Below are 55,936 nucleotides of genomic sequence, written 5' to 3' on the forward strand. Positions count from 1 at the left end.
GTGGACCGGGTCGAAGGTGCCGCCGAGGATGGCTAGGGGACGCATGGGAGCCCTGCTCCCTCTCCTCGCCGGGGAGAGGGTTGGGGTGAGGGGCCACGCCACGTCGAAGCGGGCATCGGGCGAGGGACGATCCGGCTTTGCGGCTTGGCGTCAATCGACACCACCGCGAGCCCCGACCCCTCGCCCCAGCCCTCTCCCCGGCGGGGAGAGGGAGCAGAGCGCGCGTTCATCCCAGCGCCGCGGCGGCGCGCGGCTCGGCGATGGTGGCGATCAGGCGCTCGGCCTCCAGCCACGGCTCGCCCCACTCGCGGCCCTTGGCCATGCGGTCGATGCGCGAAGCGCGGGCCAGGCAGGCCAGCCAGTGCTCGCGCGGGGCGCGGCGCAGGGCCTTGCGGAACAGTTGCTCGCGCGCCGGCCACAGCCGTTCGGCGCGCGCCTGCTGCGCGAAATCGCGCGCGTTGGCCAGGCGCAGCGCGAGCTGCAGTTGGTTGACCAGCCAGCCCATCAGCGGGATCAGGTCCTCGCCCTCGCCACGCAGGCCGGCGAGGATCCGCAACGCGCGGCCGCCGTCGCCGGCAAAGGCCGCATCGGTGAGCTTGAACGCGTCGTAGCGCGCGCTGTCGGCAACCAGGTTTTCCATCTCGGCCGCGTCGATGCGGCCGCTGCCGTGCAGCACGACCAGTTTGTCGATCTCCTGCGCCGCGGCGAGCAGGTTGCCCTCGACACGCTCGGCCAGCAGCCCGGCGGCGTCGGGTGTGGCGGTGAGCCCACGCGAAGCCAGTCGCGCACCGATCCAGGCAGCCCATTCCTGCGGTCTGGGCGCGTTGAACACGGCCAGCACACCGGCGGCGTCGACCTGTTTGGTCCAGGCGCCTTCGTGCTTGTTGCTCCATTCGACCGCGGTGATCAGCAGGGTCACGTCGGGCGGCGGATTGGCGCAGAACGCGGTGATCGCCTTGCCCCCCTCCACGCCGGGCCGCCCGGTCGGCAGACGCAGATCGAGCAGGCGGCGACTGGCGAACAGCGACATGCCTGCCGCCGATCGGGCCAGGTCGTCCCAGTCGAAATGCTGGCCCGCTTCGAGCACCTCGCGCTCGGCGTAGCCGAGCTCACGGGCGCGCGCACGCAATGCGTCGGCCGCCTCCAGCACCAGCAATTCCTCGCCCGCAAGCAGGTACACCGGCGCCAGGCGGTCGGACGCCAGCACCTTGTTCCACTGGGCGGGCGACAGCGGCATGTCAGCCGGCGCTGGACGCCGCGGCGGGTTCGGCCATCTGGTGGCGACCGGCGGCCTGCAGCCGGAACAGGATCGCCTGCACCATGTCGTCGTTGAGGCTGCGGCGGATCTCTTCCACCTGCGCGTCCGTGCCGACGGTGTTGAGCGCGTCGTAGCTGAAGTCGCGGGACATGTCGATGCGTTGCTGCGTGATCAGCGGCTGCCCGTTGCTGTCGTCGACCTCGAAGCGCACCTGGTAGCGCACGCTGTACTCAGTGACGCGCGCACCGCCGCTGACGCTCAGCGTGTCGGTATCGAAGGAGGCGACGGGGATCTTGAGCTCGGCGATGCCGGGGCCACCCTGGTCCTCGATCGTGACGCCGGAATCTTCCAGCGCACGGGCCAGGTCGCGCTGCAGGCTGCCGCCGCCGCTCACGGTCAGGTGCATGTGCTGCATCGAGGTCGGCAGCGCCGCGCTCTGGCGCAAGTGGAAGCCGCACGCCGACAGCGCGAGGGTGCAGAGCAGCAGCGAGGCTCGGAACAGACGGTTCATGGGCTCATCCCGCGACGATGTTGACGATCTTGCCAGGCACCACGATGACCTTGCGTACGGCCAGCCCTTCCAGGTGCGCCTGCACCTGCGGTTGCGCGCGCGCCATGGCCTCGGCCTCTTCCTTCGACACGTTGGCGGGCACCTCGATGGTAGCGCGCAGCTTGCCGTTGACCTGTACCGCCAGCGTGACCGAATCGCGCACCAGCGCAGCCGGATCCGGCTGCGGCCAGGGCACGTTCTCGAGCACCGTCTGCGGATGGCCCAGCACCTGCCACAGCGCGTGGCTGATGTGCGGCACCACCGGGTTGAGCAGCAGCACCATCGCTTCGAGCGCTTCGTGGCGCACGGCCCGGCCCTGCTCGCTCATGTCGGTGAACTTGCCCAGCGCGTTGAGCAGTTCCATCAGCGCGGCGATGGCGGTGTTGAAGGAGTGCCGTCGGCCCAGGTCGTCACCCACCTTCTGGATGGTCTCGTGCAGTTGCCGGCGCATCGCCTTCTGGCCGGCGTCGAGCGCGGCCGGGTCGACCACCGGATGATCCGGCTGCGACGCATGCGTGGTGACCTCGCGCCAGAAGCGGCGCAGGAAGCGGGCCATGCCTTCGACACCCGCCTCGCTCCACTCCAGCGACTGCTCCGGCGGCGCGGCAAACATGGAGAAAAGACGCACGGTGTCGGCGCCGAACTTTTCCACCATCGCCTGCGGATCGACGCCGTTGTTCTTGGACTTGGACATCTTCTCGATGCCCCCGATCTGCACCGGCTGGCCGTCCGCCTTCAGGCGGGCGCCGATGACGCGCGCGCGTTCGTCGCGCTCGATCTCGACATCGGCCGGATTGATCCAGTCCTTCGAGCCATCGTCGTTTTCGCGATAGAAGGTTTCGGCGATGACCATGCCCTGGCACAGCAGGTTGGTGGCCGGTTCGTCCGAGTGCACCAGCCCCGCGTCGCGCAGGAGCTTGTGATAGAAGCGGAAGTAGAGCAGGTGCAGGATCGCGTGCTCGATGCCGCCGATGTACTGGTCCACCGGCAGCCAGTAGTTGGCGCGCGCATCGACTTGGGCCTGGGCGCCCGGGCTGGTGTAGCGGGCGTAGTACCAGCTCGACTCCATGAAGGTGTCGAAGGTGTCGGTCTCGCGCTCGGCCGGGCCGCCGCATTGCGGGCAGGCACACTTGCGCCATTCGGGGTCGGCCTTGATCGGCGACTGCACGCCGGAGAATTCGACGTCTTCGGGCAACACCACCGGCAGCTGGTCTTCCGGCACCGGCACGGCGCCGCACTGGCCGCAATAGATCACCGGGATCGGGCAACCCCAGTAGCGCTGGCGGGACACACCCCAGTCGCGCAGGCGCCAGTTCACACGGCGCTGGCCCTTGCCCTCGCGCTCCAGCCGGTCGGCGATCGCCTCGAAGGCCTGCGCGAAGTCGAGCCCGTCGTAGTCGCCCGAGTTCACCAGGATGCCGCGCTCGGTATACGCGCCGTCCTCGTGGATGCGCCGCTCGAATTCCTGCACCGTGCCCAGCGCCGCCGATGTGGCGACCGGGTCGGTCTGCGCGCCTTCCAGCGCATTGCGCATGGCATCGGCGCGCACGCCGGTCCTCAGGTCATGGCCGATCTCGGCCAGCGCATCGAGCACGCCGCGGTCGACGATCACCATGCGGATCGGCAGCGAATACTTCTGCGCGAATTCCCAGTCGCGTTGGTCGTGCCCGGGCACCGCCATGACGGCGCCGGTGCCGTAGCCCATCAGCACGAAGTTGGCCACCCACACGGGGATCGGCTCGCCGGTGATCGGGTGGATGGCGCGCAGGCCGGTGTCCATGCCGCGCTTTTCCTGGGTCTCCAGTTCGGCCTCGGAGACGCCGCCGTGCTTGAGCTCTTCCAGGAACGCGGCCAGCCGCTCGTTGCCCTGCGCCGCCTTGAGCGCCAATGGATATTCGCCGGCGATCGAGACGAAGGAAACGCCCAGCAGCGTGTCCGGACGCGTGGTGAAGACGGTCAGCGGCTCGGCTTCGCCCTCGACGGCGAAGTGGATCTCCATGCCCTCGGACCGGCCGATCCAGTTGCGCTGCATGGTCTTGACCGCGTCGGGCCAGCCCGGCAGCGTGTCCAGGCCGTCGAGCAGTTCCTGCGCGTAGTCGGTGATCTTGAGGAACCACTGCGGGATCTCGCGCTTTTCCACCAGCGCGCCGGAGCGCCAGCCGCGGCCGTCGATGACCTGCTCGTTCGCGAGCACCGTCTGGTCGACAGGGTCCCAGTTGACCACCGCGTTCTTGCGATAGGCCATGCCCTTCTTCATCAACCGCGTGAACATCAACTGTTCCCAGCGGTAGTACTCGGGTCGGCAGGTGGCGAACTCGCGCGTCCAGTCGTAGGCGAAGCCCATGCGCTTCAACTGCTCGCGCATGTGCTCGATGTTCCTGTAGGTCCACTTGGCCGGCGCGGTCCGGTTCTTGATCGCGGCGTTTTCCGCCGGCAGGCCGAACGCGTCCCAGCCCATCGGTTGCAGGACGTTCTTGCCGTTCATCCGCTGGTAGCGGCTGATCACGTCGCCGATGGTGTAGTTGCGCACGTGGCCCATGTGCAACGCGCCGGACGGATACGGCAGCATCGAAAGGCAGTAGAACTTGGGCCGCGAGGGGTCTTCGACCACCTCGTAGGCGTGGTTCGCGCTCCAGTACTGCTGCGCGGCGGTTTCCACCGCCTGCGGCTGGTAGCCCTGTTCGTTCGAAGCCTGTTCGTGGGAGTCCTGCATGTGTCCGGTGCCTTGCTGGGGGGCTCGCGCGGCCGGTCGGGAACGCCGCGGCGGGAACCCGTCAGCCTAGCCCAGCGCCCGCCTGGAGCCAAGACGGGACGGCACTGGTGGGTCCGTCGCAAGGTCTCCCCATCCGCCCTTCGGGCATCTTCCCCGTGAACGGGGGAAGGGTCATGGCGCTCGCGGCTTTCGAGCTTCTCCCGCGAAGGAGGAAGGACCAGCGCGCGTCGCCACGCTACCGAGCCTTCCCCCGCGAACGCGGGAGAAGGTGCCGACAGGCAGATGGGGCGCCTTTGGGCCGATTCCCCTATGGACAGGCGGGCGACTGGCCGGCTGCGACCGGTCCGGCAACCTGGGCGATCTCCCCGGCAAGCCTCGCCAGCGCACGCTGGTGGCCTTCGACCAGTGCGTCGTAGCCGGCCCCGACCGGCTCGCGGAACTGGCTGGTGCAGGCGAGCATGGCGTCGCCCTGCAATTGGCGCACGCTCCAGGCGGCGTCCACCAGCGCGTAGTCGCCCGGCGCCGAATCGAAGCGACGCAGGTCGACCTTGATGCGCAACCGCGGCTTGCCGCCACTGGGCAAACCGGTGGCGTCCTGGGCGTGCAACGCCTGCACAAGATCGGCCGACAGCGCCGCGCGCACCTCGTCGGCCAGCGGCGCGATCCAACGTTGGCCCGACAGCGGCGCGACGCCCTGCCCGCCCTGGCGGATCACCAGTTGCGGCTGGTCGACCTGGGCCGGGATGCCGACCGGCATCAGTTCGAAATTGAACGGCGCGGGATGCGTCATGCCCGCTTCGGCCGGCGCCGGAGCCAGCAGCGTGTAGTAGTGCGCCGGCTCGGAGGCGCAGGCGGCCAGCCCCAGGGCCAGCGCGGCGGCCAGCAGGTGTCGCGTGCGGATCATGGCTTGCTCCCTTGCCGCGCGGGCGAGTGGTTGCGCTCGGGTGTCGCGGGCGGCGGATCGTCCGGCCGGCCGCGGATCAGCGCCTCCGGATGCACACCCAGGTAGTCGGTCAGCGCACGCAGCGAACGGGCCATGCGCTGCAGCTCGCCCAGCGTGCTGCCCAGGTTCTGCTGCAGCGGGGAATCGGCCGACAACGCGTTGTCGGCGCTGCCCAGCGTGCGCTGCGCGCCCTTGAGCGTGCCCTTGAGCTCGGGCAGCACGCCGGTGTTGACCTGCCTGAGCGTGCGGTCCAGATCCGCCAGCGTCTGGTTCAGGTTGTGGCCGATGCTGTCGAACGGAATCTTCTGCACCTTGGTGACGATGTCTGCCAGCTGCTCCTGCAACTTGTCGAAGCTGCCCGGCGCGGTGGGCAATTCGATCGGCGTCGCGGCCACGTCGAAGCGTGCCCTGGGCGCCTTGGGCACGAAGTCCAGCGCGATGTAGAGCTGACCGGTCAGCAGGTTGCCCGTGCGCGCCTGCGCGCGCAGGCCGCGGGCGACCAGCGGGCCGAACATGCGCCCCAGGTCGACACGGCCGTCCTTCATGCCGGCCTGCGCAGCCAGCTTGCCGTAGGCCTGGCCCAGCCGTTGCGGGTAGATCACCGCACCCACGGTCAGCGGGAAGCGCTCGTCGCCGGCGTCATAGTCGAGGCTGATCGACACCACCTTGCCGATGTTGATGCCCAGGAACTCCACCGGCGCGTCCACCGCCAGGCCGCGCAGCGACTGGTTGAAGCGCATGCGGATATAGCGCGGCGGGCCGTCCGGCGGCGACAGCGCAGTGGCCTCGTCGTCGAACAGCGCGAAGTCCGCATCCTCGGCGGCGGGCGCGCTGTCGTGCGGGCCCTTGGGCTCGCCGAAGGCCACGCCGCCGGCGATCACTGTCGCCAGCGACTGCGTATTGAGCTTCAGCCCGTTGGCGCCCAGCGAGACATCCACGCCGCTGGCGTTCCAGAACCGCGTATCGCGGGTGACGTAGCGGTCGTTCGGGCCGTCGACGAAAATGCGCAGCGACACGCCCTTGCCGTCCTTGTCCAGCGCGTAGGACACGACGCGGCCGACCTGGATGCGCCGGTAGTACACCGGCGAGCCGGTGTCGAGCGAGCCCAGGTCGTCGGTGTGCAGCACGTAGCTCTTGCCAGGCGCCCCGTGCAGGACCGCCGGCGGTGATTCGAGCCCCTTGAAATCGTATTGGTCATCCTTCGAATCGCCCACGTCGGCGCCGATGAAGGCGCCCGAGAGCAGCGTATCGACGCCGGACACGCCGCCCAGGCCGATGCGCGGGCGCACCACCCAATAGCGCGTGCCCCTGGTGGCGAAGCTGGCCGCGCTCTTGTTGAGCGCCACCGTGACGCGCACCCGCTCGCGGTCCTCGGTGAGCTCCAGGCTGGTGACCTTGCCGATCACCACGTTCTTGTACTTGACCGGCGTCTTGCCGGACTCCAGGCCTTCGGCGGTCTGGAAGGTGATGGTGATCTGCGGTCCCGCCTGCAGCCACGCATGCACCACCAGCGACAGGCCGACCAGCGCGGCCAGCACCGGCACCAGCCAGATCAACGAGAGGCTGAAGCGGTGCTTGCGCACCACCGGCTCGGGCAAGTCCTCGCGCGGGGTTTGCTCAGTCATCGTCGGATAGGTCCCACATCAATCGGGGGTCGAAGCTCATCGAGGCGAACATCGTAAGTATCACGGTCAGGCCGAAGAACACCACGCCCGGCAGCGGCTGGACCTGGCTGAGGAAGCCGAAGCGCACCAGCGCGGTGAGCAGCGCGACGACGAACACGTCCAGCATCGACCAGTAGCCGATGAACTCCACCGCGCGGTACAGCCTGGCGCGCTGGCGCAGCGCCCAGCCGCTGCGGCGCTGCGTGCTGGCCAGCAAGGTGCCCAGCACGAGGAACTTGGTCATCGGCACCACGATCGAGGCGGTGAACACGATCACCGCCAGGCTCGGCGAGCCCTTGACCCACAGCTCCACCACGCCGCTGATGATGGTGTTGTCGTCCACGTCGCCCAGGCTCACCGTGCGCATGATCGGGAGCACGTTGGCCGGGATGTAGAGGATGAACGCCGCGACCAGCAGTGCCCAGGTGCGCGCGATGCTGTTTCGCTTGCGCCGGTGCAGCGCCGCGCCACAGCGCGGGCAGGCCGCATCGTCGCTGGCGGGTGCACGGCAGACCAGGCCGCACACGTGGCAACCGATGATGCCCAGCTCCTGCGCGCGCGGGGCGCGGCTCACGCGCGCGGCTCCGTCACGTCCCAAAGCCGGCGCAGGTCGATGCCCGAGAACACCGTGATCAACAGCGTGAGCACGCCGTAGGCCCAGATGCCCGGATCCGGCTGCACGTCGAAATACGCGCGCGCCTTGACGATCGATACCATCGCGCCGAGCACGAACACCTCGGTCATGGTCCACGGCTGCAGGTGGTAAAGCGTCTTCATGATGGGGGCGAAGCCCGGCGCGCGCCGGCCGTCGCGCGCGAACAGCAGGACCCACCCGAGCATCAGCATCTTGTTGAGCGGGAAAAAGAACAGCGTGGCCGCCGCGACCACCGAAACCAGCTGCGCGCCCTGCTCCCACATCATCAGGATCGTGCCCCACAGCGTGGCGCTGCTCTGCTGCGAGCCCAGGCCCAGGGTGACCACCGGCCACACGTTGGCGATCAGGAACACGATGAGCGCCGTGAGCACCAGCGCGAGCATGCCGTCGGCATTGAGCGCGTGGTAACGCGCCAGCAGCGCCTCGCAACGCACGCAGCGCATGGTCTCGCCGCGCGCCAGCGGGTGGCCGCGGTGCACCGTGTCGCAGTGCTCGCAGATCAGCAACGGACCGGCGGACGCGAACGGCCGACCGGTCGCGTCGCGGTCGGTCGCGGCGGTGCTGGCGAGGCCATGTTCCGGCGTGCTCATCGGACCATTCTCGCAAATCGGGCGCTGAAGTAGAGCAAGCCGCTGCCCTGCGAGGGTTGCCCCCACCACGATCCTCCCGCCGGCGGGAGATAAGGGGAACGAGTGTGCTTCGCGCACGCCCTTGCCTGGGGGAGCCGGGCCTCTTGATATGCTGGCCGGCGCCCCGATGTCGAACCTTCCTTCCCTGGAGAGCTCACGTGACTGCCGCTGCCCAAGCCCACGTCTTCGACATCGACACGGCCAATTTCGAGAGCGAGGTGCTGCGCGCCTCGATGACCACGCCGGTGCTGGTCGATTTCTGGGCGACCTGGTGCGGCCCGTGCAAGACGCTGGGGCCGATGCTGGAAAAGCTTGCGGCCGAGTACAACGGCGCCTTCCGCCTGGGCAAGGTGGACGTGGACAAGAACCAGGAACTGGCGGCGATGTTCGGCATCCGCTCCATCCCGACGGTCATGCTGGTCAAGGACGGGCAACTGCTCGATGGCTTCGCCGGTGCGCTCCCCGAGGGCGAATTGCGCGAATTCCTCTCGCGCCACGTGCAGCCCCTGGAGGGTGAGGTCGCTGTCGCGCCCGAAGCGATCGAGGAAGAGGATCCCGCCCAGGCGATCAACCGCCTGCAGCAGGAGATTGCCGCCGAGCCGGACCGGGCCGAGCTCAAGCTCGACCTGGCGCTGGTATTGATGCGCAACGGCCAGGCCGACGCCGCCGAAGCCGAGCTCAACGCGCTGCCGGCGAACCTCGCCACTGACGCCCGCGCCGTGCGCCTGCGCAGCCAGCTCGACCTCGCCCGCGCGCTGGAAGGGGCGCCCTCGCTCGCCGAGCTGCGCCAGCGGGTGCAGGCCGCCCCTGCCGACTGGGCCGCGCGCGACCTGCTCGGCGTGCGCCTGCTGCTGGAAGACGACCCGGCGGCCGGCCTGGACCAGTTCCTGGCGATCCTGGAAAAGGCCCGCGACTGGAACGAGGGTGGTGCCAAGAAGCGCCTGCTGGCTGCCTTCGCCACGCTGGACGACGCCGAACTGGTGGGCCGCTACCGCCGGCGGATGGCCTCGCTGCTGTTCTGACCCTCCGCCCGGCAGTCACCTGTGCGCGAGCGGGAGGTCCACGGTCGCGCAAAGGTGCGCTCCTGCAAAGCGAGCCCACCTCATGCAGCAGCGCCTCTAAGCACGACTGCCGCAGCCGTCGCACCGAGGCCTCCCACGCGAGACATCGCGCCCCATACGCAAGCGAACGTTAGACTGGGCTTTTGCCGGCTCTCCCGATGCGCCCCTCCACCTTCCGCCGCCTGCTCAACCTCTGGCCGCCGTTCCTGTTCAACAGCATCCGCGTCCTGGAGCTCGGCGAGGACTGGTCCCGCGCGCGCGTCGTGCTGCGCCTGCGCCCGTGGAACCGCAACTACGTCCGCAGCCAGTTCGGCGGCAACCTGTTCGCCATGACCGACCCGTTCTGGATGTTGCTGGCGATGCACCGCCTGGGCAGCGACTACTACGTCTGGGACAAGGCCGCCGCGATCGACTTCGTGTCGCCCGGCCGCGAGGATGTGTTCGCCTCCTTCGACCTGACCGATGGCGTGGTCGAAGAATTGCGCACGGCTGCTGCGGCCGGTGACAAGGTGTTGCGCTGGTTCGAGACCGAAGTGGCCACCGCTTCGGGCGAAGTCGTCGCCCGTGTGCGCAAGCAGCTCTACGTGCGGCTCAAGCCCAAGGCGCGCGGCGCCTAGGATCGGCTTCCACCGGCCGGCCTTTCTGCGGGGTTGCCGGTTGAAGCCCTGGCCACATCCGCACTAAGCGCCACGTTCGAAGCGGGCGATCTCCTCCAGCGCCGCCTCGGCCTTGCGCACCGCCTTGCCGGCGGCGTTGTCGGTGACCCAGCGCAGGCGCCCGGTCCAGTGCGCAAGCAACACCACCGCCAGCACGAGCGCCAGCGAGACCCAGCCACAGATCACGAGCCAACCCACGAAGGCGGGCCAGCGGGCCCAGACATCCACGCCAATCTCCCAGTGCATCTCGATCAACAGCAGGGGGATCCAGACGAAGCTGCCGATCACCGCGAACACGGGCGCCTCGATCCGCACGCGCCAGGCGCGCAGCTGCGCCAGGCGACGCTGGATATCCAGCACCGGCGCGGTGTAGTCGATCTCCAGCACCAGATGGAGGATGCGCCCGGCGAATGCGACCATGACCAGGCCGAACACCTGCACGGTCACGCCCAGCACGATCCGCTGCAGCACGTCCCGGTGGCTGGTCCAGTAGGCCGTGCCGAGCAGCATGAAGAGCACGCCGAAGGCGAGCTGGATCGACTGCCCCCACACCAGCGGCCGCAAGCCATGGCGCAGCTTGTCCAGCCGGCCTTCCCTGTAAAGCCTGAGATTGAGCGCCTGCTGCTGGTCCAGGCGCTGGTTGAGTTGCTGCCAGGCCAGCTTCATCTCGTCCAGTTCCATGCTCATGCTCCGATGGAGGCTGCGGGCGCCATCTGGCCGCGCAGCCGTTGCTTGATGCGGCCGATCTTGGTGGCCACGTTGGTTTCGCTGATGCCCAGCACCTGGGCGATTTCCGCGTAGCTGCGGTCTTCGAGGTAAAGCAGGATCAGCGCACGGTTGAGCGGGTCGAGCTGGCCAACGAAGGCGTACAGCGCCGACAGCCGTTCGTCCGGCTGTGAGACGTCCGCTTCCCCGGGCAGCTCCAGGTGCACGGCGTCGAGTGGCACCAGGTACTGTTCGCGGCTGGCTCGGCGGACGTGCGAGATCGCCACGTTGAGGGCGACCCGGTACATCCAGGTGGAGAACTTCGCGCGCGCCGCATCGAAGCCCGGGAACGAGCGCCACAACTGCACGGCAATCTCCTGCGCCAGATCGTTGCGGTCCTCGCGGCCGTGCGCGTAGACACTGGCCACCTTGAAGACGATGCCGCGATGTTCCTGCAGCAAGGCTTCGAACTGGCGTTGATGATCGTTCATGGTGTCGCCCGGGCTCCCTGTCCAAAGCATGATTCGCCAGGCGCAAAAGAAAAATCACACCGCCCCTGTAGGAGCGCACCTGTGCGCCACCGCCATGCCGGACCCGCGTAGCCCCTCCCCTGCCTCCTGATATGCACGGACACAGACCACACGCAAGAGCGCACGGCACGGCTCACCACACATGGCGGTCGCGCACAGGTGCGCTCCTACACGTCGCGCAGCACGGCCTACAATGCGGGCTTTCCCGCCTTCTGCCCCCCATGCCGCGCCTTCGCTTCAAACGGTACCTGCTCACCGGCCTGCTCACCTTCATCCCGTTGTGGGTGACCTGGACCGTGTTCAAGTTCGTGCTGGGCTTCCTGGCCGGCATCGGCGCACCGATGGTCGCCGCGGCGCTCGGTGCGCTCGCGCTGGTAGCCCCGGAAACCGCCGCCGCGCTGGGCAGTGCATGGTTCACGTCCGTCGTGGCGCTGCTGATCACCCTGCTGGCGCTGTACCTGCTCGGCTTCCTGGCCAGCCGGGTGATCGGGCAGCGGTTGCTGGATACGTTCGACGCCCTGCTGCAGCGCATCCCGCTGGTGCAGACCATCTACGGCGGCACCAAGAAGCTGATGGCGGTGCTGCAACAGAAGCCTTCGGGCGTGCAGCGGGTGGTGCTGGTCGACTTCCCCCACCCCGGTACGAAGGCGATCGGCTTCGTCACGCGGCTGATGACCGAGGAAGGCAGCGGCCGCGAGATGGCCGCGGTGTTCGTGCCGACCACGCCCAACCCCACGGGCGGCTTCCTGCTGACCCTGCCGGTGGAGGCGCTGACGCCCACCGACTGGACCATGGACCAGGGCATGGCCTTCATCATTTCGGGCGGCGCAGTAGCGCCGGACACGTTGCCGCCCGCGGCGCGCAAGCCGTCGTAGGAGCCCCGCCAGGCCGCGATCCGGTCCGCCGCGCCGGCTCGTCGCGCTCAGCGTGGGCTCCTGCGGGCCCTCGCCTGCCCACCCCTGACCTTTGACACTGTCATGGCCCATGACCAATGGCCTAGCGTGGTCGGTCATGGCCGCACCGTGGGGGATGCGGCCGGCAACAACGCAACCGCCACAAATGGCGAAAACAACAGAGGGATATCCATGTCCAAGCAGTATCTGAAGCCGCTGGCGCTCGCGGTGAGCCTGGCGCTTTCGCTGACCGCGTGCGGCAAGCACGAGGCCGACCAGGCTCCTGCCGCCAGCAGCAGCGCGCCCGCCTCGGCCGGCACCACGGCGATGGCCGGTGCGCCCACGAGCGTGTTCGATGTCAGCGAACTGGGGCCGATGAACGAGGCCTGCGCGGACTTCGACCAGTTCGTCAACGCCAAGTGGGTTGCCGCCAACCCGATCCCGTCCGACCGCACCCGCTGGGGCGCCTTCGACAAGCTGGCCGAGGACAGCCTCAACACCCAGCACGAGATCGTCGAGAACGCGTCCAAGAACGCCGCCAGCGCGCAGGCCGGCTCGATCCAGCAGAAGATCGGCTACCTGTACGCCTCGGGCATGGACGAGGCGGCCATCGAAAAGGCCGGCTTCGATCCGATCAAGCCCAAGCTCGACGCCATCGCCGCGCTGAAGAACGGCAGCGACGTGGCCGACTATCTCAACAAGAGCTTCAGCAACGGCGACATGCAGGTGTTCGCGTTCGGCTCGGGCGCGGACTTCAAGAACGCCTCCATGCAGATCGGCTACACCTTCCAGAGCGGCCTTGGGCTACCGACCAAGGACTATTACACCGACGCCAAGTACGCCGAGCAGCGCAACGCGTATCTGGACTACATCGCCAAGTCGCTTCAGCTGACCGGCGTGCCCGCGGCCGAGGCCAAGAAGCAGGCCGACCAGGTGATGGCGTTCGAGGCCAAGCTGGCCGACGCCTCGTTCGCCCCGGTCGAGCTGCGTACTCCTGAGCACCAGTACCACTTCGTCAGCCTGAAGGAAGCCGACAAGATCACCCCGCACTTCAGCTGGGAGAAGTTCTTCGACGCGCAGGGCGTGAAGGTGGACAAGGGCTTCTCGCTGTCGCAGCCGAAGTTCTTCGCCGAGTTCGACAAGCTGCTGGCTACCGCCCCGATCGACCAGTGGCAGGCCTATCTGCGTTTCCACGTGATCGACGACGCCTCGCCGCTGCTGTCGAAGTCCTTCCAGGACAACAAGTTCGACTTCTACGGCAAGACCCTGTCGGGCCAGCCGGAGCAGAAGGCTCGCTGGAAGCGCGTGCTCGGTTCGGTCAACGGCTCGATGGGCATGGCGTTGGGCCAGCTCTATGTCGACAAGACCTTCAAGCCCGAAGCCAAGGCGCGCGCGCAGGAACTGGTCGACAACGTGCGCAACGCCCTGAAGGCGCGCATCGAGAACCTCGACTGGATGAGCCCGGAGACCAAGGCCAAGGCGATCGCCAAGTGGAACACCTTCCTGCCCAAGATCGGCTATCCGGAGAAGTGGCGTGACTGGTCCGGCCTCGAGATCAAGCAGGGCGACTACTACGGCAACGTGATGGCCGCCGCCAAGTACAACTACGAGTACGACATCAACAAGATCGGCAAGCCGACCGACCGCAAGGAATGGGGCATGACCCCGCAGACGGTCAACGCCTACTACAACCCGACCGACAACACGATCAACTTCCCGGCCGCGATCCTGCAGCCGCCGTTCTTCTATGCCAACGGCGACGACGCGATCAACTACGGCGGCATCGGTGCGGTGATCGGTCACGAGGCCAGCCACGGCTTCGACGACGAGGGCAGCCAGTTCGACGGCGACGGCAACAACGTCAACTGGTGGACCAAGGCCGACCGCGCCAAGTTCGACCAGCGCGCGGACAAGCTGGTCGCGCAGTTCAACGACTACACCCCGATCAAGGACAAGCCGGACGTCCACGTCAACGGCCGGCTCACCCTGGGCGAGAACATCGGTGACCTGGGCGGCCTGAACGCCGCGTACGACGCGCTGCAGATGGCGCTGAAGAAGAACCCTGAGGAAGCCGGCTCGAAGATCGACGGCTACACCCAGGACCAGCGCTTCTTCCTCAACTGGGCCCGTGTGTGGCGTGGCAACATCCGCGAGAAGCAGGCACTGCTGCAGCTCAACACCGATCCCCACGCCCCCGCTTCGCTGCGCGCGATCGGTGCGCCGTCCAACATGGACGCCTTCGCCACCGCGTTCCAGTGCAAGCCGGGCGACGCGATGGTCCGCTCGGGCGACAAGCAGGTGAAGATCTGGTAAGCCGCCACCCTCCCCCTCGGGAGGGACTTGCCAGTCCTCGAAAGGCCCCGCCCCGGCGGGGCCTTTTTTTGTGCCGTGCTGCCACGCGAACGCCGCGGACTGCAGGAGCGCACCCTGTACGCGGCCGTGCCGCATCGCATTGCGCCCGGATCGCGCGCACAGCTGCGCCCTGCCCGCTGGTCGTCGACCCGGCCACGCACACCGTCGCACCCGCAAGCCCCGACGTCTCCCTGTAGGAGCGCACCTGTGCGCGACCGGACCGCACCGAAGTCGCGCACAAGCGCGCTCCTGCGGGATCGCTTGCTTGTTATTGCAAATCATTCTCATTAATCTTCGCGACCTGTAGTATCCGCCAGACAAGGACTCTCATGGCCTGCATCACCCGTCGCAAGCACCCGACCCGCCCCTCCGCGCGCACCCGCAGCGTGGCTGCAAGCCTGCTCACCGGCCTCGCGTTCGCCGCGCCCGCCCACGCCGGCAGCACCGACGCCAACGATCCGCAGGTGCGCGATGCCAAGCGCCTGCCCGGCGTCGAAGTCAACGCGACGCGTGGCGCGGACTACCGCGCCGACATGGTCGATTCGCCCAAGTTCACCCAACCGTTGCTCGATACGCCGCAGACCATCGGCATCATCACCCGCGACCTGTTCGAGCAGCAGGGCGCGACCACGCTGACCGAGGCGCTGCGCAACAGCCCGGGCGTGGGTACCTTCTACGTCGGCGAGAACGGCAGCACGACCACCGGCGACGGCATCTACATGCGCGGCTTCGATACGTCCGGCAGCATCTTCGTCGACGGCGTACGCGACCTGGGCTCGATCTCCCGCGACCTGTTCAACATCGAGCAGGTGGAGGTGACCAAGGGCCCGGACGGCACCGAATACGGCCGCACCGCACCGACCGGCGCGGTCAACATGGTGACCCGCCAGCCGATGCTCGCCGATCGCGCCGGCGCCTCGCTCGCCTACGGCAGCGGCCAGCAGCAGCGCGCCACCGCCGACCTCAACCGGCAGTTCGGCGACCACAACGCGTTCCGCCTGGACGTCGTCGGCCAGGACAGCGGCGTACCCGGTCGCGACCGTGTGCGCAACCGTCGCTGGGGCGTGGCACCTTCGCTCGCCTTTGGCCTGGGTACGCCCACGCGCGTCTTCCTGGACGCCCTGCACATCAAGCAGAACAACGTGCCGGACGGCGGCGTGCCCACGATCGGGCTGCCGGGCTACACCAGCCCCGATCCCGAACGGCCGCAGATCGGCCTCGCACCTCGCGTCGACAGCGAGAACTTCTACGGCACCGCGCAGGACCACGACCGCGTCACCGCGGACATGCTCACGCTGATCGTCGAGCACGAGTTCAGCCCCGACCTGGCGCTGCGCAACACCACGCGCTGGGGCCGCACGCACCAGGATTACCTGCTGACCTCCTTCCGCGCGGACGCCGGCAACCTGCTCACGCCGGACCTGGCCGATCCCTCGACCTGGGCCATCGCGCGCAGCCTGCCGACCTTCAAGCGCCAGTCCAACCGCATCCTTACCAACCAGACGAACCTCACGGCGAACTTCGCCACCGGGGCGGTGATCCACAACCTGAGCGCAGGCCTGGAACTGACCGAAGAGAAGGCCTCCGACATCGACGTCGGGCCGCTGGACGGGAGTACCTGGCCGGCCGCGAACCTTTACCATCCCGACCCGCGCGTGGGCGGCCTGGTCTACGGTGAAACCGGCGCCTGGAACACCGGCACCACCGATACCGCCGCTGCCTACGTCTTCGACACGCTGAAGTTCGGCCCGCGCTGGCAGGTCACCGCCGGGGTGCGCCTGGACCGCTATACGACGCGCTTTGACAGCGTGGCGCTGTGCGGCGAGCGCAACAGCCCCGAGTGCGGAACTCTGCCAGCCGGCACGCCGGTGCCGGGCCTTGCTGCGCGTATCGTCGACACCCTGCCCAACGGCAAGCTCGGCGTGCTGTACAAGCCCGCGCCCAACGGCAGCATCTACGCCAACGTCGCCGTGTCGCAGGAGCCGCCCGGCGGCAACACGCTGCTGTTCAGCAGCTCCGCCCGCAGCGCCGACAACCCCGCGCTCGATCCGCAGCGCGCCAACACCACCGAGCTCGGCACCAAGTGGGACCTGCTCGACCAGCGCCTGCTGTTCACCGCCGCGCTCTACCGCACCGTAGTGCGCAACGAGCTGACCCAGGACCCGGTCGACCAGCAGTACTACCAGACCGGCCGCAAGCGCGTGCAGGGCATCGAGCTCGGGATCGTCGGCCGGATCACGGACGACTGGGGCGTCAGCGCCGGCTTCACCACGATGGACGCCACGGTCACCGACGGCGCGGCGGTCAGCAACGACGGCTCCAGCGATCTGGCCTACACCCCGCGCAGCGCGTTCACCGCCTGGACCACTTACCACCTGCCGTTCGGCCTCACGGTCGGCGGCGGTGCGCGCTATGCCGGGGCGATGAAGCGTGGCACCGACGGCGCCATCGGCACGCCCGACACCACCGGCTCGTACTGGGTGTTCGACGCGATGGCGAGCCTGCCGGTCAACCGCCACCTCGACCTGCAGTTGAACCTCTACAACCTGTTCGACCGCCGCTACGTCGCCGCGATCAACAAGAGCGGCTACCGTTACACGCCCGGCACGCCGCGCGCGGCGATGCTGACGGCCAATATCCGGTTCTGAACCAGGGGCACCGTCATGCTGCTGCACATCCCCAACGTGCTGGACCGCGCGCAGGTCACCCGCATGCGCGCGGCGCTGGATGGCGCCACCTGGACGGATGGCCGCGAGACCGTCGGGCCGCAGGGCGCGAAGGTCAAGCGCAACCGGCAGCTGCCGGAAACCTCGCCGCTGCGGCGCGAGCTCGGCCGCGAAGTGCTGGACGCGCTGGCGCGCCATCCGCTCTTCCACGCCGCCGTGCTGCCGCAGCGCGTGCTGCCGCCCCGTTTCAACCGCTACGAGGGTGGTGGACACTACGGCTCGCACGTGGACGGCGCGGTCATGGCCCTGCCCGACGGCGGCCAGCTGCGCTCGGACGTCTCGTGCACGCTGTTCCTCAGCGAGCCCGGGGACTACGACGGCGGCGAGCTCATCATCAACGACCTCTACGGCGAGCACGAGGTCAAGCTGCCGGCCGGCGACGCCATCGTCTATCCGGCCAGCAGCCTGCATCGCGTCGAGCCGGTCACGCGCGGCGCGCGCACGGCAGCGTTCCTCTGGGCACAAAGCCTGGTGCGCGACGACGGCCAGCGCCAACTGCTGCTGGAACTGGACGACTCGATCCAGCGCCTGACGCAAAGCGGCGCCGACGCCGACGCCCTGCTGCAGCTCACCGGCGTCTATCACAACCTCCTTCGGCGCTGGTCGGAAACCTGACCAAAGCTCAGCCCCCATACCGAGTCCTTCCCCCGCACGCGGGGGAAGGTGCCGACAGGCGGATGGGGGCAACCGGAGCGCGATGCCTGGGCCTCGCCGGCACTGAAGCTTTGGCCCTGAGTCGACAAGCACACCACACCGCAAGGCTTCCCCGTCCGCCCTTCGGGCACCTTCCCCCGCTCGCGGGGGAAGGATCGACACCTCAGCGGTTCCCTCTACACGACGGGGAGCGGATAATCGGCGCCCCTTCATGCAACCTCGGCAGCACGATGTTCGTACCTGGTCAACGCTGGATCTCCACCGCCGAACCCGAGCTGGGCCTGGGCACCGTCCTTCGGGTGGAGGGTCGCGGCGTCCAGGTGCTCTTCGCCAAGGCCGGCGTGCTGCGTCCCTATGCCATCGATTCCGCACCGCTGGTGCGCGCCGAATTCCGCCCCGGCCAACGCGTCGCCGGCAAGGGTCTGGCCTTTCTGGTCGAGCGGGTGGAGATCAAGGAAGACCTCCTGATCTACCGCGGCGAAGGGCGCGAGTTGCACGAAGGCCAGCTCGACGACGAACAGAGCGTGAGCCAGGCCGACGACCGCCTGGTCGGCGGGCGCACCGACACCGTGGCGCAGTTCGAGCTGCGTCTGGAAGGCCTGCGCCGACGCGCACAGGCGCGCCGCTCGCCGACCTGGGGCCTGGAAGCGGCACGTATCGGACTGGTGCCGCACCAGCTGCGCGTGGCCGGCATCGCATCCTCGCGGCGCCCGCCGCGGGTACTGCTAGCCGACGAGGTAGGCCTGGGCAAGACCATCGAAGCGGGCATGATCCTCTCCCGCCAGCTCGCCACCGGCCGCGCCTCGCGCGTGCTGGTGCTGCTGCCGGACACGCTGGTCTACCAGTGGTTCGTCGAGCTGCTGCGCCGCTTCAACCTGAGCTTCGCGATCTACGACGAAGAGCGCTGCGAGGCGGTGGAGCAGTCCGGCGACGGGCGCAATCCGTTCGATGACGAACAACTGGTGATCGCCGACTTCCGCTTCCTGGAAGACAACCCCAGGCGCGCCCGCCAGCTGCTCGAAACCGACTGGGACCTGCTGATCGTCGACGAAGCGCACCACCTGGCCTGGACGCCCGAGGCAGCCAGCCCGCGCTACACGCTGGTCGAGCAACTGGCCGCAAAGACCCTCGGCGTGATCCTGCTGACCGCCACGCCCGAACAGCTCGGCCGCAGTGGCCACTTCGCCCGCCTGCGCCTGCTCGATCCGCAGCGCTACCACGACCTGGACGTCTATCTGTCCGAAGCCGAGCGCTTCCAGGCGCTTTCGCCGATCGCCGACCGCCTGCAGTCGGGCGAGGCGCTCGATGACGCGCAACGCGCCACGCTGAGCGGGATCTTCGCCGGCGACGCCGGCCTGCTCGCGCTGCTGGAGGATGCCACCCGCCCGGCCGCCGCGCGCGAACTGCTCGACGCGCTGATCGACCGCCACGGCACCGGCCGCGCGATGTTCCGCAACCGCCGCGCCGGTATCGGCGGCTTCCCGCGGCGCGTGCCCGAGTGGCAACTGATCGACGCGGACACGCTCGAGGAAAACGCCCGCCAGGCGCTGCTGGCCGAATTCCACGCCGACATCCAGCAGCCCGCCCCGGCGCTCGAACTGGACTACGCCAGCGACCCGCGCCTGGACGCACTGGTCGCCCTGCTCGACGCCCATCCGCAGGACAAGTTCCTGCTGATCTGCCGCAGCCAGGCCAAGGTGCTCGCACTGGAGGAAGCCTTGCGCACCCGCACAGGCGCCGGCATCGCCCGCTTCCACGAGGGGCTGGGCATCGTGCAGCGCGACCGCAACGCCGCCTATTTCGCGCAACCGGACGGCGCCCGCCTGTTGTTGTGCTCCGAGATCGGCTCGGAAGGGCGCAACTTCCAGTTCGCGCACCGGCTGATCCTGTGGGACCTGCCGCTGGACCCGGACCTGCTCGAACAGCGTATCGGCCGCCTGGACCGCATCGGCCAGACCCACGACATCGCCATCCACATCCTCGCCGTGCAGGACAGCGCGCAACACGTGCTCGCGCGCTGGTACGACGAGGGCATCGACGCCTTCCGCTCCAGCCCCGCCGACGGGCGCGAACTGCTGCGCCGCTATGGCGAGCCGCTGGTGCAACTGGCCGAAGAACACGCGCGCAACGCCGACAGCCGCGACCAGGAACTGGACGCGCTGATCGCCGACACGCGGGCCACCCACGAGGAGCTGGCCGCGCTGATCCGCGCCGGGCGCGACCACCTGCTCGAGCTGGCCGCCAGCCGCGACCCGCATGCGGACGAATTGGGCCAGGCGTTCCGCCGCCAGGATGTCGATCCCGCGCGCGACGCCTACGTGCAGCGCCTGCTGGAAGCCTTCGGCATCCACGCCGAGGAACTGGGCGGCAAGGTGCTGCTGCTCGACCCGCAGTACCTTTCCACCGACGCCCTGCCCGGTTTTGCCGAAGGCCCGGTCTCGGCCACCTTCGCGCGCGAGGTGGCACTGGCGCGCGAGGAGCTACCGCTGCTGCGCTTCGATCATCCGCTCGTGCAGGGCGCACTGGACCTGGCGCTGTCGGGCGAACAGGGCAACGCGGCCTTCATGGTCGACGACGCGCTGCCGCCGCGCAGCGCGCTGCTGCAGGCGGTGTTCCTGCTCGAATGCGTGGCCGACCGCGCGCTCGACGCCGAACGCTTCCTGCCCGCGCTGCCGCTGGTGGTCACCATCGACACGCGGCTGGCCGAACGCGCCGGCTTCGAGCCCAGCGAGGCGGCGGTGCGCAAGGCGGCCGACCGCAACATCGAGGTACCGCGCTACCGCAAGTTCCTCGCCAAGCTGGTGCCGCCGATGCTGGAAAAGGCCGAGTCAATCGCGGCCGAGCGCGCGCAGCAGCACATCGCCGACGCCGTCGCCCAGGCCACCGCGGAGCTGGACGCGGAGCTTTCGCGCCTGCGTGCGCTGCGCGAGGTCAATCCGTCGATCAACCCCGCCGAGATCGCCACGCTGGCCACCGAACGGCAGGCCCTGCTCGCCGCCCTGCCGCAATCGCGCCTGCGCCTGGATGCCGTGCGTTTCGTCGCCAGCCCGGATTTCCTGGCATTGCGTTGACTCACAGGGTTTCCCGCAGGGCTTCCCCTATCCGCCCTTCGGGCACCTCCCCCCGTGAACGGGGGAAGGATCGGGTGTCGCACGCAGAGCCCCCGCAAGGATGCCTCACGCGTCAACTCTCCGATCGAATGCTGCACGCGTAAGGCTACCGGACAGCTGCTGCACGCCTGAGCCTCTCAGCCCGGATACTGCACGCGTGAGCCTTCCCCCGTTCACGGGGGAAGGTGCCGACAGGCGGATGGGGGCGACCGAAGCGGAATCCCCCTCGCCCACATTGAGCTGCCGCCCTCTTCGCCGCACACTCGACGCCTGCACCGTCACATCCGGAAAAACCATGCGCACCATCGGCCTGATCGGCGGCATGAGCTGGGAATCGACCGTCGAGTGCTACCGCCTGATCAACCGCGGCGTACGCGACCGCCTGGGTCCCCTGCATTCGGCGCGGCTGCTGCTGGACAGCCTGGACTTCTCGGTCATCGCCGCCTGCCAGCGCGAAGGCGACTGGCACCGTGCCGGCATGCTGCTGGCCGAGTCCGCACGTCGCCTGCACGCAGGCGGCGCCGAATGCATTCTCATCGGCGCCAACACCATGCACATCGTGGCCGACACCGTGGCGGCCGCCACGGGGCTGCCGCTGATCCACATCGTGGACGCCACGGGCCGTGCGATCCGTGCGGAGGGGCTGGCCACGGTGCTGCTGCTCGGCACCGCCTTCACCATGGAGCAGCCGTTCTTCCGGGAGCGCATGGAACGCGACCACGGCGTGCGGTGCCTGGCACCCGAGCCCGCAGAGCGCGCCGAGCTGCACCGGGTGATCTACGAAGAACTCTGCGCCGGGCAATTCCGCCCGCAGGCACGGGACTACCTGCTGCGCCTCATTGCGGATGGCGCCCGCGCCGGCGCACAGGGCGCGATCCTCGGCTGCACCGAACTGGGCCTGTTGCTGGGCGACGCCGACGCGGGGGTACCGGTTTTCGACACCGCTGCGCTGCACGCCGCCGCGGCGGTGAAGTTCGCGCTGGGCTGACCCGTGGGTGGGCTTCAGCCCACCCTGCATCCCTGCATCCCTGCAAGCCTGCCGGTGGGCTGAAGCCTACCCTACGCCGGGTCGACGTGAATCAGACTGCCACCAGCGCCGAACGCATGCGCCGGCCGATGCCGAAACCCCAGTACGCCACGGTCAGCAACGCCACCCAGGCGGCGCCCACGTAAAGCGCCACGCGCGTGTCGGGGCTGTAGCCGAGCATCACCAGCACGAACACCAGGAAGGCCAGCGCCAGGATGCTCGAGAACGGCCATAGCCGCAGCCGGAACGGCAGCGGCTCGGGCTGGCGACGATGGAAGCGCCAGTGCGCCACCAGCACCGTGCCCCAGGTCCAGACGGTGTTGAACGCCAGGATCGACATGATCATGCCGAAGATGCGCTCGGGCACGAGGTAGTTCATCAGCACGCCGAGCAGCAGGAAGAAGATCGTCACCATCACGCCGCGTACCGGCACACCGCTCGTGCTCAGGTGCCCCATCGCCGCCGGCGCCTGGCCCTTGGTCGCCAGGCTGTGCAGCATGCGGCTGCCGCTGAAGGTGGTCGAATTGAAGCTCGACAGCGCGGCGGTGATCACCACGAAGTTGATCAGCCCGGCCGCCTGCGGAATCCCCAGCTTGGCGAAGGTGGTGACGAACGGACTGCCCTGCGTGCCCAGCTCGTTCCACGGATAGATCGCCATGATCACGAACAGCGAGCCGATGTAGAAGATCAGGATGCGCCAGATCACCGAGTTGACCGCCTTCGGAATCGTGCGCTCCGGATGCGCGGCCTCGGCCGCGGCCATGCCGATCGTCTCGATGCCGCCGAAGGAGAACACCAGCACCGGCAGCGCCAGCACCATGCCGGTGAAGCCGTTGGGGAACCAGCCTCCGTGCGTCCACAGGTTGGAGATGCCGACCGGCTGCCCGCCGTTGCCCCAGCCGAACCAGATGATCCCGAAGCCACCGAGGATCATCAGCACAACGGTCAGCACCTTGATCAGCGCGAACCAGAATTCGAGCTCGCCGTAGACCTTCACCGCCATCAGGTTGAGGCCGCCGATCATCACGACGGAGGCGAACGCCCAGATCCACTGCGGCAGCTCGGGGAACCAGTCCTTCATGTAGATGCCCACCGCCGTGCTCTCGGCGATGCCCACGCCCATCATCAGCACCCAGTAGTTCCAGCCGGTCAGGTAGCCGGCGAAGGGGCCCAGGTACCTGTGCGCGTAGGCGCTGAAGGAGCCGGCGATCGGCTCGTGCGCGGCCATCTCGCCCAGCGCGCGCATGATCACGAAGATCATTGCGCCGCCGAACAGGTAGGCGATCAGCACCGACGGCCCGGCCAGCTTGATGGTGCTGGCCGAGCCCAGGAACAGGCCTGCGCCGATGCACATGCCCAGAGCCATGAAGGTGATGTGGCGCGGCGTGAGCTGCCGCTGCAATTGCTCGCTCATGTGGTGCCTGTCAGGAGAGGAAGGGTCAGCGCATCAACCGGCGCTTCGGTTTGATCGGCAGTCGCCCACGCCAGTACTCGATCAGCACGTAGCCACCCAGCATGCCGCCCAGGTGCGCGAAATGGGCCACGCCGGCCTGCGTACCGGTCACGCCCAGGAACAGCTCGATCACGGCGTAGCCGGTCACGAACAGCCAGGCGGGCATCGGAATGGGCAGGAAGATCAGCATCATCTTCTCGTGCGGGTACATCATGCCGAAGGCCAGCAGCACGCCGAAGATGGCACCGGAGGCGCCCAGCGTGGGATAGAAGCCGTGGGTGAACCACTGCACCACCACCAGTTGCGCCAGCGCCGCCACGATCAGGCAGACGAAGTAATACAGCAGGAACTCGCGACCGCCGAACAGCCGCTCGATCGGGCCGCCGAACATGTAGAGCGCGAGCATGTTGAAGGCGATGTGTTCGAAGCCGCCGTGCATGAAGGCATAGCTGACCAGCTGCCACGGGCGGAAGCCGATCGCGACCATGCCGTCGGGCGTGGGCAGGAAATGGTCGGGGCCCCACGGCCACAGCGCGAAGTGCATGACGAGCACGTCCCCCAGCAGCATCTGCAGCAGGTAGACCGCGACGTTGGCGATGAGCAGGTTGCGGGTGACGGGCGGGAGCTGGAAAGGCATGGGCAATCCGATGGGAACCTCGTGAGGGTAACGCAAACGCGACCGCGCGAAGGCCTCGGCTCCGGAGTGTGCGGGCTTTGGCCTGCAGCGTGGCTCGAGACGAGCGGCTCGGTCTGCAATCCGGTGCGGACATGCACCCCGCCGTCCGCCCTGCGCATAGGCCGTAGGCCGAAACCGAAGGGCCGAGCGTCATCCGGTTCGCCAAGAAAAAAGGCCGCCTGTTGGCGGCCCGACTGCGGAAACCCCCGTGGTGTTTCCCTTCAACCGTTCTGCGCGATGCCCTCGGGACGGCGCGCACCGGCGAACCGCTTGGCCCAGTAGGCCTCGTCGAGGCTGGAGACCTCCACCGACTTGCCCGCCGAGGGCGAGTGGATGAAGCGCCCGTTGTCCAGGTAGATGCCCACATGCGAGATGCGCTTCTTGCCGCGGGTGTGGAAGAACACCAGGTCGCCCGGCTGCATGTCGCCGCGCTTGACCTTGACACCGGCGAGGAACTGCCGCGCCGAATTGGCGGGCAGATTCAGGCCGATCGCATGGGCGAATACGTAGCGGACGAAGCCGCTGCAATCGAAGCCGGTCGCCGGCGAACGGCCGCCACGGACGTAGCGCACGTCGCGCAGCTGCATGGCCAGCGCGACCAGCGCCTGGCGCAGGCGCGTAGCTTCGTCGACGGGACCCTCATCCTGCGCCTGCACCGGCGCCAGCGCAGCCGGATCGGCCGGCAGCGTGGCCTGGGCCAGCGCCGGCGCCAGGTTGGCCAGCGGCAATGGGGCCAGCAGCGGGGTGACGGCCGGCGTCGGGATCGTGCGTTCGGCGGCATGCGCAGGCGCGATCGCAAGCAACGCGGCAAACAGGGCGGCGGTTGCGATCAGGCGCTGGCAGGGCATGCAGGAAAATCCCTTTGCAGGTCGGGGCTTGGCCAGGGCCGCCGTGGCGGCTTGGCGAGGGGGTCGACGTTAGCAAAGGCCTTCCGCCTGGATGTTGGATTGACGTTAAGTAGACCCTGGCGTTTCAGAACGTTCACACAGGCGTGTGACTGGGAGCACAGGAGCCAGGCAGGCGGCGCCTCCTGCAGGAGCGCACCTGTGCGCGACGGGATACATCGGCGGTCGCGCACAGGGTGCGCTCCTCCCGGAAGAGCAGGATCAGCGCCGCCCGAAAATCGCAGTGCCGATGCGCACCTCGGTGGCCCCTTCGGCGATGGCCAGCGGGAAATCCCCGCTCATTCCCATCGACAGGCGCGGCAACGCATGCCCCCGCCCCGCCGCGGCATCGCGCAACTCGCGCAGCCGGCGGAAACAGGCGCGTACGGCCTCGGCATCGTCCGACTGCACGGCCATGGTCATCAGCCCGCGCACCCGCAGCGTGGGGTAATCGCGCAGGCGGTCGAGGAAACCCGGCAGCGCTTCCGGCGGCAGGCCGTGCTTGCTTTCCTCGGGCGAGGTCTTGACCTGCACCAGCACGTCGAGCGTGCGGCCTTCGGTCTCCAGGCGGCGGTGCAATGCGTCGGCCAGTTCCGGCCGGTCGAGCGACTGCACCTCGCTGGCCAGCCGCGCCACGTCCCTGGCCTTGTTGGTCTGCAGGTGGCCGATCAACACCCACTCGAGCGCCAGGTCGGCCAGCGCGGCGGTCTTCTCGCGCAATTCCTGCACCTTGTTCTCACCGAAGCGGGACAGGCCCAGCGCCGCTGCCTCGCGCACCACCTCCGGCGGGAAAGTCTTGCTGACCGGCAGGATGGCCACGTCCGCCGGGTTGCGCCCGGCGGCGCGGCAGGCCGCATCGACGCGCGCGCGGACCTCGGCCCAGCGCGTGGCAAGCGTATCGGCCGGGGCCGCCATGGGATCAGCCCTTGCGGGCCTGCTCGCCGTGGCGGGCGACCACCTCGGCCACCACCATGCTGACCTTCTTGCCGGTCGGGATGTGCAGGAACTCGTTCGGGCCATGTGCGTTGGAATGCGGGCCCAGCACGCCGGTGATCAGGAACTGCGCTTGCGGGAACTTCTCTCCCAGCATGCCCATGAACGGGATCGAGCCGCCCTCGCCCATGTAGGCCGCCGGCGCGCCGAAGTAGTGCTCGGACGCCTCGGCCACGGCCTTCTCCAGCCACGCCGACAGTTGCGGCGCGTTCCAGCCGCTGCCGTCCTTCTCCAGCTTGAAGCTGACCTTGGCGCCGTAGGGCGGGTCCTTCTCCAGCAGCTCCTTGAGGAACTTGCCGGCCTTGGCGCCGTTGAGCGTCGGCGGCACGCGGAGGCTGAGCTTGACCGCGGTGAACGGACGCAGCACGTTGCCCGCGCTTTCCAGCGCCGGCATGCCGCCGACGCCGGTGACCGCCAGCTGCGGGCGCCAGGTGCGGTTGAGCACCAGCTCCACCAGATCCGTGGTGACCGGCTGCATGCCCTCGACGAACGGGAACTTGTCGTACACCGCCTCGCCGAGCACCTCGGTGGAGCGGCGCGCCTGCTCGATGCGCTGCGCCGGGATCTCCACGTACAGCTCTTCCGGCTTGATCTTGCCGGTAGCCGGGTCCTCCAGCCGCGAGAGGATCTCGCGCAGGATGCGGAAGCTGGACGGGACCACGCCCGAGGCATCGCCCGAGTGCACGCCCTCCTCCAGCACCTGCACGGTCAGCTCGCCGCCGGTCATGCCGCGCAGCGAGGTGGTCAGCCAGAGCTGGTCGTAGTTGCCGCAGCCCGAGTCCAGGCACACCACCAGCGAGGGGTTGCCGATGCGCGCGGCCAGATGGTCCACGTAATGCGGCAGATCGTAGCTGCCGGACTCCTCGCACGCCTCGATCATGATCACGCAGCGGGCGTGCTGCACGTTCTGCTCGGCCAGCGCCAGCAAGGCGGCGAGCGAGCCGAACATGGCGTAGCCGTCATCCGCACCGCCGCGGCCGTAGAGCTTGTCGCCCCTGATCACCGGCGTCCACGGGCCCAGGCCTTCGGCCCAGCCGGTCATTTCCGGCTGCTTGTCGAGGTGGCCGTAGAGCACCACGGTGTCCTCGCAACCGGGCAGCGTGGCCGGCACGTCGATGTAGATCAGCGGCGTGCGCCCCGGCAGGCGCACCACCTCGAGCGTGGCGCCCTTGAGCGCAGCCAGCTTGCCGCGCGCCCAGCCCTCCAGCAGCGCCACCGCCTGGTCCATGTAACCGTGCTCGGCCCACTGCGCGTCGAACATCGGCGACTTGTTGGGGATGCGGATGTACTCGACGAGCTTCGGCACGATCTCGTCGTCCCACAAGCCACCGATGAAGCCGGACAGGCGCGCGGTATCCATGGGCGAGACTCCTTCAATACATACGGGGAAGCCGTCTAGTGTACCAGCCGCACCGGAAGGGCCCGTCACGGCCCACACCGCGTCGGCCATGGCCCACAGGCGCGGGCGACCCAACCTGCCCGAACGCAACGCTCCTGGCCGACTGCCCCGAGCCGTGGGCGCGGCCACACTTTCCCGACGGCAACGGTGCCGTCCAACGCATCCTGAGGGAGGGAAAACCCATGCAGTCGAAGTTCCGCCCACTGCTCGTCGCACTGGCCTTCGCGGCCTCGTTGGCGCTGCCGGCATTCGCCGCCACGCCGGTGAACGTCAACAAGGCCGACGCCGCCACCATCGCCAAGTCGCTGGACGGCATCGGCCAGTCCAAGGCGCAGGCGATCGTCGCCTGGCGCAAGGCGCACGGCCCGTTCAAGCGCGTGGAGGACCTGGCCCAGGTCAAGGGCATCGGCAAGGGCACGCTCGAGCGCAACCACGACGCCATCCGCTTCAGCGGCGACCTGCCGCCGCCCAAGGCGGAGGCGAAGAAGAGCGCGCACCACAAGGCCAAGGCCGCCGCCAAGGGCTGATCGGCGGCAGATCGTCTCGCTTTTCCGGGCGACGCCCGGGAAAAGGTTGGGGAGAGGAAGGCAAACCCCGCCGACACTTCCTCTCTCCAACCGCCTCAGGAGCGCGGAGCGCTCTCCCAGCCATGGCAGTGGCAGGCCACCGCCCAGGGACGGGCACCCCGTGGCACCTGCCGGGCCGGCTTCCGCGCAGGCAGCGCGGCGACGCGCTTGCGCTACACTCGCGCGCTTTCCACGCCACCGGCACGCCATGATCCTTCCGCGCTACCGCATTGCCGCCTCCACCATCGGCGGCGCCGGCAAGGGCCTGTTCCTGGACGAGGACGTGGCCGCCGGGCGCATCATCACCGCGCCGGACGCGATCGACCACACCTGGAGCGCCGCCGACCTGGCCGCACGTCCCGAGATGGCTTACGCCAGCGCACGCTGGTTCGAGGATCGCTACACGCTCTCGCCCGAATGGCCCGACGAGTGCTACATCAACCACAGCTTCGAACCGACCGGCCTGTGGCACCTGGGGTTCGTGTTCGCACTGGCCGACCTGCCGGCCGGCACCGAGCTCACCGTGGACTACCGGCACCTGCTGCCGCCGGGACAGGCCGAAGACTTTATCGACACCGCCACCGGTGAGAAGATCGTCGGGTACGAATGGGCCGAGAGCCTGGCCTCAAGTACGCGTGCGCTGAGCCGATTGCTCAGGTAACGGCTGCTGTACCGACGACGATGTCCAATATTCCCACCCTCGAAACGCCGCGCCTGCGCCTGACCGCGTTGACCGCGCGCCACTTCGACGACTACGCCGCCATGCTCGCCGACCCGGACAGCACCCGCTGGATCGGCGACGGCCAGCCGCTGGACCGCACCGGCGCCTGGCGCTCGCTGGCCATGCTGCTGGGGCACTGGGAGCTGCGCGGCTGTGGCATGTGGGCGCTGGAACTGAGGGACACGGGCCAGTTCGCCGGTCGCGCCGGCCTGATGTATCCGGAGGGCTGGCCGGACCTGGAACTGGGCTGGATGCTCAAGCCGGAGTTCCGCCATCGCGGCTACGCCACCGAGGCGGGCCACGCCATCCTCGAGTTCGCCTGGAACCAGTTGCACGCATCGCGTGTGATCAGCCTGGTACGCATCGGCAACGAAGCGTCCGACCGCGTGGCCGAACGGCTCGGGGGCGAGCACATCGAGGACATGGACTTCTACGGCAGCCAGAACCACGTGTTCGCCTATTACCCGCCTGTCCGCGAGCCGCGACGGGCCTGGGCCTAGGCAGCGGTCATCGGCGGGGCAAGTCGCAGCCGTCGCGGCGACCGAATCCCCACCGCCAGCCACCAGCGTTCGCACAGGTTGGTCGCGCAAGACCAGTGCATCGCCCATGGCTGCTGGAGGGTGCAGGCGGTGCCAGCATTCGGTGAAACGCCTCGATCCGCCGCCATGGGCGCCACGCAACACCCGGTAACCGGCAACCGGCAACCGGCGCCGAGAAATGGCGACTATGCCGGCCGCCGGGCGTCTAGCGACCCGCCGGTCGCAACGTCGGCGGCACCGGTAGCGCCGTGGCGGCCATCGGCGCGGCCGGCATGGCCTCGCCCGCGGGCATGGTTTCCGCCGGCGCCACGGAAGCCGGAACTGCATGCGCCGCCGGCGTAGTCGGTGCCAGCACCGAAGCCGTGGGCTGTTCCTTGTCCTGGGAGGGCCGGCTGTCGACCACGTCCTGCGACAAGGCCGCGGCCTCGGCCTCCCTGGTCATCACGATGATGCTGATGCGACGGTTGATCGGATTGTCCGGGTGCATCTTGTCCAGCGGCACCGAGGCGGCCAGCCCGACCACGCGGGCGGTCTTGCCCTTCTGCATGCCACCGGTCAGCAAGGCGCGCCGCGCCGCATTGGCGCGGTCGGTGGAGAGTTCCCAGTTGCTGTAGTCGCGCTCGTTGGCGTAGGGCGCGTCGTCGGTGTGCCCGGTGATGCTGATCCGGTTCGGCACGCGGTTGATGAAGGTGCCCAGCTCGCCCAGGATGGCACGGGTGTAGTCCTTCAACTGCGCGCTGCCCAGGTCGAACATCGGGCGGTTGAGCTTGTCGACGATCTGGATGCGCAGCCCTTCGGAGGTGATGTCCAGCAGCAGCTGGTCCTTGAACGGCGCCAGTGCCTGGCTGTTCTGGATCGCGGCATGCAGCTGCTGCATCAACTCCTGCAGGCGCGCCTTCTCCTGTTCACGCGCGCGCTTTTCGATGGCCTCCTTGGACACCGGCGCGGAAGGGCCGTTGTGCCGGTCCTTGCCGGGACCGTGCGAAAGATCCATCGCTCCGCCCAGCTGCACGGCGGCGTCGCTCGCGCCACCGGGGCCCATGCGGCCCGGCGGTGCGATCGTCGCGTTGCCCGGGGTCATGCTGGGGTTCCTGAAGTACTCCGAAATCGCCGCCTTCTGCTCGCGCGTGCCCGCGCCCAGGATCCACATCACCAGGAAGAACGCCATCATCGCCGTGACGAAGTCGGCGTAGGCCACCTTCCAGGCGCCGCCATGGTGGCCGTGCGCCTGCTTCTTCACCCGCTTGATGATGATGGGCGGGCCGCCTCCCTCGCTCATGCGCCGGCCCCGGCGCGAGCGCCCTTGAGGTGATCCTCGAGATCCTGGAAATTCGGCCGCGCATGCGCCGAGAGCGCCTTGCGCGCGAACTCCACCGAGACTTTCGGGTTGTAGCCGCGCAGGTTGGCCAGCAACGCCACCTTGACGCACTCGAACGCCTTGCCGTCCTCGCGCACGCGGCTTTCCATGGCGGCCGCAACCGGTCCGATGAAGCCATAGCACAGGAGAATGCCCAGGAAAGTGCCCACCAGCGCGCCGGCAATGTGCTCGCCGATGCGCGAGGTGTCGCCGCCCAGGTTGGACATGGTCGTGACGATGCCGAGCACCGCCGCGACGATGCCGAAGCCGGGCAACGCGTCGGCCATCTTGGCCACCGCCTGCGCCGGCGCTTCGGCCTCGTGGTGGTGGTTCTCGACCTCGGCGTCCAGCAGTGCCTCCAGCTCGTGCGGCTCCATGCTGCCGCCCACGATCAGGCGCAGGCAGTCGGTGATGAACTCGACCAGGTGGTGCTCGCGCAGCAGCCGCGGATAGGCCGAGAACACCGCGCTCGATTGCGGATCCTCGATGTGCGATTCCATCCCCAGCACGCCTTCCTTTCGCATGACGCCGAAGATGTCGTACAGCAGCGCCAGCAGGTCCACGTAGTCCTGCTTCTTGTAGGTCGGGCCCTTCACCAGCGCCGCCGTCTCGCTCAGCGCCGCCTTGACCACCTTGCTGGAATTGGCCGTGAGAAAGGCGCCGATCGCGCCCCCGAAGATGATCAGCAGCTCATAGGGCTGCCACAGCGCCATCAGCTGTCCATGCGACATCACATAGCCGCCGAGCACGCAGCCGATGACGACCAACGTTCCTACCAGAACCAGCATTTCCCACTCCGGGCGCGCGACGCCTTGCGATCACCCCGGGTTATCGGTCGGCCGGCGGAAAAATTGAACGCTCGAAGGTGCGGACGGAATCAGGGTCGCGGCTTGCCCCGGAACCCTCCGATCCCGCGACGGCCAACGAAAAAGCCCGGCACGGGGCCGGGCTTTTTCCGAAAGACACAGGCACCTCAGGGCCGCCGCGCAAGCTCCGGGTTGTCCCTGGTCTGCGGCATCAGGTCCTTCTTGGACACCCCCAGCCACAGCAGGATCGGGCTGGCCACGAAGATCGAGGACAGCGTGCCCACCACGATGCCGATCAGCATGGTGATCGCAAAACCGTGCACCTGCGGGCCGCCGAAGAAGTACAGCGCCGCCATGGTGATGCCGGTGAACAGCGAAGTGATGATGGTTCGCGACAGCGTGGTATTGATCGACCGGTTGAGGATCTCCTCCGGATCGGCCTTTCGGGCCAGGCGGAACAGCTCGCGGATACGGTCGAACACCACCACCTTGTCGTTGATCGAATAGCCGATGACCGCCAGCACGGACGCCAGCACGGTCAGGTCGAACTCGCGCTGCACCAGCGAGATCACGCCCAGGGTGACCAGCGTGTCGTGCACCTCGGTGAGCAACGCCGCGATGGCGAACCGGCGCTCGAAGCGGATCCACAGATACACGCCGATGCCGATGATCACGAAGATCGCGGCGATCGAGCCGTCGCTCTTGAGCTCGTCGCCGACCTGCGGACTGACGAAGCTGTGGCTGCTCTCCACCGCGTCCGGGCGCCGCTTCTTGAGCGCGGCCATGACGGCGGCGGCGACCTTGTCGGCGCGCGCCGAGGCACCTTCGCCCGGCGCGGCCGCGCCACCCTTGCCGTCGGCCTTCGGCTGCAGGCGGATCAGCACCTGGCGCGAACCGCCCAGGCTCTGCACCACCGGGTTCTCGATGCCGGCCTCATCGAGCGCCTGGCGCACGTCACCGATGTCGATCGTGCGGTCGTACTTGACCTCGACCGAGATACCGCCGGTGAAATCCAGGCCGTAGTTGAGGCCGCGGGTGAGCAGCAGGCCCACCGAGGCGATCATCAGCAGCGCCGCGATGACGATGCTGATCTTGCGCCAGTGCAGGAAGGGAACGTTGCTGTTGTGGTTGAAGATTTCCATTGCCGTCCCGCCCTTACACCGAAAGGGTCTTGAGCTTGCGGTTGCCGTGGATCAGCGCGGTGATCGCGTGGGTCACGGTGACCGAGGTGAACATTGAGGTCAGGATGCCGATCAGCAGCGTCACGCCGAAGCCCTTGATCGGGCCCGAGCCCATCGTGGTGAGCGCCAGCGCCGCGATCAGGTGGGTGACGTTGGCGTCCAGGATGGTCGACCAGGCCTTGTCGTAGCCGGCGCGGATGGCCGCGTGCGGGCTGGAGCCATTGCGCAGCTCCTCGCGCACGCGTTCGCAGATCAGCACGTTGGCGTCGATCGCCATGCCCAGCGTCAACACGATGCCGGCAATGCCCGGCATGGTCAGGGTCACGCCGATCATTGACATCACCGCGACCAGGATCACCAGGTTGAAGAACAGGGCGATGTCCGCCACCAGGCCGAACAGGTGGTAGTAGATCGCCGCGGCCAGCAGCACAAGCCCCAGCCCCAGCAGCACCGCGCGCAGGCCCTTCTCGATGTTGTCCTGGCCCATGCTCGGGCCGATCACCGACTGCGAGGCGATGTTCATCGGCGCGGCCAGCGAGCCGCCCTTGAGCAGCAGCGCAAGCTCGGAGGCTTCCTTGGGGCTGTTCAGGCCGGTGGTCTGGAACTGCTTGCCGAACACGCCCTGGATGGTCGCGTCGCTGATGACCTCCTGGGTGGTGTGCGGAATGTGCACTTCCTTGCCGTCGACGATCTTGGTGTCGTAGACGGTTTCCACGTACACCACCGCCATCGGCTTGCCGACGTTGGCGCTGGTGAAGTCGAGCATCTTCTTGGCACCCGAGGCGCTCAGCGTCACGTCCACCTTGGGCGTGCCGCTCTGCTGGTCCACGCCGGAGGCGGCATCCACCAGTTCGTCGCCGGTAGCGATGATGCGCTTGGAGACCAGCACCGGCCGGTTGGTGCCCCGCTCGTAGTAGAGGTTGGCGTCCGGCGGCACGTTGCCGGTGCGCGCGGCCTCTACGGCACGCGGATCGCCCGGATAGCCGATGCCCGCGCGGTATTCCAGCGTGGCAATGGCGCCGATCACCTTCTTGGCCTCGGCGGGGTTCTGCACGCCGGCCAGTTCCACCACGATCTGGTCTTCGCCCTGCTGCTGGATCAGCGGCTCGGACACGCCCAGCGCGTTGATGCGGTTGCGCAGCGTCGCGGTGTTCTGGCGGATGGTGGCCAGCGCGAGCTCGCGCAGCTTCTCGGGCTTGACCGTGGCGGTTAGCAGGAACCGGTCGCCGGTGCTGGCGCCGTCCTGTACCACCAGGTCGGGATATTCGGTGGCGATCGCATCGGCGGCGGCGCTGCGGTCGGCGGCCGAGCGCAAGACCACGCTGATGCCCTGCCCGCGCTGGGCGTTGCGGCTCACCGACTCGTAACGGATGTTCTTCTCCCGCAGCAGGCTGCGGATGTCGTCGGCGTAGCGCTCCTCCTGCTTGTCGACTACCGCGTTCTGGTCCACCTCCATCAGGAAGTGCACGCCGCCCTGCAGGTCCAGGCCCAGCGGCATGGAATTGGCGTGGATGGCACGCAGCCAGCCCGGCACGGTCGAGGCCAGGTTGAGCGCGACGGTGTAGTTGTCACCCAGCGCACCCTTGATGACGTCGGCCGCCTTGGCCTGCACATCGGCGTTGGGGAAGTCGGCCACCAGGTGGTCGCCCTCGATCGCCAGCCCGCTGTAGGCCACCTTCTGCGCCGTCAGCGCGCCGGCGACCTTCTGCTTGACCGAGGCGTCGAGCGGCGCGCCGTGGGTGGCGAGCACCTGCACCGACGGTACCGGCGGGAAGGCGTTGGGCAGCGCGTAGATGATGCCGAACAGCAATACCAACGCGACCAGCGCGTATTTCCAGCGTGGAAAGTCACTCATGCCTGGGAAGCCCGTTTCTCGTTACTTCGAAGGCCGCGGCCCCTGAAGCCGCGGCGGATGGCCTTGGCTGGCCCGGATGTCAGGACGACTTCAGCGTGCCCTTGGGCAGCACCTGGGAGATGGCGCCCTTCTGCAGCTTGATCTTGACGTTCGGCGCGATCTCGACCGTCAGGAAGCTCTCGCCCACCTCGTCCACGCGCCCGGCGATGCCGCCGTTGCTGACCACTTCGTCGCCCTTGGCCAGCGCCGAGACCATGGTGCGGTGTTCCTTCTGGCGCTTCATCTGCGGCCGGATCATCAGGAAGTAGAAGATGACGAACAGCGCGATCAGGGGCAGGAAGCTGAAAAGCGGGTTGCCCGGCGCGGCGGCGGGGGCGGCCTGGGCGATCACCAGGGACATCGGGAAGCTCATCGTTTCATCCTGCAAGTAGCGGCGCGGACAGGAATTTCCGTTCCACGCCAGAAAAAGGTCTTGGATTATGCCATGCACCCCAAGGGCATGCACGGCGGCTTCACGCGTCCCTGCATGGCGGCGCAGCGCGGCGTTTGCAAGCGCCGCGCCTTGGTAAGCAGGCCTAGAGGGAAGTTCCCGGCCTCCCCGCATCGACCTTGTAGGAGCGCCCTTGGGCGCGACCGCAATCCAGCCATCGCTGGGGTTGTAGGCTCGGCCGACATGGCGGTCGCGCCCAAGGGCGCTCCTACAAGAGATCCTATGCCGCGCCCCGCTGGCGGCGGGCGTAGAACGCGGCAACGAAGCTTTCCAGCGCCCCGACGGCGATCGCTTCGCGCAACCCGGCCATCAGCCGCTGGTAGTGGCGCAGGTTATGGTGCGTGGCAAGCGTGCTGGCAAGCATCTCGTTGCACCGGTCCAGGTGACGCAGGTAGGCGCGCGAGAAGCCGTTCGCGCAGGCGTAGCAGTCGCAGCCTTCTTCGATCACCCGGGTGTCGTCGGCATACCTGGCGTTGCGGATGCGCAGGGTGCCCTCGGGCACGAACAAAAAGCCGTTGCGCGCATTGCGGGTCGGCATCACGCAGTCGAACATGTCGATGCCGCGCCGCACGGCCTCGACGATGTCCTCCGGCCGACCAACGCCCATCAGGTAGCGCGGCTTGTCCTGCGGCAGCAGGCCCACGGTGAAGTCCAGCGTGTGATTGCGCTCGGCCTCCGGCTCGCCTACCGCCAGGCCACCTACCGCATAGCCGTCGAAGCCGATGCCGACCAGGCCCTCGGCCGAGCGGCGGCGCAGCGGCTCGTACACGCCGCCCTGCAGGATGCCGAACAGCGCATTGGGGTTGTCCAGCTCGTCGAAGGCGCGGCGCGAGCGTTCGGCCCAGCGCAGCGACATTTCCATCGAATCGGCCGCCTGCTTCTCGGTCGCCGGATAGGGCGTGCACTCGTCGAAGATCATGGCAATGTCCGAGTCCAGTACCGTCTGGATCTTCATCGACACTTCGGGCGACAGGAACACCTTGGAGCCGTCCACCGGCGAGGCGAAGGTCACGCCCTCCTCGGCCAGCTTGCGCTTGTGCGCCAGCGAGAACACCTGGAACCCGCCCGAGTCGGTGAGGATCGGCTTGTCCCAGCCGATGAAGCGGTGCAGGCCACCGAACTTCTCCACGATCTGAAGGCCGGGCCGCAGGTACAGGTGGAAGGTGTTGCCCAGGATGATCTCGGCGCCCAGTTCCTTGAGGTCGCGCGGGGTCATCGCCTTCACCGAGCCGTAGGTGCCCACGGGCATGAAGGCGGGGGTTTCGATGGTGCCGCGGGGGAAGGCCAGGCGGCCGCGGCGGGCCGCGCCGTCGCGGGCGAGCAGTTCGAATTTCATGGAGGTCATCGAGGGATTATCGCGTTTTTCCCCCGCTCCCCTCCGGGAGAGGGCTGGGGTAAGGGGCGGGTCTTGCGGGTGAGGTGGTTCGAAGCGTGGCCCTGAGGCGCCACAAGGCGAGCCCCGACCCCTCACCCTAACCCTCTCCCCGGAGGGGAGAGGGAACTAAGCGCGCGGCAGGATCAGCATCGCGTCCCCATAGGAGAAGAACCGGTACCGCTCCTTCACCGCATGCCGGTACGCCTCCAGCACGAACTCCCGCCCGGCGAGCGCCGACACCAGCATCAGCAAGGTCGACTGCGGCAAATGGAAGTTGGTGATCAGGCCATCGATGCTGGTGATGCGATAGCCGGGAAAGATGAAGATCTGCGTTTCCCCGGCAAAGGGATGCACCTGCCCGTCGATCGTGGCGCTCTCCAGCGCCCGCACCACGGTCGTGCCCACCGCGATCACCCGGCCGCCGGCCGCGCGCGTGCGGCGCATCTTCTCCACCAATGCGGCCCCCACGTTGAGCCACTCGCGATGCATGGTGTGCTGGTGGATGTCATCCACGCGCACCGGCTGGAAGGTGCCTGCGCCTACGTGCAGCGTTACGTAGCCGGTGTCCACGCCTTGCCCCCGCAGGCGCTCGAGCAGCACCTCGTCGAAATGCAGGCCGGCGGTAGGCGCGGCGACCGCCCCCGGTTCACGGGCGTAGACGGTCTGGTAGCGTTCCAGGTCCGAGGCATCGGCGTGGCGCTCGATGTAGGGCGGCAGCGGCATCTCGCCCAGCCTCGCAAGCAGCTTTTCCAGCGGCTCGGGCGACTCGAAACGCAGCTTGAAGAACGCCCCGTCACGGCCCAGCACCGTGGCATGGCTGCCGTCCCCCAGCTCGATGCGGCCGCCCTCCTTCGGCTTCTTGCTCACGCCCAGTTGCACGGTCGCCTCGTGCGCGCCGGTGACGCGCTCGATCAGGATCTCCACCGCGCCGCCGGATTCCTTGCGCCCGTACAGCCGCGCCGGCAGCACGCGGGTGTCGTTGAACACCAGCATGTCGCCGGGGCGCAGGAAGGACGGCAGGTCGCGGAACTGGCGGTCTTCCAGCGCGCGGGCCACCGGGTCCATCCACAGCAGGCGGCTGGCCGAACGCTCCGGCAACGGTGCCTGGGCGATCAGCTCGGGGGGGAGGTCGAAATCGAAATCGGACTTCTTCAAGGCATGCCTCGCAGGGCTTCTTGTAGGAGCGCACCCAGTGCGCGACCGCCGTGCTCCCGTTCGCGCACAGGGTGCGCTCCTGCAGGTAGTCGGACGGCGACCGGCAATGATAGCCCTCCCCGGCCGAGCCTGTGCTGCGCTGCGCATCGGCTACACACGGCATATCTGTTAATTTCGCGGGCTTTGCATCGACTTGGGGACAACCCTGCATGTTCGAGCGCGTACTGATTGCCAACCGCGGCGAGATCGCCTGCCGCGTGATCCGCACCTGCCGTCGCCTCGGTATCCACACCATCGCGGTGTATTCGGAGGCCGACAAGGACGCCCGGCATGTGCGGCTGGCCGACGAGGCCTGGCCGATCGGCGGCCCGCGCCCGGCCGACTCCTACCTGCGCGGCGACACCATCCTGGAGGTGGCGAAAAAGACCGGCGCCCAGGCGATCCATCCCGGCTACGGTTTCCTGTCCGAGAACACCGGCTTCGCCCGCGCCTGTGTCGAGGCCGGCATCGTGTTCATCGGCCCCAAGCCCGAGAGCATCGATGCGATGGGTTCCAAGGCGGCCGCCAAGGCGCTGATGGAAAAGCACGACGTGCCGCTGGTGCCGGGCTACCACGGCGAGAACCAGGAGCCCGCCCATCTGGCCGAGCAGGCGCGCAAGACCGGCTTCCCGCTGATGATCAAGGCGGCGGCCGGCGGTGGCGGCAAGGGCATGCGCATCGTCCGCGGCGAAGGCGAGTTCGCTGACGCGCTGGCCTCGGCCCAGCGCGAGGCGGCCAACGCCTTCGGCGACACGCGGGTGATCCTGGAACGCTACGTCGAACATCCGCGTCACATCGAGTTCCAGGTGTTCGGCGACACGCTGGGCAACGTGATTCACCTGAACGAGCGCGAGTGCTCTTCGCAGCGGCGCTACCAGAAGGTGCTGGAAGAGACGCCCTCGCCCTTCCTGACCCCGGAGCGCCGTCGCGCCATGGGTGAAGCGGCGGTGGCTTCGGCGAGGGCGGTCGACTACGTCGGCGCGGGCACGGTGGAATTCATCGTCGGCGCCGATGGCGAGTTCTTCTTCATGGAGATGAACACGCGCCTGCAGGTCGAACACCCGGTCACCGAGGAAACGCTGGGCCTGGACCTGGTCGAATGGCAGCTGCGCGTGGCCGCCGGCCAGCCGCTGCCGCTCGAGCAGGAACAGATCCAGGCGCACGGCCACGCCATCGAAGTGCGCCTGTACGCCGAAGACCCCGAGCAGAACTTCCTGCCCGGCTCCGGCAAGCTGGTGCGCTTGCGCCTGCCTTCACCGTCGAAGCACGTACGCATTGACGGCGGCGTGGTCGAAGGCGACACCGTCACCATCTTCTACGATCCGATGATCGCCAAGCTGATCGTCTGGGACACTGAACGGCCCAAGGCGCTGGAGCGGCTGCGCGAGGCGCTGGCCCAGTGCGAGATCGTCGGACCGAAGTCCAATATCGCCTTTCTCGAGCGGTTGGCGCGCCATCCCTCCGTGGTCGAGGGAACCATCGATACCGGTTACCTGGACCGGCACCTGGACGAGTTCCTCGAAGGCGGCGCGGGGCCGGCCGACCGCGTGCTGTTCGCCGCCGCCACCGCGGCGCTGCTGCAGGAAGAGCGCAGCGTATCCGCCAGCGCCGCCGACCCGCACTCGCCCTGGGCCAGCGCCGATGCCTGGCGCATCGGTCACGCCGGCAAGCGCGTGGTGGCGCTGTCACTGCACGAGCAGCGCTACGAGGTCGCGGCCCACGGGCATGGGGGCGACTATCGACTGGAGCAGGGCGAGGCGGCCTGCGAGGTCCACGGTGCGCGCCTGGAACCCGACGCGCTGAGCGCCCGCTTCGACGGCGAGGCCCAGCGCCTGGGCGCGCTGGTGGACGAAACCCGCGTCCTTTTGCACGACGCCGACGGCCGCCGTTACCGCTTCGTGCGCGCTCCCGCCTTCGCCTGGGCCTCGAGCGAAACCGCCGGCGGCAACCAGGTCGTCGCGCCGATGCCCGGGCGCATCGTGCTGGTCAAGGCCAAGCCCGGCGACAGCGTCGAGGAGGGCCAGGAACTGCTCGTGATGGAGGCGATGAAGATGGAACTGGCGCTCAAGGCACCGCGCGCCGGCATCATCGATAGCGTCAGCGCGACCCAGGGCGAGTTCGTCGAGGCGGACGCGGTATTGGTGCGCTTCGAAAGCTGAGCTCGATCCGCTCCCTCTCCCTTCCGGGGAGAGGGTTGGGGTGAGGGGCCGCTCTTGCGGGGGACTTATTCCAAGGCAGGGCCTTTCTCAAGCAACCTCGCCCCGCTTTTCCAGCGAGCCGACCGGTCACCCTGCCCTCTCACCGAAGGGGAGCGGGTTCAAAAGCAAAGCAAAAAAAAGGCGGCCATCGCGACCGCCTTTTTCCTTACTGCTTTTTCTTGGGTCCGATCATCATGACCATCTGGCGCCCTTCCAGCCTCGGGAAGGATTCCACCTGGCCGTTGTCGCCGACGTCCTCCTGGATCTTCTTCGCCAGGTTCTGGCCCAGGTCCTGGTGGGACATCTCGCGACCGCGGAAGCGGATGGTGACCTTGACCTTGTCGCCCTCTTCCAGGAAGCGAAGCATGTTGCGCAGCTTGATCTGGTAGTCGCCCACGTCCGTGACCGGACGGAACTTCACTTCCTTGATCTCGACCTGCTTCTGCTTCTTCTTGGCGGCCGATGCCTTCTTCTGGGCTTCGAACTTGAACTTGCCGTAGTCCATGATGCGGCAGACCGGCGGGTCGCCGTTGGGCTGGATCTCGACCAGATCCATGCCTGCTTCCTGCGCCATGGCCAGCGCCTCGTCGCGGGTCAGGATGCCCAGCTGTTCCGAGTCGGCGCCGATCACGCGCACGCGCGGCACGCGGATTTCGAGGTTACGGCGATTGCCCTTGTTGTCGGTGGTAGCGATACCACTATCCTCCAGAAGAGTTGTTGAATTAGGCCACGGCGAACATCAACGCCGCGTTTCGGCCTGAAGTCGTTCGACGAAGGCGGCCAGCGGCATGCTGCCCAGATCCTCGCCCGAACGGGTACGCACGGAAACGGCCCCCGCTTCCTTCTCGCGGTCACCGACCACGAGCAGGTAAGGGACCTTCTGCAACGTATGCTCGCGGATTTTATAGCCGACTTTTTCGTTGCGCAAATCGGCCTGGACGCGGAAGCCTTTGTCGACAAGGGCTTGCGTCACCTCGCGTACATAACCGGCCTGGGCGTCGGTAATGGAAAACACCGCCGCCTGGACCGGCGCCAGCCAGGCCGGCAGGTTGCCGGCGTGGTGCTCGATCAGGATGCCGATGAAACGCTCCATCGAACCCACGATGGCGCGGTGCAGCATGACCGGGTGGCGCTTCTGCGAGGCCTCGTCCACGTACTCGGCGCCCAGGCGCTCGGGCATCATGAAATCGACCTGCATGGTGCCGACCTGCCACGCACGGCCGATCGAATCCTTCATGTGGTACTCGATCTTCGGACCGTAGAAGGCGCCCTCGCCCGGCAGCTCTTCCCACTGCACGCCGGCGGAGGAAAGCGCCTTGCGCAGCGCGTCCTCGGCGCGATCCCACACCTCTTCCGACCCGATCCGCTTGTCCGGGCGCAACGCGATCTTCAGCGCGATGTCGGTGAAACCGAAGTCGCCGTAGACCTGCATGGCCTGCTGGTGGAACGCGGTCACCTCCGGTTCGATCTGCTCCGGCGTGCAGAAAATGTGGCCGTCGTCCTGGGTGAAGGCGCGCACGCGCATGATGCCGTGCAGCGCGCCGGAGGGCTCGTTGCGGTGGCAGCCGCCGAACTCGCCGTAGCGGATCGGCAGCTCGCGGTAGCTGTGCAGGCCGCTGTTGAAGATCTGCACGTGGCCCGGGCAGTTCATCGGCTTGAGCGCGTAGGTGTGCTTCTCCGATTCGGTGAAGAACATGTTCTCCGCGTAGTTGTCCCAGTGGCCGGACTTCTTCCACAGCGACACGTCCAGCACCTGCGGGCAGCGCACTTCCTGGTAGCCGCTCTTGCGGTACACGCCGCGCATGTACTGCTCGACCTGCTGCCAGATCGCCCAGCCGTTGGGGTGCCAGAACACCATGCCGGGGGACTCTTCCTGCTGGTGGAACAGGTCCAGCGCCTTGCCGATCTTGCGATGGTCGCGCTTCTCGGCCTCCTCCAGCTGGTGCAGGTAGGCCTTCAGGTCCTTGTCGTTGAGCCAGGCGGTGCCGTAGACGCGGGTCAGCATCGCGTTGTTGCTGTCGCCGCGCCAGTAGGCGCCGGCCACCTTCATCAGCTTGAACGCGCGCAGCTTGCCGGTGTTGGGCACGTGCGGGCCGCGGCAGAGATCAGTGAACTCGCCCTGGGTATAGAGCGAAAGTTCCTCGTTGGACGGGATCGATTCGATGATCTCCGCCTTGTAGACCTCTCCGAGGTCGCGGAAGAACTTGACCGCCTCGTCGCGCGACTTCACTGCGCGCGACACCGGCAGTGCCTCCTTGACGATCTTCTCCATTTCCGCCTCGATCTTCGCCAGATCGTCGGGCGTAAACGGCCGCTCATAGGCGAAGTCGTAGTAGAAGCCGTTGTCGATCACCGGGCCGATGGTGACCTGCGCACCCGGATACAGGCGCTGCACGGCCTGCGCGAGCAGGTGCGCCGTGGAGTGTCGCAGGATCTCCAGCGCCTCGGGGCTCTTCTCGGTGACGATCTCCACGCGGGCGTCATGGTCGATCGGGAAGCTGGCGTCGACCAGCTTGCCGTCCACCTTGCCGGCGAGCGTCGCCTTGGCCAGGCCGGCGCCGATGGAGGCGGCCACGTCCTGCACGGTCACGGGATGGTCGAACGGCTTCCTGCTGCCGTCCGGGAGAGTCACTTCGATCATGGATGGAACCCCGAAAATCAAAAAAAAGGGCGAAACGCCCTTTTGTATACGGAAACAGAGGCGTTGGAAGGTCAGCGATGGAGAGTGGTAGTTGCCATGTCGCACGCTCGACCGGCGCTTACGCGCGGGCCACCTCGTGTCCGCAGAGAATCGTTAGTCTAGCCGAAGAATCCGGCGCGTGAAGGTTTCAAGCCCCGGCCCTCACGGTCCAGCCCGCTAGAATTCCCCATCCTCCACAGGAACCGTAACGGATGCGCATCCTCGTCACCGGCACTGCCGGCTTCATCGGCGCCGCACTCGCCCAGCGTCTGCTCGCGCGCGGCGACGACGTCTTCGGCATCGACAACCACAACGACTATTACGATCCGTCGCTGAAGGAAGCGCGCCTGGCGCAGTTCGCCGGGCACCCGGCCTACACCCACCTGCGCGCGGACCTGGCCGACGCCGAGGCGGTCGACCGCGCCTTCGCCGATTTCCAGCCGCAGCGCGTGGTGAACCTGGCCGCGCAGGCTGGCGTGCGCTATTCGCTGAAGAACCCCCGCGCCTACGTTCGCAGCAACCTGGACGGCTTCCTCAACATCCTCGAAGGCTGCCGCCACGGCCAGGTCCAGCACCTGGTCTACGCCTCGTCCAGTTCCGTCTACGGCGCCAACCGCAAGATGCCGTTCGCGGTGGAGGACGCAGTCGACCATCCGGTCAGCCTGTACGCGGCCAGCAAGAAGGCCAACGAGCTGATGGCGCACAGCTACAGCCACCTCTATGGCCTGCCCACTACCGGTCTGCGCTTCTTCACCGTGTACGGCCCCTGGGGCCGGCCGGACATGTCGCCGATCCTCTTCGCCGACCGCATCAGCCGCGGCGAGCCGATCGACGTCTTCAACTACGGCAACCACAGCCGCGACTTCACCTACATCGACGACATCGTCGAAGGCGTGATCCGCGCGCTCGACCATCCGGCGCAGCCCGATCCGGCCTACGATCCGGAGCAACCCAACCCCGGCACCTCGAGCGCGCCCTATCGCGTGTACAACATCGGCAACGACAAGCCGGTACAGCTGCTGCGCTTCATCGAGCTGCTGGAACAGAATCTCGGCCGCTCGGTCGAGAAGAACCTGCTGCCGATGCAGGCGGGCGACGTGCCCGACACCTGGGCCGACGTGTCCGCCCTGCGCCGCGACGTCGGCTACGCACCCGACACCTCGATCGAGGATGGCGTCGCGCGCTTCGTCAAGTGGTATCGCGAATACCACGCACGCTGAAGAGGCGCGCCGGTCGGTCCCGGCCTAGCTCCTGCCCAGGCCGGGAATGTTCCACTGGGCCAGCGTCATGCGTGGCCGCACCCAGTGCAGCCACCCGACGGCCACCGCGATGCCACCGAAGGTCAGTGGCCCACCGGGCCACGAGTGCCCGGGAAACACGTACATCACGCAGCCGGACAGCGCCAGCAGGAGCACCGGCCGCCACGGCCGGCCCGCGCAGTACAGCGACACGGCGGCCGATGCCGTGCCGATCGAAAGCGCCATCCGTCCGATCAACGCCAGCAAGGGATGGTTGGTCCCTCCCAGGATCGGATGTGTCCATACGGCATTGATTGGCGCCTGCCATGCAGCGGGCGTCCCGGAAGCATGCGCCGCTTCCACGAGACTGCCCACCACCAGGCCTGCGGCGGTGTCGAAAACCACGAAGCACAGGGCGAAAACGAATAACGCCATCCGGCAAAGCTGCGCGGAGACACCGGTTTGCGTATCCACCAGGGCCGCCACGGAAAACGCCGACAGGGCAAAAAGCGGCACCTGGATGTAATGCACAGTCAGCCAGGTGTGCACGTTCATCGCGAGCAGATGATGGCCCGGGTGCGGGTGGAATATCTCCAGGATGGCCAACGCGGCAGGCGCGGCGCCGGCGAGCGCCGCGTGCCTGATCCGCACGGCGGGATCCTGGCTCAGGCCCTCGAACGCGTCTTGGCGAAAGATGTTCATGACTCGCCCCATGGATGGATGGCCGCGCGAGGCGGCCCTGGATGCGGCGCGCGTGCCGCGGGCAGCTTCACCCTCCGTCCGCAGCCACGCATTGCATCCGCGGCCTGGGTCCCGGGCCAGCCCCGGTCGCGGGAGCGGGCGTGGGAACGAACGGCAAAGGCCGTCCTGGGGACGCCGTGGCCACGTCCCGTGTCTTTTTGGATAACGCAGAAATACGCACCGCGCATCAGCGCGGAAAGAACTGGCAGGTGAGTTTTTGAGACCCGCAATACCGGGAACGCCCGTACTGCCACAACGCGTCAAGCGCTCGCGGTATGCCGGGACCTATGTCGAACTGGCTGGAACCAAGCGGCGCAATGGAAATCATCGCACCGGTCCCCGATTAAAACTCCTTGGACGTAAATCGGCGGTCGAGAAAAATCATGCACGCGCGCGGTCAACGCCCTCGGCAGCTCCCGCGCCGCCCCTGACGGTTTTCAGGCGGATCAAAACGGCTTGGCGAGTACCAGGAAAATCACGCCCAGCAGCAGCAGCACCGGCAGTTCATTGAGCCAGCGCAAAGCCACCGGCGAGGGCAGTGCACCGCCCTTCTCGCCATGCTTGAGCATGCGTCCGACGATGACGAAATAGGCCAGCAGCAGCGCCACCAGGCCGAGCTTGGCATCGATCCAGTGCATCCCCGCGGCGACGTTCGGCAAGGTCGCGGGGAAGACCCGCCAGCCCTGCCACAACACCAGCCCGAACAGGAATGCGATACCGAACATGTTGTGCCCGAACTTGTACAACCGCCGGCCCATCAGCAGCAGTCGCGCCCGCACCGCCGGTTCGTTGCCGGCTTCGGCGACATTCACGAGGATGCGCGGCAGGTAGAAGACCGTCGCCATCCAGGCGATGACGAAGAGCAGATGGAAGGATTTGATCCACAGATAGGTCATGCCCGGGTTCCTATGGCGAAATCGCGCCATTGTCGCGCAGCCGGCGGCCAGCGCTCCAGCGAGGCGAAAAGCGCGGCACCCGTAAGCATGATGCGGGAGCGAGAACGCCCCGACCGCGCCCAGCCCGCCGGCGCAAGCGCGATAATGCCGACACCCCACGGAGGTTCGCCATGAGTCAACGCACGCCCGACACCGCCAAGCTCGATCGCATCGTCGCCGAAGCGCGACGCGCCGCCGAGCAGCGCGAGCTCGGCTACCGCGAGCGCGCGCTGAAGATGTACCCGTGGGTGTGCGGCCGCTGCGGGCGCGAGTTCACCCGCACCAACCTGCGCGAGCTGACGGTGCACCACCGCAACCACGACCACGACTTCAACCCGCCCGACGGCAGCAACTGGGAGCTGTTGTGCGTGTACTGCCACGACAACGAGCATTCCCGCTACATCGACCACGTGCGCGGCGCGGGCTACGAGTCCGCCGAACAGGCCCCCGCCACCGGCAACCCGTTCGCCGACCTCAAGGCGATGCTGGAGGCAAGGGGCAAGCGCTGAGCGGTGGACGCACGCCTGGACGATCAGCGCTTCGCTGTTCCGCCCACCGCATCCGGCCCGGTGGACATGGCCGCGAGCAGTGCGCGCGCCCGCATCTGGGCATCGGCAGGGGAACATCCGGCACGATGCCCCTCGATCTCGTGCCGTCGTCCAGGAAGCGCGCGCAATTGGGCATGCGCACGTCGAACGGACTGGCGCGCAACGGCGTGCGGGTCCCGCCATCGACATAGCCACAGCCTGCGCCGGCGGTGGTCTCGCCGAGCACGCGCGCGACCCTGTTCTGCTGCAGCCAGGCGATGAAGTCCTCGGAGGCGGAGCCGGTGCGGCGGTCGGCCAGGATCCACACCGGTCCGGTCCAGACGCCTGTGCCCTGCAGCGTCGCCCGCTCGCCCGCCGCCTCCAGGACCGGACACGGCGCGTCGGCCCCGCTCCATACGACTGAGCGATCACAGGCGGCACCGACGCGTTGCCGCTGCGCGCGCGACAACTGTCGGCAGTCCCGTCGCAGCCGCAGCCAGCCAGCGGTTACATTGGGCGCGCGCGGATCAGCTCGCAGGCCCCTGCTCCGCCTGCAGGCTGGACATCACCTTCTGCGCGCTCGCATGGGCTGCGTCCACCGTGGCGGCATTCACCCCCTTCCTGGCTTCCATCGCCGCTTCCTGCAACCGCGACTGGCGCGCCGCATCGCTCCTGGCGTCCGCGATCGCGCCCTGCCCCATGCCCTTGCAGGGGTTCTCCGCCTGCGCGTCGTAGCCCTCGCCGGAAAGGCCGACCAGGCAATTGACGACGTGCTGCAGATGCGCGTGCGCCATCTTCAGGTCCGCCGCACCCAGCGCCATGCCCGCATGCGCGGCGGCGGTGCTGACCTCCTTGCTGGCGGCGTTCCCCGGATGCGCTTGCGCCGCCAGCGGCAGAGCGAGCGCGACCACACATGCCGTCACCCGGCGAATCGACTTCGTTGCCATGACACACCTCCGGTAAGCGGTGTACCCCGCGGTGCCGGCAGCTTAGTCCCGCCGATTCAGCGGCAAGTGAAGCCGCGGTGCGTGGCGGAACAGGGACACGGGCGACCACTCCGGTTCCACCGCCCTTTCACCGCGCTGGTGCCACAACCAGCCGCAGGACAGCCAACCGGGAGCCTGCCATGAGCGACAACCTGAACGACCGCGGCCCCGCCGACCGCACCCGCGTCAACGTGAACGAGGACTACGAGGCCCGCTACTGGGCCAACAAATGGGGCGTCAGCGAAGCCGAACTGCGGACCGCGGTGGAACGCGTGGGCGTCATGGCCGATGACGTCGAACGCGCCCTGAAGCGCTGACGCCAGGCGCGCGTCGGCGATCCCCTGCCGACGCGCGCGCCCGTCAGCGCGATTCCAGCAACGCGATCCCGGACATGCGCCGGCCCGCCTCCACCTGCGCCGCCGGTTGCAGCCTGGACAGCAGCTTGAAGAACCAGGCGCCGCGCACGCTGCGCTTCAGTCGCAGCGACTCGCCCCAGGTCGAACGGAACTCGCTTTCGCGCCAGCCGTAGGGCGCGAAGAACGCGGTGCCCTCCTCGGGAAAGAAGTGCATGGACGCGTGTTCGAGCTGGCGGGTCCAGCGGCTGCGCTCGATGAACTTGCGCAGGCGCGGGGAGCCGAGGTCCATCAGCCACCAGCGAGCGCGCGCCACGTCGTGCAGATCGCGCGCCAGTTCGCCGACATCCGCGGGCGTGAGATACAGCAGCAAGCCTTCGCTGATCACCAGCACCGGGCCGTGCGCGGCGGCGCGTTCGAACAGGGCGCGGCGCGCATCGGCCTCGCGCAGGTCGGCGCCGACAAACTCGACCTCGCAGCGGGGCGCCTCGCCAGTCATCTGCTCGCGGAAGTAACGCACCATGTCGGGCATGTCCACGTGCAACCAGCGCAGCGACGAGGGCAGGTCGAGGCGCCAGGGGCGTGCATCCAGCCCGGCCGCCAGGTTGAGCACGGTCGCCGCACCGTCGGCCACGCAACGCAGCACGATCTCGTCCATCACGGCCGTGCGCACGATCATCGGCCATGCCGTCGCCGCCCCCTTCGGCATCGCGCGCACGATCGCCTCGCCACGCTCGCCGCCAAGCCTGCGCGCGTAGGGATCGCTGAAAAGGCGATCCGGGCGTTCGCTCTCCATCGCACGGTAGATCGTGACCCACAGCGCGGTGTCGGAAACGTGGCGGATGGGAGAAGGTTCGTTCATGGCCGTGTCCTTCGTTCCGCGCCAGCGGGCGCGTAGCGGGCCTGACGGCCACCGAGCGCGCCATTCTCCATGGTGCACGCCGTACCGGGTAGAGCGAGCCTCCCGCGATGGCGTGGATCGGGCCAACCCGTGCTGCGTTCGCTCACCGGATCCATGATGCGCGCGGCGTAGACCCGCACTGCGCCGGCATCGAGCGCGACCGCCACACCGAGCGCCTCGGCGACTTCCTCGCGCGTGGCGAAGCGTCAATGCCTTCCTCGCGGCCGCCGTCAACCGTCGAGGCTGACGACAACCTTGCCCTGTGCCTGCCGTTGCTCGATCAGCGCATAGGCGTCCTCCAGCGTGGCCAGGCCGAACGGTCGGGGATCGAGCAACGGCCTGACCTGCCCCGCGTCGGCCAGCCGGGTCGCTTCGCGCAGGATGTCGCCGTGGTGCGCCCTGCCCTCGCCGGTCAGCAGCGGCAACAGGGTGAACACGCCCGAATAGGTCGCCGCCCGGAATGAGAGCGGCGCCAGCGCGTGGGTACCCCAACCAAGCGAACTGACCACGTGGCCGAAGCGCGCCACCGCCTTGAACGACGCGTCCAGGCTCGCGCCGCCGGCGGTGTCGAACACCACGTCGAAGCCGCGCCCCGCGGTATGGGCGGCGACATACTCCTCGACCTGCATTTGCGTGTAGTCGATCGGGGTGGCGCCCAGCCCGCGGACCACGTCGGCGCGCGCCGGCGCGTCGGTGGCGAAGACCTGCGCGCCGAACGCCCGCGCGATCTGGATGGCCATGCTGCCCACGCCACCGGCGCCGCCCTGCACCAGCACGGTCTGGCCTGCCCCGACGCGGGCGCGATCGACCAGCCCCTCCCAGGCGGTGATGAAGACCAGTGGCAACGACGCGGCCTCGCGCATGCTGAAATGCGCCGGCTTCAACGCGAGCAGGCTCGCGTCCACCGCGGCATATTCGGCCAGCGACCCCTGCACTCCACCGACGCCGCCGGCCATGCCGTACACCTCGTCGCCGACGCGCAGACCGGTGACGCCCGGCCCGATCGCTGCGACGACGCCAGCCAGGTCGATGCCGAGGATCGCGGGCAGCGGGTGGCGCGCATGCTCGGCGGCGCCGGCGCGGATCTTCAGGTCCAGCGGGTTGACGCCGCTGGCCATGACCCGCACCAGCACCTGCCCTGCCTGAGGCACGGGGCGGGCGATGGCCGTCAGGCGGAACGGGGCGCCGTAGTTTTCCAGCACGGCGGCTTGCATGGTCGGAGAGGTGGTCATGGGAGGCTCGGCGTCGATGAGGTGGCGCCAAGCTACGCCCGACAAAACTGTTTGGAAATCCAGATAACCGCATGAACTCCATGCATAATCGCATGGCCCCCGTCCCTGCCCGCGACAAGGGAGAACCGCGATGGAATGGAGCGACCTGCGCGTATTCCTGGCCATCGCGCGCGAAGGCACGCTCGGTGCTGCGGCGCGCAAGCTGGGGCAAACCCAGCCGACCATGGGACGACGGCTGCAGGCGCTGGAGCACGCCGTCGGGCACAGGTTGTTCCAGCGGACCCGGAGCGGCTTTGTGCTCACCGACGAGGGCGCCGCCGTGCTCCCCCACGCCGAGCGCATGGAGGAGGAAGCGCTCGCGCTGCGGCGACAGCTCACCGGCCAGGAAAAGCAGCTGGACGGCATGCTGCGGATCACGTCGTCGGACTGGTTCGCCGAATACCTGCTGGCACCCGTCCTGGCGGAATTTTCCGGACGCCATCCGCGCGTGGTGATCGAGTTGCTTACCGACTCGCGCTTCTTCAGCCTCTCCCGCCGCGAGGCCGACCTGGCCTTCCGCATCCAGCCCTTCGACGAACCGGACATCGTCTCGCGCAAGCTGCTGCGCATGCCCTACGGCGTGTACGTGGCCGAAGGGCAACCGTCGCCGCGCGCCGGCGACGGTGCGGACGTGGGCCTGATCACGATGGATACGGCCTTCAGCGACATGCCCGACGTCGCCTGGCTGCAGCGGATGTTCCCCAACGCGCGCGTTCTCTTGCGCAGCAACGCGCGCGCCGTGCAGGCGCGCCTGTGCCAGCGCGGGGTCGGCATCGCAGTGCTGCCCTGCCCGCTCGGCGAGGCGCTCGGCGGACTGCGCCGCCTCGACCTGGACGAAGACCCGCCTTCCCGGGACACTGGATCGGCTATCACCGGGACATGCGGCGCCTGGCCCGGTTGCGGGCGTTGCTCGACGTCGTGATCGCGCGCCTCGCGGATTGACGCCGGCACGAAACCGCTGGCGTCACGCGGCGGCCATCCTCACCTGCTGCGCGCGTACTCCAGCCGCACGGCCAGCATCTCCCGTCCGCCATGCTGCTCGTAGTACTCGTAGGTGAAATGGTCGGCATCGGGCACATGCATGACTTCGCGCAGTGGCAGCGTCGTGCCGGGGTGGTGCGGATCGGGCATGGCCCCCGCCAGTTCGTAGGTCCGGTGCGCAGGATCGTACGTCCCGCGGGCGAGGATCATCCCGGTGAAGTTGACGTCCATCCAGAGGCTCTCGTAGCGGTGCGTGGCCTGGTCGTAGCCCAGATAGCCCAGGCCGCGGAACGTGCCCTTCGACGAGTCGATCCGCAGATCCTGGCGCAGGTGCCGGCCACTCAGCACCGGCGTCAGGGTGGCCTCGCCCCGATCGACCGCCGGCGGCCTGGCCGGATCGGACCACATCGATTGCCGCACCTCCCAGCGACCGGCAAGCGCGTTCAGGCGCGCCAGCTCGGGACCGGGCTTTTCCAGCGACAGCGGCGCGGCGGCGGGCGACGCCTCGTGCGTCCGGGGCAGCCCCCCGGGTGATGCCTGCCCCATGGCGCAGCCGCAGGCCAGCAGGGCCGCCGTGGCGATGGCGGGGATGAGCAACGCGAAGTTTGGGCGACGATGCATGATGCCGTTCCGGCGTGGGGGTGACGCCAGCGTGCGGCGACGCTGCGGCCACGGCAATGACCTGGGAGGTCATGGCGCCGGGCGCCGGCCCACCGCCAGGCGCCGGCACACCTGCGCGGTGTACTCGTCGGCAGGAAACGCACATTCGACCCGCAGTTCTTCCAGCGTCACGTCGCGCGGCATCGAAAAGGTGGTGATCGTCTCGAAGAACCGCAACTCGCCTTCGCGATGGCGGAAAACCAGCGTAAGCACCGGATCCAGCGGCCCGCCGGCATGCACCCTGCCCAGCGCCGGCACGTCCGGATAGGCCGACACGCTGTCGAGCAACCGGCGCGGCAGCGGGTCGGTGGGCGCGGCGGCGATCTGCGCGTGCAGGTGGTGCAGGAATTTCTCCGCTACCTCGGGCCAGTTGACGATCACGCCGCGAAAGTCGGCCGGATCGAATACCTGGTGCAACAGGTTGCCGTGGCGGCTCTCCCGGCCGTCCATCAGCAGCCGGTTGACCCGCGTTGCCGCGTCGTTTGCCATCAGCACGTTCCATTGCCGGTCCAGCACGAAGGCCGGATACGGCTCCTGGTGCGCCAGGATCAGCTCCACCGCCTGGCGCATCCGCTCCAGCGCAGGTGTCGCCAGCGCATGCTCGGGGCACTCGGGCGCATAGCCGGCCGCCAGCCACAGCGCATTGCGCTCGCGCAGCGGCATCTCGAGCACCGCCGCCACGCGCGCCAGCGCCTCCCGGCCCGGCCGCGCCTTGCCGGTCTCGATGCAGCTCAGGTGCCGCGCCGACACGTCCGCCGCCAGCGCCAGGTCGAGCTGGCTGAGCCTGCGCGCCGCGCGCCATTCGCGCAGCAACACGCCCAGCGGGGGGCGCGCGACGTTACGGTTGTCCGGCATGCGACGCTCCTGGGGCGACGGCGGGAGCTGCGCATCATGCAGGCAAAAGGCGCGCGTCGTCGTAACGCTGCCCGATACCGCTTACCGGCTTCGCTGCCGTAGAGTGGATTTCCCCGGCTTCCCGACGGCCAAGGCCATGCCGATCCGACTGGACCACCTGATTGTTCCCTCGCGCGATCGCCGGACCGCGGCGGCGCTGCTGGCCAGCATCCTGGACGTGCCATGGGCCGAGGAGACTGCCGCGGGCCCGTTCAGTCCCGTCTACGTCAATGACCAGCTCACGCTGGACCTGGGGCAGGCCATGCGTCTACTGGAGCGAACCGGACGGGCACGCGTGGGAAATCCTGACGTCCAGCTACGCCCGCGCGGCTCCCTAAAGAAACCGGCGGCCGAGCCGATGCAGCGGGTGCGACCCCTGACGCCGGTCCCGCGGTGGTTTTCTCCATGCCAGCAAGCACTTCCGAACCCATGTCGATCGCCAGCCACGCGCGGTATGCCTTATGACCTATGAGCTGAAGGAGCGCTGCATGGACGTGTCCGACCTGCAGGTCGGCATGTACGTGTGCCGGCTCGACCGGCCGTGGGAAGAAACCCCGTTTCCGCTGCAGGGGCTTGCCCTGACCAGCGTGGAAAGCATCCAGGCGTTGAGCGCGTACTGCGAGCACGTCTACATCGACGCCCGGCGGCTGGTGACCGACCCGGCCACGCAGGCGTCGGTGATCACCCGCTCGCAGGTCTCGACCCAGCGCTTCAACGGGTCGACCCGGTATGCCAGCGCCGTGCCAATGGACACCGAGCTGCCGCACGCGCGGGAGGCCCTGGACAACGCCAACGCGATGCTCGACCGGATCTTCGAGGACGTCACCTCCGGCCGCGAACTCTCCGCCGAGCACGTGGAACAGGCGGTGCGCCCGCTGGTCGCCAGCGTGCTGCGCAACGTCGACGCGTTCTTCTGGGTCGAGGGCCTCCGCGGCCACGACAGTTACAGCTACCGGCACGCCATCAACTGCAGCGCGCTGGCCGCCGCCTTCGGCCGGCACATGGGCTTTGCCGAAGAGACCATCATCAGCATGGCCGCCGGCGGCCTGTTGATGGACGTGGGCAAGGCGCGCCTGCCGCGCGAGCTGCTGGAGCATCCCGGCCCGCTGTCGCTGCAGGAGATGGAAACGGTGCGCTCGCACGTGCTCGAAGGCGTGGCCATCCTCGGCAACTCGCGGATCGCCGATCCCGACGTGCTCGACATCGTGCGCCACCACCACGAACGCTACGACGGCAGCGGCTATCCGGAGCGCCTGCTGGGCTCCCACATCCCGCTGCCCGGGCGCATGCTGGGCATCGTCGATACCTACGAGGCGATGATCAGCCCGCGCCCGTTCCGCCCGGCCGTCTCGCGGCACACCGCGTTGCGTCGCATCTACGCCGAGCGCGACCGGCTGTTCCAGGACGAGCTGGTCGAGCAGTTCCAGGTCTGCATGGGCGTCTATCCCACCGGATCGCTGGTGGAGCTGAGCACCGGCGAGATCGCCGTCGTCATGGCGCAGAACCAGGCGCGCCGGCTGCGGCCGCGGGTCGTGCTGCTGAGCACGCCCCAGAAACAGCGGGTCAACGACTTCCAGGTGATCGACCTGATGAACCACGAGGGCTCCGACGCGATCAACATCGTCCGCAGCCTGGCGCCGGGCGATTGCCCGATCGACACCTCCGACCTGTTCCTGGCGGCTTGATCCGGGTGCGCGATGCTGAACCGCGCTGACATCTTCGAGGCCATCGAAGCGCACTTGCCGCGGTCGGAGGCCACGGGCGGCCACCTGGCGGTCATGATGCTGCGCGTGGAAGGCCTGCGCGAGGTCAGTCTGCGCTTCGGTTACGCGATCGGCGAAGCGGCGCACGCCCACGCGCGCGAACGGATCCGCGGCGCGCTGCGCCCGATCGACCGCGTGTTGTCCGCCGGCGACGACAGCTTCGTCGTGGTGCTTCCCGGGCTGCACAGCCACAACCACGTGCTGCTGGCCGCCATGCGGCTGCTGCAAGCCTTCGAGCGACCGCTGCCCGACTTGCCCTACCCGTTCCAGGGGCGGCCGTGCATGGGCGTGGCGCTCTCTCCCGACCACGGCGACACGCCGGACCTGCTGTGCCGCCAGGCGGAAATGGCGTTGGCCGCTGCGCAGGCGCGCGGCGAATCGTGCGTACTGCACGAACCACGCGAGGCGCACGACGAGATCGTCTACGAAGAGCTGCGCGAGGCGATCGAAGCCAATCGACTGAGCACCTACTTCCAGCCCGTGTGGGACCTGCAGAGCGGCGGCATCGCCGGCGTCGAGTCACTGGCGCGCTGGGCCACGCCGCGGCAAGGCCTGGTGCCCCCGGCCAGCTTCGTCGGATTCGCCGAAAAGAGCGACCTGATCCAGGCACTGACTCGCTGGAGCATCGGCACCACCTTGCGCCACGCAGCGATGCTGCGCGGTGCGCCGGGCCTCACCTTCGCCATCAATTTCTCCCCTCGGGTGTTCGCCAGGCCCGGCCTGGTGGAACAGCTCATGGATTTGCTGGAGATCTGGGGCCTGCCGCCCAGCGTCGTGGTGGCGGAAATCACCGAAACCGCGCTGGTGAACGACCTGGACGCGATCGCGCAGGCGATGCGGCGCATGCGCGATCGCGGCGCCCGCATCGCCATCGACGACTTCGGCACCGGCTACGCGTCCATCGCCTACCTGCGCCGGTTCCCGGCCTCCGAGTTGAAGATCGACCGCTCACTGGTGTGCGACGTGGCCCACGACCCGCGCACCGCCAAGCTGGTGCAGTCGATCATCCAGATGGCGCACCACATGGACATGGCCACGGTCGCCGAAGGCGTGGAAGATCGCGCCACGCAGGACCTGCTGATGTCGATGGGCTGCGACTATGCCCAGGGCTACCACCTGGGTCGCCCGGAACCAGCGGACGATTTCGTCGCGCGCCACGCCGAAGGCCCGAAGGAGATCTGACCTGCTTTTGGGCTTTGACCTGCGCGTGGTTGAAAAAGCCGCGCCCCATCCTGGCCACGACAATGCACCCGCGCCCGACCCGTCGTCCGCGGACCGGCCGGCTACCCGCACATCCGGCGCAGAAGGCGGCGCAACAGGATGGGCAGCAGCCCCAGCGCCGCAAATGAAGCGGACGTTACGCAGACAAAGGCCACCGCTGTCACTCCGGCGTTCTGCCACACCACCCGCACCCGATCCTGCTCCAGCACGCCGCCGTGGAACTGCGCCTCCAGCTCGGGCTGCAGCGCCAGGTAGCCCACGAACGCGCCCAGGACGCAGGCCACCAGGCCCGCCGCCACCAGCCAGTGCTTTTCCGACCCGTCAGGCGCATCGAAGTCCCCGTGTGTGCGGCATCGCGCGGCGGCTGCCGTCCGGTAAGGCTTGCATCATCGGCGCGTCGCTCGACTCGATCGTACCCTGGCCCGCGCCACCGGCATGGTGCAACCCCGCGCGTCAGCATCGTGCCGCCTTCGTGCGCACATCATTGCGCTGACGGGGGCCACGCGACGCGCTCGACAGGGCAGCCGCCGCGCAGCGTGTTGTGCACTTCGGCCAGGCGGTCGGTCTGCTGGAGCAGCCCTTCGACCGCGTCTGCCGGTGCCTGCGATTCGATCCTCGCAGCATAGGTGACCGCCGTGGCCGCCTGGCCCACGCCACCGAAGTGCGCGGTCGCGATCACCTCGCACGCGCTGATTGCGATACCGAGCCGGTCGGCCTCCCGGTACAGGTCGTTGCAGTAGCAGGTGGCGAGGGCGGCGGCGAGCTATTCGCCGCCATTGACCGAACTCCCCCGCCCACTGGGCTTTACCGGTATGCGCAGCGATTGCACGTGTCCGGCGCTGGACACGCTCAACGAGTGATCGTCGGGCGTGTTACGGATGCGGGCCGAAATCTCCATGGCGACCTCTGGTCGGGCGAGACGGCGCCCAGGTTAATCGGGAAGCTCCGGGCACGGCGGACTTCAGGCGTCCC

51 protein-coding genes and 2 pseudogenes (1 of these 53 cut by a window edge) are annotated in these 55,936 nt (G+C 68.3%); 18 read left to right on the forward strand and 35 right to left on the reverse strand.

Annotation, left to right across the window (positions count from 1 at the left end):
• Nucleotides 1–226: 226 nt before the first annotated feature.
• The 7 genes from holA to ACFWZU_RS14750 all read right to left on the reverse strand — a co-directional run bounded on the left by holA (nucleotide 227) and on the right by ACFWZU_RS14750 (nucleotide 8,373).
• Nucleotides 227–1,237: a DNA polymerase III subunit delta gene (gene holA, locus ACFWZU_RS14720; RefSeq protein WP_439702279.1), complete on the reverse strand. Its 1,011-nt coding sequence runs from the start codon at nucleotides 1,235–1,237 to the stop codon at nucleotides 227–229.
• A gap of 1 nt (nucleotide 1,238) precedes the next feature.
• Nucleotides 1,239–1,769, reverse strand: coding sequence for an LPS-assembly lipoprotein LptE (locus tag ACFWZU_RS14725; protein ID WP_439702280.1), 531 nt, complete (start codon nucleotides 1,767–1,769; stop codon nucleotides 1,239–1,241).
• Between the two features lie 4 nt (nucleotides 1,770–1,773).
• On the reverse strand, nucleotides 1,774–4,521 hold the full coding sequence (gene leuS / locus ACFWZU_RS14730) for a leucine--tRNA ligase (protein ID WP_439702281.1): 2,748 nt from the start codon (nucleotides 4,519–4,521) through the stop codon (nucleotides 1,774–1,776).
• A 307-nt stretch (nucleotides 4,522–4,828) separates the two neighbouring features.
• Nucleotides 4,829–5,425, reverse strand: coding sequence for a PqiC family protein (locus tag ACFWZU_RS14735; RefSeq protein ID WP_439702282.1), 597 nt, complete (start codon nucleotides 5,423–5,425; stop codon nucleotides 4,829–4,831).
• Nucleotides 5,422–7,089 (reverse strand): intermembrane transport protein PqiB, encoded by a 1,668-nt coding sequence (locus ACFWZU_RS14740; protein ID WP_439702283.1) that lies wholly within the window; start codon nucleotides 7,087–7,089, stop codon nucleotides 5,422–5,424. Before ACFWZU_RS14740 ends, ACFWZU_RS14735 begins: the two co-directional genes overlap by 4 nt.
• Nucleotides 7,082–7,702, reverse strand: coding sequence for a paraquat-inducible protein A (locus ACFWZU_RS14745; RefSeq protein ID WP_439702284.1), 621 nt, complete (start codon nucleotides 7,700–7,702; stop codon nucleotides 7,082–7,084). Before ACFWZU_RS14745 ends, ACFWZU_RS14740 begins: the two co-directional genes overlap by 8 nt.
• The gene (locus tag ACFWZU_RS14750) at nucleotides 7,699–8,373 is read right to left on the reverse strand and encodes a paraquat-inducible protein A (protein ID WP_439702285.1); all 675 of its coding nucleotides are present in this window, start codon (nucleotides 8,371–8,373) and stop codon (nucleotides 7,699–7,701) included. Before ACFWZU_RS14750 ends, ACFWZU_RS14745 begins: the two co-directional genes overlap by 4 nt.
• 197 nt (nucleotides 8,374–8,570) lie before the next feature.
• Here ACFWZU_RS14750 and trxA point away from each other — a divergent pair, with 197 nt between their 5' ends.
• Nucleotides 8,571–9,434 (forward strand): thioredoxin, encoded by an 864-nt coding sequence (gene trxA / locus ACFWZU_RS14755; RefSeq protein ID WP_439702286.1) that lies wholly within the window; start codon nucleotides 8,571–8,573, stop codon nucleotides 9,432–9,434.
• A gap of 197 nt (nucleotides 9,435–9,631) precedes the next feature.
• Nucleotides 9,632–10,090, forward strand: a complete 459-nt coding sequence (locus tag ACFWZU_RS14760; RefSeq protein ID WP_439702287.1) for a DUF4442 domain-containing protein — start codon at nucleotides 9,632–9,634, stop codon at nucleotides 10,088–10,090.
• Between the two features lie 63 nt (nucleotides 10,091–10,153).
• Here ACFWZU_RS14760 and ACFWZU_RS14765 read toward each other — a convergent pair whose 3' ends face one another.
• Together ACFWZU_RS14765 and ACFWZU_RS14770 are read right to left on the reverse strand one after the other, a co-directional pair.
• Nucleotides 10,154–10,816: a hypothetical protein gene (locus tag ACFWZU_RS14765; protein WP_439702288.1), complete on the reverse strand. Its 663-nt coding sequence runs from the start codon at nucleotides 10,814–10,816 to the stop codon at nucleotides 10,154–10,156.
• Nucleotides 10,813–11,325 (reverse strand): RNA polymerase sigma factor, encoded by a 513-nt coding sequence (locus ACFWZU_RS14770; protein WP_439702289.1) that lies wholly within the window; start codon nucleotides 11,323–11,325, stop codon nucleotides 10,813–10,815. The genes ACFWZU_RS14765 and ACFWZU_RS14770 overlap by 4 nt, the downstream gene beginning before the upstream one ends.
• 260 nt (nucleotides 11,326–11,585) lie before the next feature.
• Here ACFWZU_RS14770 and ACFWZU_RS14775 point away from each other — a divergent pair, with 260 nt between their 5' ends.
• The 6 genes from ACFWZU_RS14775 to ACFWZU_RS14800 all read left to right on the forward strand — a co-directional run bounded on the left by ACFWZU_RS14775 (nucleotide 11,586) and on the right by ACFWZU_RS14800 (nucleotide 22,087).
• Entirely contained in the window at nucleotides 11,586–12,239 is a 654-nt protein-coding gene (locus ACFWZU_RS14775; RefSeq protein WP_439702290.1) for a DUF502 domain-containing protein, read from the forward strand.
• A gap of 210 nt (nucleotides 12,240–12,449) precedes the next feature.
• Nucleotides 12,450–14,570 carry a M13 family metallopeptidase gene (locus ACFWZU_RS14780; RefSeq protein WP_439702291.1) on the forward strand — a complete coding sequence of 707 codons (2,121 nt, stop codon included), beginning with the start codon at nucleotides 12,450–12,452 and terminating at the stop codon, nucleotides 14,568–14,570.
• A gap of 368 nt (nucleotides 14,571–14,938) precedes the next feature.
• Nucleotides 14,939–17,257: a catecholate siderophore receptor Fiu gene (locus ACFWZU_RS14785; RefSeq protein WP_439702292.1), complete on the forward strand. Its 2,319-nt coding sequence runs from the start codon at nucleotides 14,939–14,941 to the stop codon at nucleotides 17,255–17,257.
• A 15-nt stretch (nucleotides 17,258–17,272) separates the two neighbouring features.
• On the forward strand, nucleotides 17,273–17,950 hold the full coding sequence (locus ACFWZU_RS14790; RefSeq protein WP_439702293.1) for a Fe2+-dependent dioxygenase: 678 nt from the start codon (nucleotides 17,273–17,275) through the stop codon (nucleotides 17,948–17,950).
• Nucleotides 17,951–18,219: 269 nt separating this feature from the next.
• Nucleotides 18,220–21,060 (forward strand): RNA polymerase-associated protein RapA, encoded by a 2,841-nt coding sequence (rapA, locus tag ACFWZU_RS14795; RefSeq protein ID WP_439702294.1) that lies wholly within the window; start codon nucleotides 18,220–18,222, stop codon nucleotides 21,058–21,060.
• A gap of 334 nt (nucleotides 21,061–21,394) precedes the next feature.
• Nucleotides 21,395–22,087: an aspartate/glutamate racemase family protein gene (locus ACFWZU_RS14800; protein WP_439702295.1), complete on the forward strand. Its 693-nt coding sequence runs from the start codon at nucleotides 21,395–21,397 to the stop codon at nucleotides 22,085–22,087.
• A gap of 91 nt (nucleotides 22,088–22,178) precedes the next feature.
• Here the strand turns inward: ACFWZU_RS14800 and ACFWZU_RS14805 are convergent, their stop codons facing one another.
• The 5 genes from ACFWZU_RS14805 to ACFWZU_RS14825 form a co-directional block, all read right to left on the reverse strand.
• Entirely contained in the window at nucleotides 22,179–23,540 is a 1,362-nt protein-coding gene (locus tag ACFWZU_RS14805; RefSeq protein ID WP_439702296.1) for an amino acid permease, read from the reverse strand.
• A 25-nt stretch (nucleotides 23,541–23,565) separates the two neighbouring features.
• Entirely contained in the window at nucleotides 23,566–24,216 is a 651-nt protein-coding gene (locus tag ACFWZU_RS14810) for a rhomboid family intramembrane serine protease (protein WP_439702297.1), read from the reverse strand.
• A 260-nt stretch (nucleotides 24,217–24,476) separates the two neighbouring features.
• Nucleotides 24,477–25,103, reverse strand: coding sequence for a C40 family peptidase (locus ACFWZU_RS14815; RefSeq protein WP_439702298.1), 627 nt, complete (start codon nucleotides 25,101–25,103; stop codon nucleotides 24,477–24,479).
• Nucleotides 25,104–25,361: 258 nt separating this feature from the next.
• The gene (locus ACFWZU_RS14820; protein WP_439702299.1) at nucleotides 25,362–26,054 is read right to left on the reverse strand and encodes a YggS family pyridoxal phosphate-dependent enzyme; all 693 of its coding nucleotides are present in this window, start codon (nucleotides 26,052–26,054) and stop codon (nucleotides 25,362–25,364) included.
• Nucleotides 26,055–26,058: 4 nt separating this feature from the next.
• Entirely contained in the window at nucleotides 26,059–27,492 is a 1,434-nt protein-coding gene (locus ACFWZU_RS14825; protein WP_439702300.1) for a M20 family metallopeptidase, read from the reverse strand.
• Between the two features lie 221 nt (nucleotides 27,493–27,713).
• Between ACFWZU_RS14825 and ACFWZU_RS14830 the strand changes: the two genes are divergently transcribed.
• From ACFWZU_RS14830 to ACFWZU_RS14840, 3 genes are all read left to right on the forward strand, one after another.
• The gene (locus tag ACFWZU_RS14830; RefSeq protein WP_439702301.1) at nucleotides 27,714–28,058 is read left to right on the forward strand and encodes a ComEA family DNA-binding protein; all 345 of its coding nucleotides are present in this window, start codon (nucleotides 27,714–27,716) and stop codon (nucleotides 28,056–28,058) included.
• A gap of 247 nt (nucleotides 28,059–28,305) precedes the next feature.
• Nucleotides 28,306–28,758, forward strand: a complete 453-nt coding sequence (locus tag ACFWZU_RS14835; protein WP_439702302.1) for an SET domain-containing protein-lysine N-methyltransferase — start codon at nucleotides 28,306–28,308, stop codon at nucleotides 28,756–28,758.
• Between the two features lie 20 nt (nucleotides 28,759–28,778).
• A complete protein-coding gene (locus tag ACFWZU_RS14840) occupies nucleotides 28,779–29,318 on the forward strand; it encodes a GNAT family N-acetyltransferase (protein WP_439702303.1) in 540 nt (179 codons plus the stop codon).
• Between the two features lie 244 nt (nucleotides 29,319–29,562).
• Here ACFWZU_RS14840 and motB read toward each other — a convergent pair whose 3' ends face one another.
• The 7 genes from motB to queA form a co-directional block, all read right to left on the reverse strand.
• Nucleotides 29,563–30,636, reverse strand: a complete 1,074-nt coding sequence (motB, locus tag ACFWZU_RS14845) for a flagellar motor protein MotB (protein WP_439702304.1) — start codon at nucleotides 30,634–30,636, stop codon at nucleotides 29,563–29,565.
• Nucleotides 30,633–31,502, reverse strand: a complete 870-nt coding sequence (gene motA / locus ACFWZU_RS14850; RefSeq protein ID WP_439702305.1) for a flagellar motor stator protein MotA — start codon at nucleotides 31,500–31,502, stop codon at nucleotides 30,633–30,635. The genes motB and motA overlap by 4 nt, the downstream gene beginning before the upstream one ends.
• A 185-nt stretch (nucleotides 31,503–31,687) precedes the next feature.
• Nucleotides 31,688–32,662, reverse strand: a complete 975-nt coding sequence (gene secF / locus ACFWZU_RS14855; protein WP_439702306.1) for a protein translocase subunit SecF — start codon at nucleotides 32,660–32,662, stop codon at nucleotides 31,688–31,690.
• A gap of 13 nt (nucleotides 32,663–32,675) precedes the next feature.
• Entirely contained in the window at nucleotides 32,676–34,556 is a 1,881-nt protein-coding gene (gene secD / locus ACFWZU_RS14860) for a protein translocase subunit SecD (protein WP_439702307.1), read from the reverse strand.
• A gap of 79 nt (nucleotides 34,557–34,635) precedes the next feature.
• Nucleotides 34,636–34,968 (reverse strand): preprotein translocase subunit YajC, encoded by a 333-nt coding sequence (gene yajC / locus ACFWZU_RS14865; RefSeq protein WP_439702308.1) that lies wholly within the window; start codon nucleotides 34,966–34,968, stop codon nucleotides 34,636–34,638.
• Nucleotides 34,969–35,266: 298 nt separating this feature from the next.
• Nucleotides 35,267–36,391 (reverse strand): tRNA guanosine(34) transglycosylase Tgt, encoded by a 1,125-nt coding sequence (gene tgt / locus ACFWZU_RS14870; protein ID WP_439702309.1) that lies wholly within the window; start codon nucleotides 36,389–36,391, stop codon nucleotides 35,267–35,269.
• 156 nt (nucleotides 36,392–36,547) lie between these two features.
• The gene (gene queA, locus ACFWZU_RS14875; protein ID WP_439702310.1) at nucleotides 36,548–37,576 is read right to left on the reverse strand and encodes a tRNA preQ1(34) S-adenosylmethionine ribosyltransferase-isomerase QueA; all 1,029 of its coding nucleotides are present in this window, start codon (nucleotides 37,574–37,576) and stop codon (nucleotides 36,548–36,550) included.
• Between the two features lie 209 nt (nucleotides 37,577–37,785).
• Between queA and ACFWZU_RS14880 the strand changes: the two genes are divergently transcribed.
• Entirely contained in the window at nucleotides 37,786–39,774 is a 1,989-nt protein-coding gene (locus ACFWZU_RS14880; RefSeq protein ID WP_439702311.1) for an acetyl/propionyl/methylcrotonyl-CoA carboxylase subunit alpha, read from the forward strand.
• 205 nt (nucleotides 39,775–39,979) lie between these two features.
• Here ACFWZU_RS14880 and infC read toward each other — a convergent pair whose 3' ends face one another.
• Nucleotides 39,980–40,507, reverse strand: coding sequence for a translation initiation factor IF-3 (gene infC / locus ACFWZU_RS14885; protein ID WP_439702333.1), 528 nt, complete (start codon nucleotides 40,505–40,507; stop codon nucleotides 39,980–39,982).
• A gap of 45 nt (nucleotides 40,508–40,552) precedes the next feature.
• On the reverse strand, nucleotides 40,553–42,454 hold the full coding sequence (gene thrS, locus ACFWZU_RS14890) for a threonine--tRNA ligase (protein WP_439702312.1): 1,902 nt from the start codon (nucleotides 42,452–42,454) through the stop codon (nucleotides 40,553–40,555).
• Nucleotides 42,455–42,705: 251 nt separating this feature from the next.
• Here thrS and ACFWZU_RS14895 point away from each other — a divergent pair, with 251 nt between their 5' ends.
• Nucleotides 42,706–43,713: an NAD-dependent epimerase gene (locus ACFWZU_RS14895; RefSeq protein WP_439702313.1), complete on the forward strand. Its 1,008-nt coding sequence runs from the start codon at nucleotides 42,706–42,708 to the stop codon at nucleotides 43,711–43,713.
• A 24-nt stretch (nucleotides 43,714–43,737) separates the two neighbouring features.
• Here the strand turns inward: ACFWZU_RS14895 and ACFWZU_RS14900 are convergent, their stop codons facing one another.
• On the reverse strand, nucleotides 43,738–44,433 hold the full coding sequence (locus tag ACFWZU_RS14900; RefSeq protein ID WP_439702314.1) for a hypothetical protein: 696 nt from the start codon (nucleotides 44,431–44,433) through the stop codon (nucleotides 43,738–43,740).
• Nucleotides 44,434–44,918: 485 nt separating this feature from the next.
• Entirely contained in the window at nucleotides 44,919–45,368 is a 450-nt protein-coding gene (locus ACFWZU_RS14905; RefSeq protein ID WP_439702315.1) for a CopD family protein, read from the reverse strand.
• 170 nt (nucleotides 45,369–45,538) lie between these two features.
• Between ACFWZU_RS14905 and ACFWZU_RS14910 the strand changes: the two genes are divergently transcribed.
• Nucleotides 45,539–45,916 carry a YajD family HNH nuclease gene (locus tag ACFWZU_RS14910; RefSeq protein ID WP_439702316.1) on the forward strand — a complete coding sequence of 126 codons (378 nt, stop codon included), beginning with the start codon at nucleotides 45,539–45,541 and terminating at the stop codon, nucleotides 45,914–45,916.
• Here the strand turns inward: ACFWZU_RS14910 and ACFWZU_RS14915 are convergent.
• A complete protein-coding gene (locus ACFWZU_RS14915) occupies nucleotides 45,882–46,403 on the reverse strand; it encodes a S41 family peptidase (protein WP_439702317.1) in 522 nt (173 codons plus the stop codon). The genes ACFWZU_RS14910 and ACFWZU_RS14915 overlap by 35 nt on opposite strands.
• Before the next feature lie 58 nt (nucleotides 46,404–46,461).
• On the reverse strand, nucleotides 46,462–46,881 hold the full coding sequence (locus ACFWZU_RS14920; protein ID WP_439702318.1) for a hypothetical protein: 420 nt from the start codon (nucleotides 46,879–46,881) through the stop codon (nucleotides 46,462–46,464).
• A gap of 179 nt (nucleotides 46,882–47,060) precedes the next feature.
• Here ACFWZU_RS14920 and ACFWZU_RS14925 point away from each other — a divergent pair, with 179 nt between their 5' ends.
• Nucleotides 47,061–47,237: a DUF3606 domain-containing protein gene (locus tag ACFWZU_RS14925; protein WP_439702319.1), complete on the forward strand. Its 177-nt coding sequence runs from the start codon at nucleotides 47,061–47,063 to the stop codon at nucleotides 47,235–47,237.
• 43 nt (nucleotides 47,238–47,280) lie between these two features.
• Here the strand turns inward: ACFWZU_RS14925 and ACFWZU_RS14930 are convergent, their stop codons facing one another.
• From ACFWZU_RS14930 to ACFWZU_RS14940, 3 genes and pseudogenes are all read right to left on the reverse strand, one after another.
• Nucleotides 47,281–48,135 carry a class I SAM-dependent methyltransferase gene (locus ACFWZU_RS14930; protein WP_439702320.1) on the reverse strand — a complete coding sequence of 285 codons (855 nt, stop codon included), beginning with the start codon at nucleotides 48,133–48,135 and terminating at the stop codon, nucleotides 47,281–47,283.
• Nucleotides 48,136–48,275: 140 nt separating this feature from the next.
• Nucleotides 48,276–48,374: pseudogene (locus tag ACFWZU_RS14935) on the reverse strand (carboxymuconolactone decarboxylase family protein); the annotation flags it as partial.
• A 30-nt stretch (nucleotides 48,375–48,404) separates the two neighbouring features.
• Nucleotides 48,405–49,406 carry a zinc-dependent alcohol dehydrogenase family protein gene (locus ACFWZU_RS14940; protein ID WP_439702321.1) on the reverse strand — a complete coding sequence of 334 codons (1,002 nt, stop codon included), beginning with the start codon at nucleotides 49,404–49,406 and terminating at the stop codon, nucleotides 48,405–48,407.
• Nucleotides 49,407–49,536: 130 nt separating this feature from the next.
• On the opposite strand from ACFWZU_RS14940, the gene ACFWZU_RS14945 reads away from it, so the two are divergent.
• Nucleotides 49,537–50,367, forward strand: a complete 831-nt coding sequence (locus ACFWZU_RS14945) for a LysR family transcriptional regulator (protein WP_439702322.1) — start codon at nucleotides 49,537–49,539, stop codon at nucleotides 50,365–50,367.
• A gap of 59 nt (nucleotides 50,368–50,426) precedes the next feature.
• Here the strand turns inward: ACFWZU_RS14945 and ACFWZU_RS14950 are convergent, their stop codons facing one another.
• Both ACFWZU_RS14950 and ACFWZU_RS14955 read right to left on the reverse strand, forming a co-directional pair.
• Nucleotides 50,427–51,047, reverse strand: a complete 621-nt coding sequence (locus ACFWZU_RS14950; RefSeq protein WP_439702323.1) for a DUF1579 family protein — start codon at nucleotides 51,045–51,047, stop codon at nucleotides 50,427–50,429.
• Between the two features lie 69 nt (nucleotides 51,048–51,116).
• A complete protein-coding gene (locus ACFWZU_RS14955) occupies nucleotides 51,117–51,941 on the reverse strand; it encodes a helix-turn-helix domain-containing protein (protein ID WP_439702324.1) in 825 nt (274 codons plus the stop codon).
• Between the two features lie 527 nt (nucleotides 51,942–52,468).
• Here ACFWZU_RS14955 and ACFWZU_RS14960 point away from each other — a divergent pair.
• Complete coding sequence (locus ACFWZU_RS14960) at nucleotides 52,469–53,665, forward strand: HD-GYP domain-containing protein (RefSeq protein WP_439702325.1); 1,197 nt, start codon at nucleotides 52,469–52,471, stop codon at nucleotides 53,663–53,665.
• Between the two features lie 12 nt (nucleotides 53,666–53,677).
• Complete coding sequence (locus ACFWZU_RS14965; protein ID WP_439702326.1) at nucleotides 53,678–54,925, forward strand: putative bifunctional diguanylate cyclase/phosphodiesterase; 1,248 nt, start codon at nucleotides 53,678–53,680, stop codon at nucleotides 54,923–54,925.
• 101 nt (nucleotides 54,926–55,026) lie between these two features.
• On the opposite strand, the gene ACFWZU_RS14970 is transcribed toward ACFWZU_RS14965, so the two are convergent.
• The 3 genes and pseudogenes from ACFWZU_RS14970 to ACFWZU_RS14980 form a co-directional block, all read right to left on the reverse strand.
• Entirely contained in the window at nucleotides 55,027–55,263 is a 237-nt protein-coding gene (locus tag ACFWZU_RS14970; RefSeq protein ID WP_439702327.1) for a hypothetical protein, read from the reverse strand.
• Nucleotides 55,264–55,445: 182 nt separating this feature from the next.
• Nucleotides 55,446–55,715: pseudogene (locus ACFWZU_RS14975) on the reverse strand (OsmC family protein); the annotation flags it as partial.
• A 210-nt stretch (nucleotides 55,716–55,925) separates the two neighbouring features.
• On the reverse strand, nucleotides 55,926–55,936 hold the end of the coding sequence (locus ACFWZU_RS14980) for a hypothetical protein (RefSeq protein ID WP_439702328.1). It continues 313 nt past the right edge of the window; only the last 11 of its 324 coding nucleotides appear in the window; its start codon lies off the right edge, out of view — the gene reads right to left on this strand; it ends in the stop codon at nucleotides 55,926–55,928.

The sequence above is a fragment of the Frateuria sp. GZRR33 genome, assembly GCF_051900425.1.
In the GTDB taxonomy this organism is placed as follows: Bacteria; Pseudomonadota; Gammaproteobacteria; order Xanthomonadales; family Rhodanobacteraceae; genus Frateuria_A.

Bases quoted from the DNA above. Each gene is read 5' to 3' on its own strand.
- rapA (WP_439702294.1), top strand. From the start codon at position 18,220: ATGTTCGTACCTGGTCAACGCTGGATCTCCACCGCCGAACCCGAGCTG.
- leuS (WP_439702281.1), bottom strand. From the start codon at position 4,521: ATGCAGGACTCCCACGAACAGGCTTCGAACGAACAGGGCTACCAGCCG.
- ACFWZU_RS14920 (WP_439702318.1), bottom strand. From the start codon at position 46,881: ATGGCAACGAAGTCGATTCGCCGGGTGACGGCATGTGTGGTCGCGCTC.
- ACFWZU_RS14770 (WP_439702289.1), bottom strand. From the start codon at position 11,325: ATGAACGATCATCAACGCCAGTTCGAAGCCTTGCTGCAGGAACATCGC.
- ACFWZU_RS14820 (WP_439702299.1), bottom strand. From the start codon at position 26,054: ATGGCGGCCCCGGCCGATACGCTTGCCACGCGCTGGGCCGAGGTCCGC.
- ACFWZU_RS14800 (WP_439702295.1), top strand. From the start codon at position 21,395: ATGCGCACCATCGGCCTGATCGGCGGCATGAGCTGGGAATCGACCGTC.
- motB (WP_439702304.1), bottom strand. From the start codon at position 30,636: ATGAGCGAGGGAGGCGGCCCGCCCATCATCATCAAGCGGGTGAAGAAG.
- thrS (WP_439702312.1), bottom strand. From the start codon at position 42,454: ATGATCGAAGTGACTCTCCCGGACGGCAGCAGGAAGCCGTTCGACCAT.
- ACFWZU_RS14905 (WP_439702315.1), bottom strand. From the start codon at position 45,368: ATGACCTATCTGTGGATCAAATCCTTCCATCTGCTCTTCGTCATCGCC.
- ACFWZU_RS14785 (WP_439702292.1), top strand. From the start codon at position 14,939: ATGGCCTGCATCACCCGTCGCAAGCACCCGACCCGCCCCTCCGCGCGC.
- holA (WP_439702279.1), bottom strand. From the start codon at position 1,237: ATGCCGCTGTCGCCCGCCCAGTGGAACAAGGTGCTGGCGTCCGACCGC.
- ACFWZU_RS14940 (WP_439702321.1), bottom strand. From the start codon at position 49,406: ATGACCACCTCTCCGACCATGCAAGCCGCCGTGCTGGAAAACTACGGC.
- ACFWZU_RS14925 (WP_439702319.1), top strand. From the start codon at position 47,061: ATGAGCGACAACCTGAACGACCGCGGCCCCGCCGACCGCACCCGCGTC.
- ACFWZU_RS14805 (WP_439702296.1), bottom strand. From the start codon at position 23,540: ATGAGCGAGCAATTGCAGCGGCAGCTCACGCCGCGCCACATCACCTTC.
- ACFWZU_RS14910 (WP_439702316.1), top strand. From the start codon at position 45,539: ATGAGTCAACGCACGCCCGACACCGCCAAGCTCGATCGCATCGTCGCC.
- ACFWZU_RS14810 (WP_439702297.1), bottom strand. From the start codon at position 24,216: ATGCCTTTCCAGCTCCCGCCCGTCACCCGCAACCTGCTCATCGCCAAC.
- ACFWZU_RS14750 (WP_439702285.1), bottom strand. From the start codon at position 8,373: ATGAGCACGCCGGAACATGGCCTCGCCAGCACCGCCGCGACCGACCGC.
- yajC (WP_439702308.1), bottom strand. From the start codon at position 34,968: ATGAGCTTCCCGATGTCCCTGGTGATCGCCCAGGCCGCCCCCGCCGCC.
- ACFWZU_RS14930 (WP_439702320.1), bottom strand. From the start codon at position 48,135: ATGAACGAACCTTCTCCCATCCGCCACGTTTCCGACACCGCGCTGTGG.
- ACFWZU_RS14825 (WP_439702300.1), bottom strand. From the start codon at position 27,492: ATGGATACCGCGCGCCTGTCCGGCTTCATCGGTGGCTTGTGGGACGAC.
- ACFWZU_RS14835 (WP_439702302.1), top strand. From the start codon at position 28,306: ATGATCCTTCCGCGCTACCGCATTGCCGCCTCCACCATCGGCGGCGCC.
- ACFWZU_RS14950 (WP_439702323.1), bottom strand. From the start codon at position 51,047: ATGCATCGTCGCCCAAACTTCGCGTTGCTCATCCCCGCCATCGCCACG.
- ACFWZU_RS14895 (WP_439702313.1), top strand. From the start codon at position 42,706: ATGCGCATCCTCGTCACCGGCACTGCCGGCTTCATCGGCGCCGCACTC.
- secF (WP_439702306.1), bottom strand. From the start codon at position 32,662: ATGGAAATCTTCAACCACAACAGCAACGTTCCCTTCCTGCACTGGCGC.
- ACFWZU_RS14830 (WP_439702301.1), top strand. From the start codon at position 27,714: ATGCAGTCGAAGTTCCGCCCACTGCTCGTCGCACTGGCCTTCGCGGCC.
- ACFWZU_RS14765 (WP_439702288.1), bottom strand. From the start codon at position 10,816: ATGAGCATGGAACTGGACGAGATGAAGCTGGCCTGGCAGCAACTCAAC.
- ACFWZU_RS14725 (WP_439702280.1), bottom strand. From the start codon at position 1,769: ATGAACCGTCTGTTCCGAGCCTCGCTGCTGCTCTGCACCCTCGCGCTG.
- ACFWZU_RS14815 (WP_439702298.1), bottom strand. From the start codon at position 25,103: ATGCCCTGCCAGCGCCTGATCGCAACCGCCGCCCTGTTTGCCGCGTTG.
- tgt (WP_439702309.1), bottom strand. From the start codon at position 36,391: ATGACCTCCATGAAATTCGAACTGCTCGCCCGCGACGGCGCGGCCCGC.
- ACFWZU_RS14840 (WP_439702303.1), top strand. From the start codon at position 28,779: ATGTCCAATATTCCCACCCTCGAAACGCCGCGCCTGCGCCTGACCGCG.
- ACFWZU_RS14955 (WP_439702324.1), bottom strand. From the start codon at position 51,941: ATGCCGGACAACCGTAACGTCGCGCGCCCCCCGCTGGGCGTGTTGCTG.
- motA (WP_439702305.1), bottom strand. From the start codon at position 31,502: ATGCTGGTTCTGGTAGGAACGTTGGTCGTCATCGGCTGCGTGCTCGGC.
- secD (WP_439702307.1), bottom strand. From the start codon at position 34,556: ATGAGTGACTTTCCACGCTGGAAATACGCGCTGGTCGCGTTGGTATTG.
- ACFWZU_RS14760 (WP_439702287.1), top strand. From the start codon at position 9,632: ATGCGCCCCTCCACCTTCCGCCGCCTGCTCAACCTCTGGCCGCCGTTC.
- ACFWZU_RS14790 (WP_439702293.1), top strand. From the start codon at position 17,273: ATGCTGCTGCACATCCCCAACGTGCTGGACCGCGCGCAGGTCACCCGC.
- ACFWZU_RS14775 (WP_439702290.1), top strand. From the start codon at position 11,586: ATGCCGCGCCTTCGCTTCAAACGGTACCTGCTCACCGGCCTGCTCACC.
- ACFWZU_RS14735 (WP_439702282.1), bottom strand. From the start codon at position 5,425: ATGATCCGCACGCGACACCTGCTGGCCGCCGCGCTGGCCCTGGGGCTG.
- ACFWZU_RS14880 (WP_439702311.1), top strand. From the start codon at position 37,786: ATGTTCGAGCGCGTACTGATTGCCAACCGCGGCGAGATCGCCTGCCGC.
- ACFWZU_RS14900 (WP_439702314.1), bottom strand. From the start codon at position 44,433: ATGAACATCTTTCGCCAAGACGCGTTCGAGGGCCTGAGCCAGGATCCC.
- ACFWZU_RS14945 (WP_439702322.1), top strand. From the start codon at position 49,537: ATGGAATGGAGCGACCTGCGCGTATTCCTGGCCATCGCGCGCGAAGGC.
- ACFWZU_RS14780 (WP_439702291.1), top strand. From the start codon at position 12,450: ATGTCCAAGCAGTATCTGAAGCCGCTGGCGCTCGCGGTGAGCCTGGCG.
- ACFWZU_RS14965 (WP_439702326.1), top strand. From the start codon at position 53,678: ATGCTGAACCGCGCTGACATCTTCGAGGCCATCGAAGCGCACTTGCCG.
- ACFWZU_RS14960 (WP_439702325.1), top strand. From the start codon at position 52,469: ATGGACGTGTCCGACCTGCAGGTCGGCATGTACGTGTGCCGGCTCGAC.
- ACFWZU_RS14740 (WP_439702283.1), bottom strand. From the start codon at position 7,089: ATGACTGAGCAAACCCCGCGCGAGGACTTGCCCGAGCCGGTGGTGCGC.